At 73.8% G+C, this 57,671-nt stretch carries 17 protein-coding genes (2 of these 17 cut by a window edge); 3 read left to right on the top strand and 14 right to left on the bottom strand.

The genetic code is table 11. The features are described from left to right. The 7 genes from H5965_RS42545 to H5965_RS42515 form a co-directional block, all read right to left on the bottom strand. Positions 1 to 598, bottom strand: the 5' portion of a protein-coding gene (locus H5965_RS42545) for a hypothetical protein (protein ID WP_310976945.1). It extends 203 nt beyond the left edge of the window; only the first 598 of its 801 coding nucleotides appear in the window; its start codon is at positions 596 to 598; its stop codon lies beyond the left edge, outside the window. A gap of 83 nt (positions 599 to 681) precedes the next feature. Next, the gene (locus H5965_RS42540; protein ID WP_310976943.1) at positions 682 to 1,887 is read right to left on the bottom strand and encodes a cytochrome P450; all 1,206 of its coding nucleotides are present in this window, start codon (positions 1,885 to 1,887) and stop codon (positions 682 to 684) included. Then, positions 1,884 to 3,134, bottom strand: a complete 1,251-nt coding sequence (locus H5965_RS42535; protein ID WP_310976942.1) for an MFS transporter — start codon at positions 3,132 to 3,134, stop codon at positions 1,884 to 1,886. Before H5965_RS42535 ends, H5965_RS42540 begins: the two co-directional genes overlap by 4 nt. Beyond that, entirely contained in the window at positions 3,131 to 23,290 is a 20,160-nt protein-coding gene (locus H5965_RS42530) for a non-ribosomal peptide synthase/polyketide synthase (protein WP_310976941.1), read from the bottom strand. The genes H5965_RS42535 and H5965_RS42530 overlap by 4 nt, the downstream gene beginning before the upstream one ends. 145 nt (positions 23,291 to 23,435) lie before the next feature. After that, positions 23,436 to 24,776, bottom strand: a complete 1,341-nt coding sequence (locus tag H5965_RS42525; RefSeq protein ID WP_310976939.1) for a serine hydrolase domain-containing protein — start codon at positions 24,774 to 24,776, stop codon at positions 23,436 to 23,438. A 71-nt stretch (positions 24,777 to 24,847) separates the two neighbouring features. Then, positions 24,848 to 25,072 (bottom strand): MbtH family NRPS accessory protein, encoded by a 225-nt coding sequence (locus H5965_RS42520; protein ID WP_091309248.1) that lies wholly within the window; start codon positions 25,070 to 25,072, stop codon positions 24,848 to 24,850. 27 nt (positions 25,073 to 25,099) lie between these two features. Further along, the gene (locus tag H5965_RS42515) at positions 25,100 to 42,745 is read right to left on the bottom strand and encodes a non-ribosomal peptide synthase/polyketide synthase (RefSeq protein ID WP_310976935.1); all 17,646 of its coding nucleotides are present in this window, start codon (positions 42,743 to 42,745) and stop codon (positions 25,100 to 25,102) included. Between the two features lie 2,199 nt (positions 42,746 to 44,944). Between H5965_RS42515 and H5965_RS42510 the strand changes: the two genes are divergently transcribed. After that, positions 44,945 to 45,343 (top strand): Lsr2 family protein, encoded by a 399-nt coding sequence (locus H5965_RS42510; RefSeq protein ID WP_310976934.1) that lies wholly within the window; start codon positions 44,945 to 44,947, stop codon positions 45,341 to 45,343. Positions 45,344 to 45,498: 155 nt separating this feature from the next. Next, on the top strand, positions 45,499 to 46,896 hold the full coding sequence (locus tag H5965_RS42505; RefSeq protein WP_310976931.1) for an alpha/beta hydrolase: 1,398 nt from the start codon (positions 45,499 to 45,501) through the stop codon (positions 46,894 to 46,896). Positions 46,897 to 47,064: 168 nt separating this feature from the next. On the opposite strand, the gene H5965_RS42500 is transcribed toward H5965_RS42505, so the two are convergent. After that, positions 47,065 to 49,080: an AMP-binding protein gene (locus H5965_RS42500; RefSeq protein WP_310976930.1), complete on the bottom strand. Its 2,016-nt coding sequence runs from the start codon at positions 49,078 to 49,080 to the stop codon at positions 47,065 to 47,067. 217 nt (positions 49,081 to 49,297) lie between these two features. Continuing rightward, positions 49,298 to 50,179, bottom strand: coding sequence for a substrate-binding domain-containing protein (locus H5965_RS42495; RefSeq protein ID WP_310976928.1), 882 nt, complete (start codon positions 50,177 to 50,179; stop codon positions 49,298 to 49,300). 446 nt (positions 50,180 to 50,625) lie between these two features. Between H5965_RS42495 and bglX the strand changes: the two genes are divergently transcribed. Then, a complete protein-coding gene (gene bglX, locus H5965_RS42490) occupies positions 50,626 to 52,890 on the top strand; it encodes a beta-glucosidase BglX (protein ID WP_310976926.1) in 2,265 nt (754 codons plus the stop codon). A gap of 6 nt (positions 52,891 to 52,896) precedes the next feature. Here the strand turns inward: bglX and H5965_RS42485 are convergent, their stop codons facing one another. The 5 genes from H5965_RS42485 to H5965_RS42465 all read right to left on the bottom strand — a co-directional run. Next, positions 52,897 to 53,541 (bottom strand): hypothetical protein, encoded by a 645-nt coding sequence (locus tag H5965_RS42485; RefSeq protein WP_310976924.1) that lies wholly within the window; start codon positions 53,539 to 53,541, stop codon positions 52,897 to 52,899. Between the two features lie 32 nt (positions 53,542 to 53,573). Then, positions 53,574 to 54,854: an ABC transporter substrate-binding protein gene (locus H5965_RS42480; protein WP_310976922.1), complete on the bottom strand. Its 1,281-nt coding sequence runs from the start codon at positions 54,852 to 54,854 to the stop codon at positions 53,574 to 53,576. Between the two features lie 54 nt (positions 54,855 to 54,908). Then, positions 54,909 to 55,442 (bottom strand): sigma-70 family RNA polymerase sigma factor, encoded by a 534-nt coding sequence (locus H5965_RS42475; protein WP_310976920.1) that lies wholly within the window; start codon positions 55,440 to 55,442, stop codon positions 54,909 to 54,911. Positions 55,443 to 55,709: 267 nt separating this feature from the next. Beyond that, the gene (locus tag H5965_RS42470; RefSeq protein WP_310976918.1) at positions 55,710 to 57,074 is read right to left on the bottom strand and encodes a serine hydrolase domain-containing protein; all 1,365 of its coding nucleotides are present in this window, start codon (positions 57,072 to 57,074) and stop codon (positions 55,710 to 55,712) included. Positions 57,075 to 57,140: 66 nt separating this feature from the next. Next, positions 57,141 to 57,671, bottom strand: the 3' portion of a protein-coding gene (locus H5965_RS42465; RefSeq protein WP_310976916.1) for a LysE family translocator. 108 nt of this gene lie beyond the right edge of the window; only the last 531 of its 639 coding nucleotides appear in the window; the start codon falls outside the window, past its right edge; it ends in the stop codon at positions 57,141 to 57,143.

Genomic DNA, 57,671 nt, shown 5'->3' with positions numbered 1-57,671 from the left:
CCGCCGAAGGCTTGTCCGACGACTGCGTAGCCTTGTCCGCCGCCGACCCCTCCGAAGCGTTCTTCTCCGCCTCGGCCAGCGGGTTCGGCCGCCGGATCTGGACGACCGCCACGATCGCCGCCGCCACCGCCCCCAGCGCCACCAGCCACGGCCAGCGGGCTCGCTTCGAGCGCTCCCCTCGGGCCACGCTCTTGGCCTCCTGCAGCGCCACCGCCAAATCCCGCTTCGCCGTCGCCACCGCCTTGCGGCGCTTGCGACCGGACTCGCCCGCCGAACTCACCACCGTCGCCACCGCCTGGGCCGCCTTGCGGCCCGGGTCGCGCAGCTTGGCCGCGCGGGCCATCACCTCGTCGCGGGCCGCGCCGGAATTGGCCAGCACGTCGCGGCGGGACGACCGGGTGCTCTTGTCGAGGTCCTTGGTCGCCGCCCGGCCGACCTTCGCGAGCTCGTCCTTGCCTTCGGCCAGCTTCCGATCGGTGATTTCGACCGCCCGCGCGGCTGCTGCCGCCCCGACCCGCGCGGCCTCCGCGGCGAGGTCCCGTACGCCGGCCGCCGCCGTCTTCACCGATCGCCCGACCGGGGCGTCGCCCTGGCTCATGTGATCACCTCTCACTCGTCGCAGCAGGCATCACCTGCTCACCTCACACCCAGGGGCTACCCAGTGAGAGCGCATCCGGAACATCAGGCCCGTTCGACGTCCAGGGGCAGGTGCCGCACACTCACGATCACCGACGGGTTCTGGAACACCACCGGCGCGTCCGTGGCGACCGCCAGGTCCCGGTACCGCGAGAACAGCACCTCGAACGCGATCCGCCCCTCCAGCCGGGCCAGCGGCGCCCCGAAGCAGAAGTGGATGCCGTGGCCGAACGTCTGGTGCGGGTTGGGCGTCCGCCCCGGCTCGAACGCGTCCGGGCGGTCGAACACCGCCGGGTCGCGGTTGGCCGACGCCAGGTCCGCCATCACGATCGAGTTCTCCGGGATCCGGTGGCCGCCCAGCTCGACCTCGCGCGTCGTCCGGCGGCCGAGCTCCGGGAACGGCGGCAGCAGCCGGAGCACCTCCTCCAGCGCCGCCGGCACGCTCTCCGGCGCGGACCGCAGCGCCGCCGCGGCCGCGGGGTTCCGGTCGAACGTCACCACCGCGTTGCCCAGCAGCGCGGTCGTCGTGATGTGCCCGGCGATCAGCAGCAGCGCGACGAACCCGACGATCTCCTGGTCCTCGAGGCGCTCCCCGTCGAACTCCGCCTCCACCAGCCGGCTCGTCAGGCCCGGGCCGGGGTGGGCGCGGTGGTGGCGGATGTGGTCCAGGATGTAGGCGTTCATTTCGCGGATCGTCGGCGCGATCGCGTCCAGCGCGCGCTGGATGTCTTCCATGTCGGCCGACTCGCCCAGCTGGTCGCCGCTGAAGAGGACCTGGGCCCAGCGGGTGAACAGCGGGCGGTCCGCCACCGGCACCCCGAGCAGCTCCGCGATCACGATGATCGGCAGCGGGTACGCCAGCGCGTCGACCACGTCGAAGCGCGACTCCCCGGCGACCTCGTCGAGCAGCTCGCCGGCGATGGCCCGGATCCGCGGTTCGAGGCCGGCCACCACCCGCGGGGTGAACGCCTGGCTGACCAGGGTGCGCAGCTTGCGGTGGTCCGGCGGGTCCATCCCGACGAAGTTGCCCTTGCGGAACGTCTCGAAGTCCTCCTGGACCGGCGTGAGCCCGCTGAAGTCCGACGAGAACCCCGCCGGGTCGGACAGCACCCGCGAGACGCCCGCGTGGTCGAGCACCCGCCACAGCCCTCGCTCTTCGTCGTGGTGCACCGGGCCGCGTTCGCGCAGCTCGGCCGAGCGGGCCAGCAGCTCCTCGAAGGCGAACGAGACGCCGGATTCCTGGGTGGTCATGACGTTTTCTCCTCGGTCGTCGGCTGGGGTTCGGGGACGAGGGTGTCGGCGCGGGGGAACCGGCGCAGGGTGGGGCTGACCGTGACGACCAGGGTCACCAGGGCGATCCCGGCGGCGCACAGCAGCACGGCGTTCGTGCCGGGGAACGTCTGCACCACCAGGCCGCCGAACGCGGGCCCGGTCGCCGCGGACACCCCGCCGATCACGCCCATCACGCTGGTCAGGCGGCCGCGCAGCCGGTCGGGGGTGAGCAGCAGCTGGTAGGTCCCGATCGTCGTGTTGGCGGTCGGCGGGAGCAGGGCCATCGCGACGAACAGCGCGCCCAGCAGGTAGCCGCCGTGGATGACGGCCGCGAGCGGCGTCAGCAGCGTCAGGACCCAGAACACGCTCATGATCGACACGTAGGGGCTGAGCCGCCGCTGCAGGTAGGGCGCGATCAGCGACCCCACCACGCCGCCGACGCCCAGCATCGCGGCCATCACGCCGATCTCGCCCGACGTGACGCCGCGGTCCTTGGCCAGCACGATGATCACGATGTAGTAGGCGCTGAAGAAGAAGTTCAGGCTGACCGCGCACGCCACCGTGACGCGCACGTGCCGTTCGCTCCACACCCAGCGCAGCCCCTCGGCCATCTCCTTGCCGAGGTGCCCGCCCTCGACCGGCGCGGCCTCGCGGCGCGGCGCCCGGACGAAGGTCAGCGCGACCAGCGAAACCAGGTGGACGAGCACGTCGAAGGCGAACGGGACGGCCCGCCCGAGGCCGTAGAGGAACCCGCCGACCGCGGTGCCCGACAGCTGCCCGAGCGCGCCGCGCGCGGAGTTCATCGCCACCGCCGTCGGCAGCTGGACCGGGGGCACGACGCCGGCCAGCATCGCGCCTTCGGCCGGGCCGAACAGCGACCGGCAGCAGCCCATCACCGCCGCGACCGCGATGAGGTGGGGGACGCCCACGCTGTCCCAGAAGATCGCCGCGGCCAGGCTCCCCACCGCCAGCGCGTACACCGCCTCGCAGCCGAGCAGGATCTTCTTGCGGTCCCACCGGTCGGCCAGCGCGCCCGCGGGCAGCCCGGCGACCAGCTGGGCCATCGCGTCGACGCCGAGCACCAGCCCGGACAGCGCCGGCGAGCCGGTCACCGTCAGGACCAGCAGCGGCAACGCGATCATCGACGCGCTGAACCCGGCCTCCGACAGCGCCTGGCTGCCCCACAGCAGCTGGTAGTTGCGGTTGCGCGACAGCCGCGTGGTCACCGCCGCTCCTTCCGGCGGGCCGGGACCTGGCTGTCGGCGGCGATCTGCCGCAGCGCCGCCGCGAAGTCGCCGGCCAGCGCTTCGGCGGTCCGCCGGTCGTGGCGGGCGGGCTGGTAGATCAGCGAGAACACCAGCTCGCCGTCCTGCACCGCGCCGACCAGGTCGAGCAGGTGCGGGTGGTGCTCGTCCGGGTCGTGATCGCGGCCGAGCGAACCGCGGACGGCGGCGTAGAGGCTCTCGGACGTCGCCGGCCCGCCGGCCCCGTCCCATTGGCCGAGGTAGTTGAACGAGATCTGCGGGGTGCGGCCCGCCAGCCGCTCCCGGACGTCCGGTGCGCCGAGGTGGCGCAGGGCGCCGTAGCCGAACCCGTTGCCGGGCACGGCCCGCAGCTGCTTGCGGACGGACTTGACGAGCGTCCGCCAGTCCGCGCTTTCTGTGTCCTCCACGGACAGTGCGACCGGGAACAGGGTGGTGAACCAGCCGACGGTCCGGTTGAGGTCGACGCCGTCGAGGACGTCCTCCCGGCCGTGGCCTTCGAGGGCGATCGCCACGTCCGGGCGGCCGGTCCACCGGGCGAGTGCCCAGGCCAGGGCGGTGAGCAGGACGTCGTTGACGCGCGTGCGGTAGGCCGCGGGCGCCGAGCGCAGCAGGGCGTCGGTGTCATCGGCGTTCAGCACCACGGTGACCTCGGCGGTGCCGGTGCCGGTGGCGTCGTCGTCCACCGGCAGCGCGCCCGCGGCGGGCAGGCCGGCCCAGTACTCGAGTTCGTCGTCGAAGCCGCCGCCGCGGACGTGGTCGCGCAGGCGGTGCGCCCAGTCCCGGAACGACGTCGTCCGCGGCCCGAGGTCGATCGGGACGCCCCGGACGGCCTGGCGGTAGGCGGTGTCGAGGTCGTCGAGCAGGATGCGCCAGGAGACGGCGTCGACGACGACGTGGTGCGCGGCCAGGAACAACCGCGGCCGCCACCCGGGATCGGCCGTCACCAGGACGGCGGCCAGCAGCGGGCCGCGGGTGAGGTCGAACCCGGCGTGGACGGCGTCGGCAATTCGTTCCAGGGCGGCCGGGCGGTCGGCCTCGGTGGTGAGGTCGGCGCGGCGGAGTTCGGGCACCGGCTCGACGTCGGCGTTGTGCTGGTGCCAGCCGTCTTCGGTCTGGGTGAAGCGCATCCGCAGGGCGTCGTGGTGGGTCCAGACCGCGGCGAGGGCTTGTTGGAGGGCGGTGGCGTCGAAGCCGTCGGCGAGCTCGACGAGCATCGACTGGTTGAAGTGGTGCGGGTTGACGGTGTGGGTGGCGAAGAACCAGTCCTGGATCGGGGTCAGCGGCACCGGGCCGACGACCGGGCCCTCGGCTTCGGTCGGTTCGGCCACCGCGCCGGCTTCGGGCGCCAGGGCGGCGATGGTCTGGTGCAGGAAGATGTCCTTTGTGGATAGTCGCAGGCCGGCTTGGCGGGCGCGCGAGACGACCTGCATGCTGAGGATGGAGTCTCCGCCCAGCTCGAAGAAGTTGTCGGCGGTGCCGACCCGGTCCAGGCCGAGGACCTGGGCCCAGATCTCGCAGAGGGCCCGCTCGGCCGGGGTGACCGGCTCGACATGCCGGGCGGCAGGCTCGGCGGCGGTGGTGACCACGGGAAGAGCGCGGCGGTCGACCTTGCCGCTCGGGCTGAGCGGCAAGGCGGGGAGTTCGAGGAGCGCCGAGGGGACGAGGTGGCCGGGCAGCGACCGGGCGAGGAATTCGCGCAACTCGGCGGCACTGACCGGACCGGCCGCCGGCTCGGTGGGCGGCGCGGTCCGCCACCCGGCCTCCGGGTCGGTCTGCGGCGCGGGGTGCGGCTCGACCTCCGGCGCAGTCCCCCGCCCGGCCTCCCGCCCAGCTCCCGGCGCGATCGGCGGCGCCGCCGCCGAGTCGGCCTGCGGCGCGGCCGCCATCGCGACCCCCGAGCCGTTCTCCGGCGCGGAGTACGGCTCGACCTCCGGCGCAGTCCCCCGCTCGGCCCCCGGCACGATCGGCGGCGCGGCCTCCGAGTCGGCCTGCGGCGCGGCCGCCATCGCAACCCCCGATCCGTTCTCCGGCGCGATGTCCGCCCCGATCTCCGGCCCGGGCTCCGGCTCGGTTCCCGCCCCAGCCCCGCGCGCGGTCTCCGGCAGCGCCCCCGATCCGTTCTCCGGCGCCGGGTGCAGCTCGGCCCCCGGCACGATCGGCGGCGCGATCTCCGAGTCGGCCTGCGGCGCGGCCGCCATCGCGACCCCCGATCCGTTCTCCGGCGCGATGTCCGCCCCAGCCGCGCGCGCGGTCTCCGGCAACGCCTCAGGCACCGGCGCGGCGACGAAGCAGGCGACCAGTCGCTTGTGCCCCGACTCGTCCTGCTGGACCGCCGCCACCGCGGCCGCCACCCCTGGGTGGCGGGTCAGGGCCGCCTCGACCTCGCCGAGTTCGATGCGGAAGCCGCGGACCTTGACCTGGTCGTCCGCTCGGCCGGTGAACTCCAGGTGGCCGGCCGCGGTCCAGCGGACCACGTCGCCCGTTCGGTACATGCGCTCGCCCGGCGCGGCGAACGGGTTCGCCGTGAACCGGTCGGCCGTCAGGCCCGGCCGGTCGAGGTAGCCGCGGGCCAGGCTCGGCCCGGCGACGTACAGCTCGCCGGCCACTCCGATCGGTACCGGCTCGAGGGCGGCGTCGAGCACGTACACCCGGGTGTTCGGGATGGGCCGGCCGATCGGGGGTGGTGTGCCGGGGACCAGGGGCTCGCTCCAGGTCGCGACGATCGTCGACTCGGTGGGCCCGTACGCGTTGATCATCCGCCGCCCCGGGGACCACCGGTCGACGAGCTCGGCCGGGCAGGCGTCGCCGCCGACGACGAGCGTGCGCAGGTGCGGCAGGTCCGTTGCCGGGACCGTGTCCAGCGCGGCCGGCGGGATCAGCGTGTGGGTGATCCGGTGGGCCGCCAGGAACTCGGCGAGCGGCTCGCCGAGCAACGGCTCGGGCGGCACCACCACGAGCGCCGCACCGGACGGCAGGGCCAGGCAGAGTTCGAGGATCGAAGCGTCGAAACTCGGCGAGGAGTAGGCGAGGACGCGATCCCCCACCGCGACCCGCAGGTGCTCGGCCTCGGCGGCGGCGAACGACGCCAGCCCGGCGTGGGTGACGACCACGCCCTTGGGCCGCCCGGTGGACCCCGAGGTGTAGATGACGTACGCAGGGTGCTCCGGCCGCACCGGGACAGCCTCGGCGGGCTCGCCGGCGAACGCCGCCGGGTCGTCCAGCGAGAGCACCGGCACCCCGTCCGGGACCGGCGGTGCCAGACCGTCCAGCGTCAGGACCAGGGCCGGACGCGCGTCCGCGAGCATGAACGTGATGCGCTCGATCGGGTAAGTCGGGTCCACCGGGACGAACGCCCCGCCGGCCTTCCACACCGCCAGCTGCGCCACCACGATCTCCACCGACCGCGGCAGCGCCAGCGCCACGATCCGCTCCGGCCCGATCCCGTACCCGGCCAGCACCGACGCCAGCCGCGAAGCCCGCTCCTCCAGCTCGGCGTACGTCAGGGACTCGCCGCCGATCACCGCCGGCGCGTCCGGCGTCCGCCGGGCACCGGCCGAGATCAGCGCGGGCAACGCAACCGGCTCCACCGGGACAGCCGTGTCGTTCCACGCCTCCACGACCAGCTCGCGTTCGGCCGCGCCGATCAGCGGCAGCCGGGCCAGCGGCCGGTCCGGGTCGTCCGCCACCCCCGCCAGCAGGACGCCCAGGTGCGCCGCCAGGCGGTCGATCGTGGCCGCGTCGAACAGGTCCGTGTTGTACGTCAGCGCCGCCCGCAGCTCTCCCCCGTCCGGCTGGAACTCCAGGGTCAGGTCGAAGTTCGCCGCCGTCGCCGGTTGCGGGAGCTCCTCGGTCTCCAGGCCGGGCAGGTGCGCCGTCTCGCGGGGACTGTTCTGCAGCACCACCATCACCTGGAACAGCGGTGTCCGGCTCGGGTCGCGGCCCGGCTGGACCGCGTCGACGACCCGGTCGAACGGCAGGTCCTGGTGGTCGAACGCCGCCCGCACCCCGGCCGCGACGTCGTCGAGGAACGCCGTGAACGCCACCTCCGGACGGACTTGCGACCGCAGCACCAGCGTGTTGACGAAGAACCCGACCAGCCCTTCGAGTTCCGGCCGCTCCCGGCCGGACGTCACCGTGCCGACCGCCACGTCGTCCTGGCCGGCCCAGCGGCCGAGCAGCACCTGGCACGCCGCGACGAGCGTGGTGAACAGGGTCGTCTCCCGCTGCCGGCTCACCTGCTCGAGCCGGGCGGTCACCGCCGCCGGGACGACGATCTCGTGCGTCGCGCCGCGCGTGGTGCGCACCGGCGGGCGCGGCCGGTCGGTGGGCAGCTCCAGCGGTGTCAGGTCGCGCAGGCGCTCGGTCCAGTAGTCGGTCTGGCCGGCCAGGACCCGCTCGGCGAGGCGGCCGCGCTGCCAGGCCGCGAAGTCCGCGTACTGCACCGGCAACGGCGGCAGGTCCGCCGGTTCGCCGCGCAGCGCCGCCGCGTAGAACGCGCCGACCTCTTCGGCGATCAGGCCGTTCGACCAGCCGTCGGTGACGATGTGGTGCACCGCCACCGTGAGCACGTGCTCCCGCGGCGCGAGCCGGATCAGCTTCGCCCGCAGCAGCGGCCCTTCGCTCAGGTCGAAGGGCTGTCCGGCGTCGGCCCGCAGGATCTCCGCGAGGTCCTCCTCGCGGGCGTCGACGACCGGCAGCGGCACCGGCGACGGCGGGTGCACGATCTGGACGCCGTGGCCGTCGGCCGAGCCGAACGTCGTCCGCAGCGGCTCGTGCCGGGCGACCAGCGCGGTGAACGCCGCGGCGAGCGCGTCGACGGCCAGTTCGCCGCGCAGGCGCACGGCCGAACTCGTGACGTACTCGGTGCCGCCCGGCTCGAACTCGTCGAGGAACCACAGCCGCTGCTGGGCGAAGGACTGCGGCAGCTCCCCGTCACGGGGCACGGCCGGGATCGGGTCGGCCGCCGTCGCCCCGACCGTTTCGATCGCGGCGGCGAGCCGGGACACCGTCGGGTGGGCGAACACCGCCCGCGGCGACAGCGACACGCAGCATTCGGCCAGCAGCCGGGACACCAGCCGGATGCTGAGGATCGAATCGCCGCCGAGCTCGAAGAAGTTGTCCTGCGCCCCGACGCGCTCGACACCGAGCAGCCGCTGCCAGATCCCGGCGACGGCCCACTGGGTCGCGGTGGCCGGTTCGACGTACGGCCGCTGCGACGGGACCGGGCCGTCCGGCGCCGGCAACGCGCGGCGGTCGACCTTCCCGTTGCGGTTCAACGGAAGCGCGGCCAGCACCAGCACCACGGCGGGCACCATGTACTCGGGCAGTGTCGCGGCGGTGTGCGCGCGGAGTTCGTCCGGATCGGCGGCGCGTTCGAGGACGACGTGCGCGATCAGCCGCCGCGTACCGGCCGGGTCGGTGTGGATGCTCGCGACCGCCTGCGCGACGGCCGGATGGGCCGCCAGCACGGCCTCGACCTCGGCGAGCTCGATCCGGAACCCGCGCAGCTTGACCTGGTCGTCGGACCGGCCGAGGAACACGAGTTCGCCGTCGGCGCCGCGGCGGACGACGTCGCCGGTGCGGTACATCCGCTCCCCCGGCGCACCGAACGGGTCGGGCACGAACCGCTCGGCGGTCAGGCCGGGCCGGCCGAGGTAGCCGCGCGCCAGGCCCGCGCCGGCCAGGCACAGCTCGCCGGGGGCGCCGGCGGGCAGCGGGCGCAGCTCGGCGTCCAGCACGTACGCGCGCATGCCGTCGAGCGGACGGCCGATCGGCACCGGTTCGGGGACCGGCTCGCCGGCCATCCGGAAGGAGGTGGCGAAGGTGGTCGTTTCGGTGGGGCCGTAGCCGTCGACCACGACGAGGCCGGGGCACGCGGCCTGGACCGCGCGCACCACGGCGGGCGGGACGACGTCGCCGCCGGTCCACACCTCGCGCAGGCCGCGCAGGCCGTCGGGAGCGTCCTGGGCGAGCAGCCGGAAGAGCCCGGCGGTCAGCCACGCCGACGTCACGCCGTGGGCCGAGATCGCGTGCCGCAACGACTCCGGCGTCAGGTCCGGCCCGTCGGGCAGGACCGTCGCGCCGCCGCCCAGCAGCGGGACCCACAGTTCGTAGGTGGAGGCGTCGAAGGCCAGCGGCGAGTGCGAGAGGACCCGCGTGTGGGCACCGCCGGCGAATCGGCCGTCCTGGGCCAGCGCGGTGATGTCGCGGTGGCGCACGGCGACGCCCTTCGGCACCCCGGTGGAACCCGAGGTGTACATGACGTAGGCGAGGTTTTCGGGTCCCACGACAGCGTCGGGCGCCGCGGCGGACCGCTGCTCGCCGACGGTCAGCACCGGTCCACTGTGGACGGCTTCGGCGGCGGGCACCCAGGTGTCACCGGCCACCACGACCGACACCCCGGCCTCGGCGAGCACGGCCCGCAACCGCTCGTGCGGCGCCCGGGTGTCCAGGGGCACGTAGGCCGCCCCCGCCTTGAGCACGGCGAGTTCGGCGACGACGTGGTCCACCGACGGCTCGAGCAGCAGCCCGATCCGGTCCTCGACGGCGACGCCGAGTCCGGCCAGCCGCCCGGCCAGGTGGTTGGCCCGTTCGTCCAGCTCCCGGTACGTCAGGGTCCGCTCGCCGGCGAGCACGGCGGGGTCGCCGGGGTGGCGGGCGACCTCGTCGGCGAACAGCGCGGGCACCGTGGACGGCGTCCCGGCGGCGCCCGGGCCGTGGGCGTCGGCGAGCACCCTGGCGCGTTCCGCGACATCGACCCACGGCACGCGGGCCAGGGGCCGGTCCGGGTCCGCGGTGACGGCGTCGAGCAGCCACGCCAGCCGGTCCGTCATCGCCGTGACGGTGCCGGTGTCGAAGAGCGCCGGGTCGTAGGCGAGGTCGAGCGCGAGGCCTTCGTCGAGGGACGCGCGCAGGCACAGCGGGAAGTTCGTGGCGTCGGCCGAGGCCACCTCGACGACCCGGGGCGCGCCCGCGGTGGCGGGCTCGCTGATCGGGTAGTTCTCGAACACGACCATGCTGTCGAACAGGTTCTGCCCCGCCGGGACGTCGCTGAGCGGGCGCAGCCGGGCCAGCGACACGAAGTCGTGGTCGCGAGCCTCGCTCTGGGCCGTCTGCAGCTGCCCGAGCCACCGCGCGACCGGCTGGGCGCCGTCCACCCGGACGCGGGTGGGGATGGTGTTGATGAACAGCCCGATCATGGTCTCCACGCCGGCCAGGTCGGCCGGGCGGCCGGACACCGTGGTGCCGAAGACGACGTCGCGGTCGCCCGACAACATGGCCAGCAGCAGCGCCCAGCCGCCCTGCACGACGGTGTTGACGGTGAGGCCGTGGGTCCTGGCGAACTCCCGCAGCCGCAGGGTCGCGGCCGGCGGCAGCTCGATCCGGACCGAGTCGGTCGAGCGGGACTGGTGGGCTTCGGCGGGCGGGCGGTCGTAGGGCAACGCCGTCGGCGCGTCGAAGCCGGCCAGGGTGTCCGCCCAGAACGCGTCGGCGGCGGCCTGGTCGCGGCCGGCCAGCCAGCCGAGGTAGTCCCGGTACGGGCGCCGGGTGACCAGGGCGGGCCGGACACCGGCGGACGCGGCGGCGTACTCCTCGCAGGCTTCGGCGAAGACCTGCGCGGAGCTCCAGCCGTCGAACAGGACGTGGTGGGACGTCCAGATCAGGTCGACCTCGTCGCCGGGGAGGGCGGCGATCGTCAGCCGGGTCAGCGGGGCCCGGGTCAGGTCGAACGGGACGGCCCGGTCGGCCGCCAGCGCCTCCTCCCGGGCGGCTTTCCGCCCGGCCGGGCCGAGGTCGCGCCAGTCGTGGTGGGTGACCGGCAGGGTCGCCGCCCGGTCCACCACCTGCACGGGCTCTTCGACGCCGGTCCAGACGAGCCGCGTGCGCAGCACGGGTGTCCGGTCGACGACCCGCTGCCAGGCCGCGGCGAGCCCGGCCGGGTCGGCGACCCCCGCGAGCCGGATGCGGACCTGCTCGAAGTAGGCCGGGGACCCGTCGTCGACCAGGGTGTGGAACACCATCCCGGCCTGCAGCGGGGTGAGCGGGTAGACGTCCTCGACCGCCCGGCCGTCGCCGGCCACGGTGTCCAGTTCGGCCGCGCTCAGCCGAGCCAGGGGGAAGTCCGACGGCGTGCGGCCGCCGGCCCCCGGGGTGGCGCAGTGCGCGACGATCTCGCGCAACGCCGTCAGGACCTGCCCGGCGAGCCCGCGCACGGTGTCTTCGCGGTGGATGCCGGGGGCGTAGGTCCAGGCCAGTTCGAGGCGGCCGCCGTCGACGATGCCGACGACGTCCAGGAGGGCGGTGCGCGGCCGTGCGGGGTCGATGTCGTCGCCGAGGTCGCCGCCCCAGCCGCGGTACAGCCCCTCGGCGTCGCCACCGGCCGTCCACTGTCCGTGGTAGTTCAGGGAAATCTGCGGCACCGGGTCGCCGTGCCGCCGCAGCGAGCCGTAGCCGAGGCCCTTGCCGGGGACGGCTCGCAGCTGTTCCTTGACCGCCTTGAGCGTCGGTCCCCAGTCGTCGGCCGCCGGGAGGTTGAGCGCGACCGGGTATTCGGCGGTGAACCAGCCGACCGTGCGGGAGAGGTCGAGGTCGTCGAAGAGCTCTTCGCGGCCGTGGCCTTCCAGGGAAACCAGGACGCGGTCGCGGCCGGTCCAGCGGGCCAGCACCCGGCCGAGCGCGCTGAGCAGGACGTCGTTGATCTGCGTGCGGTAGACCTCCGGCACTCGGCGCAGCAGGGCGTCGGTGGTCCCGGCGTCCAGGCGGACGGTGATCGTGCGGGCGCTTCCGGCGGTGTTCTCCCCCGTCGCGTCCACCGGCAGGGCGGGGTCGACGCCGTCGAGCACGCCGGTCCAGTACGGCAGTTCGGCGTCGAAGCCGTGCCCGGCGAGGCGGTCCGCCCAGCGGAGGTAGCTCGCCGGGGCCGGGCCGAGGTCGACCGGCTGCCCGGCGGCCACCTGGCGGTAGGCGGTTTCGAGGTCTTCCAGCAGGATCCGCCAGGACACGCCGTCGATCACCAGGTGGTGGACGACCAGCAGCAGCCGCGGTGGCTGTCCGGGGGCCGTGATCAGCACGGGTGCGACCAGCGGGCCGTCCTCGACGCTGAGCGTGGCGCGGGCTTCGGCCGCGACCGCCCTGGTGTCCACATCGGACACGTGCCGCAGGGCCGGGAGTGCGGCGCCGGTCCGGAACTCCTGCCTTCCGTCGCCGGTGAACCGGGTGCGCAGGGCGTCGTGGCGGGCCAGCACCGCACCCAGGGCGGTTTCGAGGGCGGGCACCGAGACGTCCGGGTCGAGTTCGGCGAGCGTGGACATGGTGAAGTGGTCGTGGCGGCCGGTTTCGAAGAACCACCGCTGGATCGGTGTGAGGGGTGCCGCACCGGTGAATCCGGCCTCGGGTGCACCGGACCCGGTGCCGGCGACGAGCGCGAGCTCGGCGATGCTCTGGTGGCGGAAGACGTCCCGGGAGGTCAGCCGCAGGCCGTGCCGCCGGGCCCGGGCGACGACCTGGATGCTGAGGATCGAATCGCCGCCGAGGGCGAAGAAGTTGTCGTCCACTCCCGGCTCGCCGACGCCGAGGACGTCGGCCCAGATCTCCGCCAGCAGCCGCTCGGCGTCGGTGCGCGGGGCGGTCCGGCCCGCGGCCGGGGCCGGGTGGACGGCGGGCGCGGGCAGCGCGCGGCGGTCGACCTTGCCGCTGCTGGCCAGCGGCAGCCGTTCGAGGGGGACGAACACCGACGGCACCAGGTGCTCGGGCAGCGTTTCCTTCAGCGCCGTCCGCAGTCGCGCCGGATCCGCCGCGGAACCCGGGACGACGTAGGCGACCAGCCGGCCGTCCCGGGCGACGACCACCGTGTCGGCGACGCCGGGCAGGGCTCGCAGCGCCGCCTCGACCTCGCCGGGCTCGATCCGGAAGCCGCGGATCTTGACCTGGTCGTCGACGCGGCCGAGGTACTCGAGGTGACCGTCGGCGGTCCAGCGGGCACGGTCGCCGGTGGCGTACATCCGGCTGCCCGGCGGGCCGAAGGGGTCGGCGCGGAAGCGGTCCGCGGTCAGCCCGGGCCGGTTCAGGTAGCCGCGGGCCAGCTGGACGCCCGCCAGGTGCAGCTCGCCGGGCACGCCGATCGGGGCCGGACGCAGCCGGTCGTCGAGGACGTAGGCCCGCACGTTCCCGGTGGGACGGCCGATCACTTCGCGGTCGGTCTCGCCGATCCGGCAGAGGGTGGCGTCGACCGTGCACTCGGTCGGGCCGTAGAGGTTGAACGCGGTGACGCCGTCGAGGTCGCTCAGGTCGCGCCACAACGCCTCGCCGACGGCCTCCCCGCCGACCAGGAGCACGGGCGGGCAGTGACCCGCTTCCAGCAGGTGCCGGACGAACGACGGTGTCGAGTTGACCAGATCGATCTCGTGCTCGGCGACGTACCCGGCGAGCAGGACCGGGTCGAGCCGGGTGTCGCCGTCGATCACGTGCAGTTCGTGCCCGGCCGTGAGCATCAGCAGCACGGTTTCCCAGGACGCGTCGAAGGAGAACGCGGCGGTCAGCGCCACCCGCAGCCGGTCCTTCCCGGCCGCGGCGGTGAACCGATCCGCGTGGTCGACGGCGAAGTTGGCCAGGGCGCGGTGGGTGACGAGGACGCCCTTCGGCGTTCCGGTGGAGCCGGAGGTGTAGATCGCGTAGGCCGCGTGGTCCGGCGCGGGCCGGTCGGGGGGATTCGTGTCCGCTCCCTCGGCGGCAACGGGTTCGGTGAGCACGAGGGCCGGACGCGCGTCCGCCAGCAGCGCCTCCCGCCGCCGTTCGGGAAGCTCGGGGTCCAGGGGCAGGTGGACGGCACCGGCCTTGAGGACGGCGAGGATCGTGACCACGAGTTCGGCCGAGCGCGGCAGGGCGACCGCCACCAGCCGCTCGGGCGCGGCACCCCGGGCGACGAGGACCCGCGCGACCCGGTTGGCGCGCGCGTTCAGCTCCGCGAAGGTCAGCGTGGTGCCGCCGCTGACGAGCGCGGTCGCGTGCGGGGTCCGGGCGGCCTGCGCCTCGAACAGCCCGACGACGGTCGTCTCCGGTTCCGGCCGGCCGGTCGCGTTCCACGTCCCGACGACCAGTTCCTCTTCGGCCGCGGGCAGGGGAAGGGTGTCGACGGGCCGGTCGGGCTCGGCCGTGACCGCGGCGAGCAGGACCGTGAGCTGCTCGGCGAACCGGCGCACGGTCGCCGCGTCGAACAGGTCGGTGTTGTAGTTCAGCAGCCCGCGCAGCCCGTCCGGGCGCTCTTCGAACTCGACGCTCAGGTCGAACCCGGCCGTGGTCATCGGCAGCGTCAGCTCGCCGGCGGTGAGGCCGGCCAGAGCAGGCAGGCGGTTGCCGGCGTTCTGCAGCGTGACCAGCACCTCGAACAGCGGGGTGCGGCTGGGGTCGCGGTCGGGGCTCAGTTCGTCGACGATCCGCTCGAACGGCACCTCCTGGTGGGCGAAGGCGTCCAGCACGGTCCGGCGGACGGTGCCGAGCAGTTCGCCGAAGCCGCGGCGTCCGTCCACTGAGGACCGCAGCACGACGGTGTTGACGAAGAGCCCGACCAGGTCCTGGACCTCCGGGTGGTCGCGGCCCGAGGTGACCGTGCCGACGGCGACGTCGTCCTGGCCGGACCAGCGGCGCAGCACCAGCTGGCAGGCCGCGACCAGCGCCGTGAACAGCGTCGTGTCGCGGTCCCGGCCGAGCCGCCGCAACCCGGCGAGGGCCTCGGCGCCGAGGGTGAACTCGTGCTCGGCACCGTTCGACGTCCGGGTGGCCGGACGCGGGCGGTCGGTCGGCAGGTCGAGGGGGCGCAGGCCGTCGAGCTCCCGGCGCCAGAAGCCGAGCTGCTCGTCGAGGAAGTCGCCGGTGAGGCGCTCGCGCTGCCACGCGGCGAAGTCCGCGTACTGGATCGGCAACGCCGGGAGTTCGGCGCGCTCGTCGCCGTAGAGGGTGGCCAGCTCGCCGATCAGGACACCCATCGACCAGCCGTCGGTGATGATGTGGTGCAGGGACAGCACCAGGGCGTGGTCGTCCGGGGCCACGCGGACCAGCCGCGCCCGCAGCAGCGGGCCCCGGGCGAGGTCGAACGGCCGGGCGAGGTCCTCGGCCAGCAGCCGCCGCAGTTCCTCCGGGGCGGTGACGTCGGTGACCGGCAGCGCGAGCTGCCACGGCTCCCCCACGACCTGGCGGGGACGCCCGTCGACGGCCGGGAACGTGGTGCGCAGCGACTCGTGCCGGGCGATCAGCGTGGTGAGCGCCCGGGCGAGCGCGTCGGGCCGCAGATCGCCACGCAGCCGCACGCCGAAGACCGTGACGTGGTCGGTGCTGCCGGGCGCGAAGTCGTCGAGGAACCACAGGCGCTGCTGGGCGAAGGACAGCGGCAGCTCGCCGTCGCGGCCCACCGGCGTGATCGCCGCGGACAGCGGCGTGGCCGACGCGGTGGGCAGCGCGGCGGCCAGGCCCGCCACCGTCGGGTGGTCGAACACCGTCCGCGGGGACACGTCGACGCCGAAGGCCCCGCGCAGCGCGGAGGTGAACCGGATGCTGAGGATGGAATCCCCGCCGAGTTCGAAGAAGTTGCCGTCGGCGCCGACGCGCTCCAGGCCGAGCGTCGCGGCCAGGACCGCCGCCACCGTGCGTTCGGTTTCGGTGCGGGGTTCGGCGAACTCGGCGGGTTCCGCCGCGGCCGCGGCCGGGGCCGGCAGCGCTCGCTGGTCGAGCTTCCCGTTGCGGGTCAACGGGAGTTCGCCGAGCGTGACGAACGCCGAGGGCACCATGTAGTCCGGCAGCGACCGGCCCAGGTGCTCGCGCAGCCGCGCGGTGCTCGGCGGCGCGTCCGGTCTCGCCGGGACGACGTAGGCGACCAGCCGCTTGCGGCCGGGCTCGTCCTCGCGGGCCAGCACCGCCGCCGACCCGACGTCGGGCAAGGCCAGCAGGGTCGCTTCGATCTCGCCCGGTTCGATCCGGAAGCCGCGGATCTTGACCTGCTGGTCGGCGCGGCCGTGGTAGCGCAGGGCACCGTCGTGGGTGCGGGACACGCGGTCGCCGGACCGGTACATCCGGGACCCGGGTGCCCCGAAGGGGTCGGCCACGAACCGGGCCGCGGTCAGCCCGGGGCGGCCGAGGTAGCCGCGGGCCAGGCCGTCGCCGGCCACGTAGAGCTCGCCGGGCACCCCGGCCGGGACCGGGTTCAGGTCCGCGTCGAGGACGTACCCGCGCAGGTCGGGCAGGGCGGTACCGATGACACCCGGAGTGTCCACATCGGACCGAAGGTCGTGTTCGGTGACGTGCACGGTGGTTTCGGTGATGCCGTACATGTTCACCAGCCGCGGGGCGCGGTCGCCGTGGCGGGCGAACCAGCCGGCCAGCCGGCGCGTGTCGAGCGCCTCGCCGCCGAAGATCACGTACCGCAGCGCGAGCCGGGCGCCGGGGTCGTCTTCGTCGGCCCGGACGAGCTGGTAGAACGCCGACGGCGTCTGGTTGAGCACGGTGACCCGCTCGTCGGCCAGCAGCCGCAGGAATTCCCGCGGCGAGCGGGACACCGCGTGCGGCACGACGACGAGCCGGCCGCCGTGCAGCAGCGGGCCCCAGATCTCCCAGACGGAGAAGTCGAACGCGTAGGAGTGGAACAGCGTCCAGACGTCGTCGCGCCCGAAGCCGAAGCGAGCGGTCGCGGCGAACAGGCGGGTGACGTTGCGGTGCGGGATCACCACGCCCTTGGGCAGCCCGGTCGAGCCGGAGGTGTAGATGACGTAGGCGGGGTGGTCCGGCGTGCAGCGCGGCGGCGGATCGGTGTCCGGCCCCTCCGCCACGTCGACGTCGTCGGGGCCGAGGACGGCGACGGGAGCGGTGTCGGCGCACATCCGCTCGACGCGTTCGGCCGGGGTCGCCGGGTCGATCGGCAGGTACGCGGCCCCGGCCTTGAGCACGGCGAGGATCGCGACGACCTGTTCCGGCGAGCGCGGCAGGCGCAGCGCGACGAACCGTTCCGGCCCGGCGCCGAGCGCGATCAGCCGGTGCGCCAAGCGGTTGGCCCGCGCGTTCAGCTCGGCGTAGGTGCAGTGCGTGCCTTCGGCGGTGAGGGCGACCGCGTCCGGGTGGGCCGCGACCTGGGCGGCGAACAGCTCGGTGAGGGTCGGCGCGGGCAGCGACGGGAGCGGCTCGATGGTGAGCCGGGCGCGGTCGGCGGCCGACAGCCACGGCAGCCGGGCGATCGGGCGGTCCGGGTCCTCGGCGAGCCCGAGCAGCAGGGTCTCCAGCCGGGCGGCCAGCGCGGTGGCCGTCTCCTCGTCGAAGAGCGCCGGGTCGGTGGCCAGCTCGAAGCCGAGCTGCCGGTCGGCGTAGGCGCGCAGGGTGACCGGGAACGTCGTGGCGTCGAGCGCGGTCACCTCGCGCAGGGTGACGCCCGCCTGCGCGGCGGCGTTCTCGTCGAAGGGGTAGTTCTCGAACGCGACCATGCTGTCGAACAGGTTCTCCCCCGGCGGGACGTCGCTGAGGGCGCGCAGCTTGCCCAGCGCGAGGAAGTCGTAGCGGCGGGCCTGGTTCTGCTCGTCCTGCAGCCGGCGCAGCCAGGCCAGGACCGGCTCGCCACGGTCGATCCGCGTGCGGGTCGGGACGGTGTTGATGAACATCCCGATCATGTTCTCCACGCCCGGCAGGTCGTCGGGGCGGCCGGAGACGGTGGTGCCGAACACGACGTCGGACTCGCCGCCGGAGTGGGCCAGCAGCAGCGCCCAGGCGCCCTGCACGAGCGTGTTGACGGTGAGGCCGTGGCGCCGGGCCACGTCCCGCAGCCGAGTGGTGTCCTCTGGGGACAACGACGTCCGGATCGTGCGCGACGAACGGGTCCGGTGGGCCTGCGCCGGGGGCCGGTCCCACGGCAGCGGGGTCGGGGCGGCGAAGCCCGAAAGCACATCACGCCAGTGGTTTTCGGCCGCGGTGACGTCCTGGGCGGCGAGCCAGCCGAGGTAGTCGCGGAAGGGCCGGTGGGCCGGCACCCGCGGGACCCGGTGCTCGGTGATCGCGGCGTACTGCTCGCACACCTCGGTGAAGATCTGGGCGAGGCTCCAGCCGTCGAGCACGATGTGGTGGGAGGTCCACATCAGCAGCACGCGGTCGTGGGTGAGCGCGACGACGGCCAGCCGCATCAGCGGCGCGGTCGTGAGGTCCAGGCCGGTGGCGGCGTCTTCCGCCGAAAGCCGGTCCAGCTGTGCGGTCTGCTCGGCTTCGGAAAGGCCCCGCCAGTCGTGGCGGGTGATCGGGACGACCGCCCGGTGCCGCACGACCTGCAGGGGTTCCTCGAGGCCGTCCCAGACCAGCTCGGTGCGCAGGACCGGGGTGCGGTCGGCGACCTGCTGCCAGGCCTGCGCGAACGCGTCGGGGTCGCGGACGCCGTCCAGGAGCATCCTGGCCTGATCGACGTAGGCGTCGGCGGTGGGATCGAGCAGGCTGTGGAACAGCATCCCCGCCTGCAGCGGGGTCAGCGGGTAGATGTCGTCGACGTCGCGGCCGTCCCCGGCCAGGCGGTCCACTCCGGCTTGGTCGAGGCGGGCCAGGGGGAAGTCCGACGGCGTGCGGCCGCCGCTGCCGGGCTGCGCGCAGTGCGCGACGATCTCCCGCAGACCGGTCAGCATCGCCTCGGCCAGCTCGCGGACGGTGTGCTCGTCGTTGACCTGGTCGGAGTAGGACCACGTCAGCGACAGCGCGCCGGACTCCACCACCCCGGTGACGTCCAGCTGGTAGGTGCTCGCCTCTTCCGGGGCGATGTCCGCGCCCGGGCTGTCGTGCCGCCCGCGGAACAGCCCCCGGTCGCCGGCCTGGGCGTCCCAGCGGCCGTGGTAGTTGAAGCAGACCTGCGGCAGCGGGAACGCCTGCAGGGCATGGCCCGGCGCGTCCGGCTCGCCGAGGTACCGCAGCGCCTCGTAGCTCAGGCCGCGGCGCGGGACGGCCCGCAGCTGTTCCTTGACCGCCTTGAGCGTGGCACCCCACTCCCCCGACGGCGGCAGGTCGAGCGCCACCGGGAACTGCGTGGTGAACCAGCCGACCGTCCGGGAGAGGTCGACGCCGTCGAGGACGTCCTCGCGCCCGTGCCCCTCGAGGGCGATCAGGACTCCGTCTTCCCCGGTGCGGTCGGCGAGGGCCCGGCCGAGCGCGCTCAGCAGCACGTCGTTGACCTGGGTCCGGTAGGTCGCGGGGACGCGGTGCAGCAGCGCGTCGGTGTCTTCGGCGCCGAGGGTCACGGTCAGCGTGCGGGTGGAGCCGGTGGTGCCCGCGCCCGCGTGGTCGGCGGCCAGCTGCGCCGGGACCCGGCGGGCCACCCGCGTCCAGTGCTCGAGGTCGTCGTCGAACCCGCCGTCGCGGACGTGCTGTTCCAGCAGGTGCGCCCACTGGGTGAACGGCGTGGCGGTGGCCGCGAGCCGGATCGGGGCTCCGGCGACGACCTGGCCGTAGGCGGTTTCGAGGTCGCCGAGCAGCAGCCGCAGCGACACGCCGTCGGTCACGACGTGGTGCACGGCCAGGAACAGCAGCGGCGGCCGGGTGCCGCGCAGGAGCAGCGCCGCGCCGGCGAGGGTGCCGGTGGCGAGGTCGAGGCCGGCGCGCACCTGCGCGGCCGCGGCCTCGATACCGGCGCGCTGCCCGGCGTCGCCGAGGGAGGACAGGTCCCGGATCCGCAGGACGCCGGTCGGCGGCGTCGGCGTGACCTCCTGCCGCCAGTGGCCGTCGACGGTGAAGAACCGGGTGCGCAGGGCGTCGTGGTGGGCGACGACCGCGTCGAGGGCGGTCCGCAGCGCCTGCTGGTCGACGTCGGCGGGCAGTTCGAGCAGCTGCGACATGGTGAAGTGGGCCAGGGGCCCGTGGGTGGCGAAGAACCAGTGCTGGATCGGGGTGAGCGGGGCCGGGCCGGCGACCGGCCCCGCCGCCGGGGTGAGCACCGCGGCGGTCTGCACGGCGGTCGCGAGGCCGGCGATGGTCTGGTGCAGGAAGATGTCGCGCGAGGTGAGCCGCAGGCCGGCTTGGCGGGCCTGGGCGACGACCTGGATGCTGAGGATCGAGTCGCCGCCGAGGCCGAAGAAGTTGTCCTCGACGCCGATGCGGTCGTTGCCGAGCACCTCGGACCAGATCGCCACCAGCTGGTGTTCGACGGCGGTGCGCGCGGGCACGTAGGCCTGGCCGTCCGCCGGCGCGTCCGGGGCGGGCAGCGCCCGGCGGTCGACTTTGCCTTGCGGGGTCAGCGGGATCGCGTCGATCGGGACGAACGCCGAGGGCACCAGGTAGTCGGGCAGCGTGGCCCGCAGAGCAGCGCGCAGGCTGTCCGGGGTGACCTCGGCGGTGCCGACGACGTAGGCGACCAGCCGGGCGTGCCCGCCTTCGGGCCGGTTGGCGACGACGACGGCGGCGGAGACGCCGGGCAGGCGCACCAGCGCGGCCTCGACCTCGCCGGGCTCGACGCGGAAGCCGCGGATCTTCACCTGGTCGTCGAGGCGGCCCAGGTACTCCAGCTGCCCGTCGGCGGTCCAGCGCACGCGGTCGCCGGTGCGGTACATGCGCATCCCCGGCGCGCCGAAGGGGTTCGCGACGAAGCTGCCGGCGGTCCGGCCCGGCCGGCCGAGGTAGCCTCGCGCGAGCTGCGCCCCGGCGAGGCAAAGTTCGCCGGGCACGCCGGCGGGCACCGGCCGCAGGTCCTGGTCGACGACGTAGGCGCGGGTGTTGGCCAGCGGACGGCCCAGCACCGGGCGGGCGGTTTCGCCGACCCGGCACGACACGGCGTCCACGGTGTACTCGGTGGGGCCGTAGAAGTTTTGCGCCACGGTGACTTCGGCGCCGGAGAGGTCCCGCCAGAGCGTGTCGTCGAGGGCTTCGCCGCCGAGCATGAGGATCTTCGGGCGGTGGCGCGGGTCGGTCAGCAGCCCGGCGGGGATCAGCCGGCGCAGGTAGGTCGGGGTGAGGTCGAGGAAGTCGATCCGGCGCTCGGCGATGTAGTCGACGAGCGCGTCCGCGTCGAGCCGGGTGTCCTCGCCGATCAGGTGCAGCTCGTGGCCGTCGGCCATGAGCAGCGGGCCTTCGAGGGAGGTGTCGAAGGAGAGCGTCGCCGTGAGCGCGACCCGCAGCCGGCGTCCGGGTGCGGCGAAATCGGTGCGGTGGTTGAAGAGCAGGTTGGTGAGGTTGCGGTGCGGGACGGCCACCCCCTTCGGGCGGCCGGTCGACCCGGACGTGTAGATGACGTAGGCGGTGTTGTCCGGCCGCAGCGGCGCGATCCGGTCGGCGTCGGTGAGGTCGGTACCGGGGTGGTCCCGGTCCGCGATGTCCGCCGGCCCGAGGACCAGTTCGGCACCGGAGTCGCGCAGCAGCAGCTCTTTCCGGTCGGCGGGCAGGGCGGGGTCGATCGGCAGGTACACCGCACCGGCCTTGAGCACGGCGAGGAAGGCGACGATCGCGTCGGCGGTGCGCGGGAGGGCGAGGGCCACGACGCGCTCGGGGCCGGCGCCCAGCGTGACGAGGTGGCGGGCCAGGCGGTTGGCCATCGCGTTGAGCTCGGCGAAGCTCAGCGCGATGTCGCCGGCGACGAGCGCGGTCTCGTCCGGGCTGCGCTGGGCCTGGGACTCGAACAGCTCGGTGAGGGTGGCCGCGGGGACGTCCAGTTCGGTGGCGTTCCACTCGGTGAGCAGCCGGGATTCTTCAGCGGCGGTGAGCAGTGGCAGGTCGCCGACCGGGCGCCGGGCGTCGGCGGCGATCGCGGTCAGCAGCACGGTGAGGTGCTCGCCGATCGCGACGGCGGTCCGCGCGTCGAAGAGGTCGGTGTTGTACTCCAGGGAGCCTTCGAGGGCGCCGCCGGCCGGCTGGAATTCGACGGTGAGGTCGAAGTTGGCGGCCCGGCGGGCCACCTCGACCGGCTCGGCCGTCAGCCCGGCGAAGTCCACCGGGCCGCCCGCGCTGCCGTGCAGCAGGACCATCGCGTCGAACAGCGGGGTGCGGCTGGCGTCGCGGTCGAGGCGCAGTGCTTCGACGAGCTTTTCGAACGGGGCTTCGGCGTGCTCGAAGGACTCCAGCACGGTCGCGCGGACCGCGTCGAGGAACGTCCCGAACGGGGCGGTTCGGTCCACAGTGGACCGGATGACGACGGTGTCGACGAAGAAGCCGACGGTCCGCTGCAGTTCGGGCCGGTTCCGGCCGGACACCACGGTGCCGACGGCGATGTCGGTGCGGCCGGTGTAGCGGGCGAAGAGCACCTGGCAGGCCGCGACGAGGACGGTGTAGAGCGTGGTGTCGTGGGTCCGGGCCAGTTCGGCCAGCCCGGCGGCGGCACCGGCCGGGACGCGGAAGTGGTGCACGGCCCCGGCGGTGGTGCGCACGGCGGGCCGCGGCCGGTCGGCGGGCAGGTCGAGCGGTTCGACGCCGGCGAGCTGCGTCGTCCAGTAGGCGAGGTGCCGGTCGAGGGCGGGCCCGGCGAGGCGGTTGCGTTGCCACACGGCGAAATCCGCGTACTGGACGGCCGGCTCGGGCAGGTCCGCGGCCTCGCCCCGGACGGCGGCCGCGTAGAGCGTGCCGAGCTCACCGACGAGGATGCCCATCGATTCGCCGTCGGTGACGACGTGGTGGGCGGTGATCAGCAGGACGTGGTGCTCCGGCGCGGCCCGGACGAGCAGCAGCCGCACCAGCGGCCCGCGGCGCAGGTCGAACGACCGGCTGTACTCGGTGCCCAGCACCTCGTCGAGGTCGGCGGGCCGCAGCGCGGGGTCGCTGGTCAGGTCGACGGTCCGCAGCGGGACTTCCAGGGTGTCGTGGATGACCTGGACGGGGGTGCCGCCGGCGTCGTCGATGGTGGTGCGCAGGGCTTCGTGGCGAGCCACCAGCTGCTGCAACGCGCCGGCGAGAGCGCCGGTGTCGAGCGGCCCGGTGAGCCGCAGCGCGACGGCGCTGTTGTACTCGGCATCCCCGGGGCGGAACTCGTCGAGGAACCACAGCCGCTGCTGCGCGAACGACAACGGCAGGGCGTCCTCCCGCGGCGCCCGGCCGATGACATCGGTCCGCTCCGCCCGCCCGGCCAGCCGGCGCTTGAGCGTCTCCCGCAGCTCGGCGGGCAACGCATCGATGCGGCTCTTCCTCGAGGTGGTCATCGCTTTCGTTTCCTCACAACGCAGTTCGGGTGGTCCGGGTCTGGATGTCGCCCGGGGTTTCAATGCCGCGAATGACTCATTCGGGACGCCGGAGGTCCCCCATGACTCATTCGCGACACTCGCGCCTCCGGCCGGAGCGGGGAATTCAGGAGGCGCGGCGGCGCCGCCGGGCGACGCGGCCGCCGGCCTGCATGGCGCTGACCGTCCCGGTCGCCGGGTCGGTCAGGAACCGGCCGCCGATGATGCGGCGGCCGGTGGCCGGCTCGCGGACCGAGAACGACCCGTCGCGCAGCAGCGCCAGTTCCGGGTACACCTCGCCGTCGACCACCAGCACCGCGTCGCCGTCCGCGCGGACGTCCACCTGGTACTCCAGGTCGCCGTTGGTGTAGTGCCCCGTCAGGTCCGCCGCCGGGCGGGCGGCCCGGTCGAGGTCGCGGGGCAGTTCATAGTCGCCCACCGGCAGGCCCTCGGCGCGCAGCGCCGCGACCAGGTCCGTCCACAGGGCCGCACCCGTGTTCCCGTTGGTGGTCAACGCGACGATCCGGCCGTGTGCGGCGTCGATCCGCAGGTGGCACGAGGTGCCGTCGGCTGTGCCGTCGTGGCCGGTCCAATCCGCGTCCGCGCCGCGGTAGCCCGCCAGGCCGAGCCCCCAGGTGTCGGCCAGGCCGAACGGCTCCGCCCCCGGGACCGGCCGGCGCATGAGCTCGGCCAGGTCCGCCGGCAGCGGGCCGTCGCCGCCGCAGATCAGGCCGCCGAACGCCGCCAGGTCCGACGCGCTCAGCGCGAGCGCCCCGGCCGCGGCCTCCGCGGGCGTCAGGGTCTGCGCGACCGGCCGGGCCCGGCCGGTCGCCGCGTGGACGGCGTGCCCGCTGACGTGCGCGCCGGTCCGGCGGCGTGCGCCCGGCTCCACGACGAACGCGGCGTCGATGCCGAGCTCGTCGAGCAGCAGCGTCTCCACCGCCTCCCACCAGCTCATCCCGGTGATGGCCTCGATCACGTACCCGGTCAGCACGTACCCGACGTTGGAGTAGGAGAACCCCAGGCCGGGCGGCTGGACGAGCCCGGCCTCGCGGCAGGCGCGCAGGTAGCGGCGGGCCGAGCCGCCGTCGGCGGCGGCGCCGAGCGCGGCCGGCAGCCCGCCGGTGTGGCTGAGCACCTGCCCGACCGTCGGTCTGCCGACCTGCGGGCCGAGGCCGTCCAGGTGTTCGCCGAGCGGGTCGTCCGGGTCGAGGTCGCCGTCGGCGACGAGCAGCATCGCCACGGCCGCGGTGAACGCCTTGGTGATCGAGCCGGCCGGGACCTTCGCCTCGGCGGTGATCTCACCGGCCGTGACGGAGTCCGTCCGGCCGCCGTCGGTGACGACCAGCTGGGCGGCCGGCACGCCGTGCTTGTGGGCCAGCCCGGCGAGCAGCCGCTGCAGCCGGCCGTCGGCCGCGGGTACCGGCACCCGCAGGGTGGACTGGGTGAGTGTGGTGGGTGTGGGCATGGGGTGGGGACCTTCCGCGTCGGGTCGAAGGAGCCGGTCGTGAGGGGAAAGGCGGGTGCTAACCCGCTTTTTCACTCACGACGGGCCGCGGCAGGCTCGGCGTCGGCGGCCATCTGCCGCTGCAGGCTCAGGGGCCGCATGTCGGTCCACACCTCGTCGACGTGGTCCATGCACTCCTGGCGGCCGCCGCGGAAGCCGTCGGCGCGCCAGCCCGCGGGTACCTCGTTCGCGACCGGCCACAGCGAGTACTGGCCCTCGTCGTTCACGAGTACCTGGAATTCGGCGTCGTCCTGCATGGGATTTCCTTTCCTCCGAAGGGTGTTTCAGTGGTCTTGGCCGGCGGCGAGCCGTTCGAGGTCCTGCAGGACCCGTTCTTCGACGAGCTCCGCCAGCGCCAGCACGGTGCCCGCGGTGAGCACGTCCTTGGGCGTGATCTCGACGTCGAAGGCGGACTTCGTCATCGACGTGATCCGCAGGCTGCGCAGCGAATCCCCGCCGAGGGCGAAGAAGTTGTCCTCGACGCCGACCCGGTCGAGGTCCAGGGCCTCGGCCCAGATGGCCGCGAGGACCTCTTCGGTCTCGGTTTCCGGAGCCGCGTACTCGGCGGTCTCCGCCGGCGCGGCCGGCGCCGGCAACGCGCGCCGGTCCAGCTTTCCGTTGGCCGTCAAGGGAAGTGCGTCGAGCCGGACGAACGCGGCGGGCACGAAGTGGGCCGGCAGCGCGGCGGCGACGTGCTCCCGCAGCCCGGTCCCCGCCTCGCCCACCACGTAGGCGATCAGCCGCTGCCCGTCCGCGACGACGGCGGCGTCGCGCACCTGCGGGTGCTTGCGCAGCACCGCCACGATCTCGCCGGGCTCGATCCGGAAGCCGCGGATCTTGACCTGGTCGTCGGCGCGGCCGAGGAACTCGAGGGTGCCGTCGGCGCGCCACCGCACCAGGTCGCCGGTGCGGTACATCCGCTCCCCCGGCCCCCCGAAGGGGTCGGCGAGGAACCGCGAGGCGGTGAGCCCCGGCCGGTCGAGGTACCCGCGGGCGAGCCCGGCCCCGGCGACGTACAGCTCCCCCGCGGCCCCGATCGGCACCGGCCGGAGCGCGGTGTCGAGGACGCGGACGCGGGTGTTGCGGATCGGCCGGCCGATCGGCGGGGTGGCGCCGGGTTCGAGCGGGTCGCTCCAGGTCGCCACCACCGTGGTTTCGGTGGGGCCGTAGGCGTTGATCATCCGGCGGCCCGGCGCCCAGCGGGCCACCAGGTCGGCCGGGCACGCTTCGCCGCCGACCACCAGCGTCCGGAACGCCGGCAGCGCGACGTCCGGCACGCTCGCCATGGCCACCGGCGGGACCAGCGCGTGGGTGACGCCTTCCTCCCGCAGCACCGCGGCCAGGTGCTCGCCGAGCAGCGGCCCGGGCGGCGGTACGACCAGCGCGGCCCCCGCGGGCAGCGCCATGCACAGCTCCAGCACCGAAGCGTCGAAACTCGGCGAGGAGAACTGGAGCACGCGGTCGCCGGGCCGGACGTCGAAGTGGGCGATCTCGGCGCTCGCGAAGCTGGCCAGGCCGGCGTGGGTGACGACGACGCCCTTGGGCGTGCCGGTCGAGCCCGAGGTGTAGATGACGTACGCCGGTGCGGTCAGCGGCACGGACCGGCCCAGCGGGGTGGCCGGGCCGTGTGCCTCCGAGCCGTCGAGGACGAGCGCGTCGCCGACCGGCAGCGGTGTCCCCGGCTTGGTCACCACGACGACCGGCTTCGCGTCGGCGAGCATGAACGCGATGCGCTCGGCCGGGTAGTCCGGGTCGACCGGCAGGTAGGCGGCGCCGGTCTTCAGCACGGCCAGCTGGGCGACGACGATCTCCACCGAGCGCGGGAGGGCGAGCGCGACGATCCGTTCCGGACCGGCCCCGCGCGCGGCCAGCAGCCGGGCCAGCCGGTCGGCGCGCACGTCGAGTTCGGCGAAGGTGAGCCGCTCCTCGCGCGAGACCACCGCGACCGCGTCGGGCGTGCGCGCCGCCTGGGCCTCGATCAGTTCGGTCAGGGTGACCGCCGGGACCTCGTGGTGGGTGTCGTTGAACGCCACGAGGACCTGGTCGCGTTCGGCGACGTCGAAGTCCCGCAGCGGCCGCGCCGGGTCTTCGGCGATCGCGTCCAGGAGGTGTTCGAGCTGGCGGGCCAGCCGTTCGACCGTCGCCTCGTCGAACAGCGCTGTGTCGTAACCGAGGCCGAGCGACAGGCGCGGGCCTGGGGCGGCCACGACGGTGAGCGGGTAGTTGGTCGTCTCCATGGCCTGCAGCTCGCGCAGCCGCACGCCGTGCCCGGCGACGTCGTCCGCCGTGACGGGGTAGTTCTCGAACACGACCAGGCTGTCGAAGAGGTTCCGGCCGCCCTCGACACCGCTCCAGGCCTGCACCGCGGTCAGCGGGACGTGCTCGAACCGGCGTGACTCCGCCTGGGCGGTCTGCAGGCCGCGCAGCCAGCCGGCGACCGGGGCCGCCGGGTCGGCGGTGACCCGCACCGGCAGGGTGTTGATGAAGATGCCGGTGATGTCGTCGACTCCCGCGAGCCCGGCCGGGCGGCCGGACACGGTGGCGCCGAAGCAGACGTCGTCCTCGCCGCTGTGCCGGGCCAGCAGGAGCGCCCAGGCGCCCTGCACGACGGCGTTGACGGTGAGCCGCTCGCGCCGGGCGAACGCCGCCAGCCGGGCGGTCGCCGCCTCGCCGAGATCGCGGCTGACCCACGTCGACGAGCTCGATTCGTGGGTGGCCGCGGGAATCCGGTCGTAGGGCAGCGGGGTCGGCTCGGTGACGCCGGCGAGTTCGCGGCGCCAGTACTCCTCGGCACCGTCGGCGGTCTGGCCGCGCAACCAGGTGACGTAGTCGCCGAACGGACGGCGGTGCGGCAGAGCGGGCGCGGTGCCGTCGCGCAGGGCCGCATAGGCCGTGCAGACGTCGGAGAGCACCTGGAAGACGCTCCAGCCGTCGAGCAGGACGTGGTGGAAGGTCCAGACGAGCTGGACGGCGTCGTCCGGCAGCCGGGCCAGGGTGACCCGCAGCAGCGGCGCCGTCGCCAGGTCGAACGGCGTCTCACGGTCATCGGCGAGCAGCTCGCGCAGGGCTTCTTCGCGGTCGCGGTCCCGCCAGTCCAGCTCGGTGACCGGTACCCGCGCGTCGCGGTGGACGACCAGGAGCGGCTCGGGAACGTCCTCCCAGACGACGCTGCCGCGCAGCACCGGCGTCCGGTCGACCACGTGCTGCCAGGCTTCGGCCAGGAACCGCGGCTCGGCCACGCCGTCGAGGACGGCGGTCACCTGTTCGAAGTAGACGCCCTGGGCTTCCTGGGAAAGCCCGTGGAAGACCATGCCCGCCTGCATCGGCGTCAGCGGGTGGATGTCGGCCACGCCGCGGCCGTCGCCGGCGATCCGGTCCACCTGCCGCTGGTCCAGTGTGGACAGCGGGAAGTCGCTCGGCGTGCGGCCGCCGGCGCCGGGCTCGGCGCAGTGCGCGACGGCTTCGCCCAGCGCGGCCACCAGTTCGGCGGCCAGCCGCTCCACCGTGGCGGCGGTGTGCGTGTCGCGGTAGTAGGACCAGGTCAGTTCGAGGGTGTCCCGGTCCACCCGGCCGACGACGTCGAGCAGGTGCGCCCGGCCCGCGCCCTCGCCGACCGCCGAGTCGAGGCTGCCGGCCGCGCCGTCGAGCCGGCCGAGGTAGTTGAAGCTGATTTCGGGCTGCAGCGCGGGCGCGGTCCCGGTCAGGTACCGCAGGGCGCCGAAGCCGACGCCGCGGCGGGGCACGGCCCGCAACTGTTCCTTGACCGACTTGAGCAGGGTGCCCCAGTCGTCGTCGATCCGCAGCGCGACCGGGTACAGCGAGGTGAACCAGCCGACCGTGCGGGACAGGTCGACGTCGTCGAACAGGTCCTCGCGGCCGTGGCCCTCCAGGTCGATCAGCACGCCGTCGCGGCCGGTCCAGCGGGCCAGCACCCGGCCGAGCGCGGCCAGCAGCACGTCGTTGACCTGCGTCCGGTAGACGCCGGGGACGTCCTGCAGGAGCGCGCGGGTCAGCTCGGCGTCCAGGCGCGTGGTGACCGTGCCGGTGCCCGCCTCGGCGGCGTCGGTGTCGATCGGCAGCGACCCGTCGACGGCGAGCGCGGTGCGCCAGTAGGGCAGTTCGTCGTCGAAGCCACCGGCTTCGGCGTGGCCGGCGAGCCGGTTGGCCCAGTCGCGGAACGACGTCGTCTTCGGCGGCAGCGGGCCCCCGCGGTAGGCGGTGTCGAGGTCCTCCAGGAGAATCCGCCACGAGACGCCGTCGACGACCAGGTGGTTGACCGTCAGCAGCAGGACGGCCGGCTCCAGGAGTTCGGCGGTGAGCAGCGGCCCGCGGGTCACGTCGATCTCCGCGCCGAGGAGTTCGGCCGGTCCGGCCGGGGCGTTTTCCTGGCCGGCGACGGTGAACCGCATCCGCAGGGCGTCGTGGTGCCCGGTCAGCGTGGTCAGCGCCGCGCGCAGCGTCTCGACGTCGAACGGCTCGGGCCGCTCGATCCGCACCGACTGCGTGAACCCGTTCGGATCGCCGAAGTGACCGGCGAAGAACCAGAGCTGGATCGGGGTCAGCGCGGCGGCGCCGGTGACCGGCCCCTGCTCGGCCACGGTCACCGCGGCCGACCCCGCCGCCACGGCCAGCGCGGCGACGGTCTGGTGCGCGAACAGGTCCCGCGGCGTGAGCGCGAGGCCGTGGCGCCGGGCCCGCGAAACGACCTGGATGCTGAGGATCGAGTCGCCGCCGAGCTCGAAGAAGTTGTCCTCGACGCCGACACCGGGCGAACCGAGCACGTCGGCCCAGACTCCGGCGAGCACGCGCTCGGTCTCGGTGCGCGGCGGCACGTACCCGGCCACCGGTTGCGCCGCGGGCTCCGGGAGCGCCTGGCGATCGACCTTTCCGTTGGCACTCAGCGGAAGCGCATCGAGCGTCACGAAGGCCGACGGCACCATGTAGTCGGGCAGGTCCCGCTGCAGCCAGGCCCGCAGGTCCGGCTTCCCGGCGGTGACGACGTAGGCGACGAGCCGCCGGTCCCGCGCGACGACCACCGTCTCGGTGACGTCCGGGTGCGCGGCCAGGGCCGTCTCGATCTCGCCCAGCTCGATCCGGAAGCCACGGATCTTCACCTGGTCGTCGGCGCGGCCGACGAACTCCAGCACCCCGTGGCCGGTCCAGCGCACGACGTCCCCGGTGCGGTACATCCGCTCGCCGGGCGACCCGAACGGGTTGGCCACGAACCGGTCCGCGGTCAGGCCCGGCCGGCCGAGGTACCCGCGGGACACGCCGGCACCGGCGATGAACAGCTCGCCCGTCACGCCCGGCGGGACCGGCCGCAGTCCCTCGTCCAGGACGTAGGCGGCCATGTTGTCCAGCGGCCGCCCGATCGGCATCGCGTCCGGCACCGCGTCTTCGGGGGCCAGGAAGAACCGGCTGGCGAAGGTGGTGGTCTCGGTGGGGCCGTAGCCGTCGACGACGGTCAGCCCGGGGCAGGCGTCCCGCACCTGGCGGACCGCGGCGGCGGGCACGACGTCCCCGCCGGTCCACACCTCGCCGACCCCCCGCAGGCACCCGGGATCCTCCTGCGCCAGCAGGCGGAACAGCCCGGCGGTCAGCCACAGCGCGCGAACCCCGTGCCGCGTGACGACCGCACGCAGCACTTCGGCGTCGACGTCGCCGGGCGGGGCGACGACCACCCGGCCGCCGTTGAGCAGCGGCACCCACGCCTCGTACGTCGAGGCGTCGAACGCCTGCGGCGAGTGCAGCAGCACGGTCCGGTGCGCCTCGCCCGCGAACGAGCGGTCGGAGGCCAGGGCGACGATGTCGCGGTGGGTCACCGCCACGCCCTTCGGCTTGCCCGTCGACCCGGACGTGTACATCACGTACGCCAGGTTTCCCGGCCGCACCGGGACTTCCGGCGCACCTTCCGGGCCGGTCTCGTCCACCCGGACGGTGAGTCCATTGTGGACGTCCCGATAGGACTCCCCCGCGATGACGACGGAGACCCCGGCTTCCTCGAGGACCAGGCGCATCCGGCTCGCCGGGGCACGGAGGTCGACCGGGACGTAGGCGGCGCCGGCCTTGAGCACCGCGAGTTCGGCGACGACGAGGCCGGCCGACCGCTCCAGCAGCAGCCCGACCCGGTCCTCGGCCCGCACGCCGAGGGCGATCAGCCGGGCCGCGAGCCGGTCGGCGCGGGCGGCGAGCTCCGCGTAGGTGAGGTCGTCGACCGCCGGAGCGTCCGGGGTCCGGCGGACCTGGTCGGCGAACCGGCTCACGACGGTGGCCTCGGGCACCGGGTGTGCCGTGTCGTTGAACGTCCGCAGCACGCGCTCGCGGTCGTCGCCGGTGAGCAGGTCGAGTTCGCCGACCCGCGTTCCCGGGTTCGCGGCGATGCGGTCCAGGGCCAGCAGCAGCTGCCCGGCGAGCCGGTCGACGGTGGCCCGGTCGAACAGGTCCGGGTCGTGGTCGAACGACACGGCCAGGTGCTCCCCCGGCGTGACGACGACGCTGAGCGGGTAGTTGGTCGGCTGCAGTTCGCCGTCCTCGTGCAGGCCGATCCCGTGCGCGGCCACGGCTTCGGTGTCGAACGGGTAGTTCTCGAACACCAGGATGCTGTCGAACAGCGTGCTGCCGCCCGCCCAGGTCTGCAGCTGGGCCAGGGACACGAAGTCGAACCGGCGCGAACGGGCCTGGGCCGTCTGCAGGTCCCGCAGCCACTCGGCCACCGTAAGTCCGTCGTGGACGGTCACCGGCGCGGGCAGGGTGTTGATGAACAGCCCGGCCATCGCTTCGACGCCCGGCAGGTCGGCCGGCCGCCCCGACACCGTGGTGCCGAAGACGACGCCGGATTCCCCGCTGTAGCGGGAAAGCACGAGTCCCCACGCGCCCTGGACGATCGTGTTGAGCGTCAGGCCGGCGCGGCGCGCCAGCTCCCGCAGCCCGTCGGCGGGCGCCGACACCCGGACCGACGCCGCGGACCGCGCGCGGTGGGCTTCCACCGGACGGCGGTCGTAGGGCAACGGCGTCGGCGTCCGGAACCCCGCGAGCTGCTCGCGCCAGTGGATTTCGGCGGCCGTGGTGTCCTGGTCACCGAGCCAGCGCAGGTACTCGCGGAACGGCGGCCGGTGCCCCGGCACGGCGGCCCCCGCGTACCGGGCGCACACCTCGCCGAACACCTGCGCGGCGCTCCAGCCGTCCAGCAGCACGTGGTGGAACGTCCACACCAGCAGCAGGTCGCCGCCGGGCAGCCGCGCGAACGCCAGCCGCAGCAGCGGCGCGGCCGTCAGGTCGAAGCCCTCGGCCCGGTCCGCGTCGAGGAACCGGTCCTGCTCGCGGGCGCGCTCGTCGTCGTCCAGCGTCCTCCAGTCGAGGTGGACGACCGGGACGGTGACGTTCCGCTCGACGACCTGCACGGGTTCGTCGAGGCCCTCCCAGACGACGCGGGTGCGCAGCACCGGCGTGTCCGCGACCACCTGCTGCCACGCCCGGGCGAGGCGCTCGGGGTCGCCGATGCCGGTCAGCCGCAGGCGCACCTGGTTGAGGTAGGTCCCGGCCGCGCCGTCGACGAGGCTGTGGAAGACCATGCCCGACTGCATCGGGGTGAGCGGGTAGATGTCCTCGACCGTCCGGCCGGTGCCGGCGAGGCGGTCCACCGCGGCCTGGTCGAGGCGGGCGAGGGGGAAGTCCGACGGCGTGCGGCCGCCGGCGTCCGGCCGGGCGCAGTGCCCGACGATCCCGGTGAGCGCGGCGAGGAGGGCGTCGGCCAGCCGGCGCACGGTCGCCTCGGTGTGCACACCCGCGGAGTAGTGCCAGGTCAGTTCCAGCTCGTCGCCGACGACCGCGCCCACGACGTCGAGCTGGTGCGCCCGCGTCTGGTCGGGGTGCGCGGCGCCGCCCAGCCTTCCGCCGTGGTCGAAGCGGCCCAGGTAGTTGAAGCTGATCCGGGGTGCGAGGCGCGGGGCGGTGCCGGTGAGATAGCGCAGGGCGCCGTAGCCGAGGCCGCGGCGGGGAATTGCGCGCAGCTGTTCCTTAGTCGCCTTCAGGGCTTCGCCCCAGTCCTCGCCGGACGACGTCAGTTCGACCGGGAAGATCGAGGTGAACCAGCCGACGGTCCGCGAGAGGTCGACGCCGGGGAACAGGTCTTCCCGCCCGTGGCCTTCGAGGTCGACGAGCACGCGGTCGCGGCCGGTCCAGTCGCGCAGGACGCGGCCGAGCGCGGTCAGCAGGACGTCGTTGACCTGCGTCCGGTACGCCCCCGGCACGTCGTGCAGCACGGCCCGGGTCGGTTCGGCGGGCAGCCGCACGACCACCGAGCGGGCCGAGCCGTAGGTGTTGTCACCGGTCGCGTCGACCGGCAGGGCCGGGTCGGCGTCGATGGCCGCCCAGTGGTCGAGTTCGTCGTCGAAGAAGCCGTCGGCCGTGTGGCGGGCCAGGGTGCGGGCCCAGTCGCGGAACGACGTCGTCTTGGGCGGGAGCTCGCCGCCGGCCAGGAGGGTTTCCAGGTCTTCCAGGAGGATCCGCCACGACACGCCGTCGACGACCAGGTGGTGCGCGGCCAGCGTCAAGGTGGTGCCGGACAGCTCGGCGCGCAGCAGCGGCCCGTGCTCCAGGTCGATGGTGGCGTCGAGGACGTCCTGGGCGTCGGGCGCGTGACGCGGGCCCTCGGGGGTGAACCGCAGGCGCAAAACGTCGTGGTGCAGCTGGAGTTCGCGCAGCGCGCGCGGCAGCTCCGTGGCGTCGGGCACCTCCACCGAAACGGACTGGACGAACTGCTCGGGGTGCACCGGCCGCGGGTCGAGGTACCAGTGCTGCACCGGCGTCAGCGGCAGGTCGCCGGTCACCGGCCCGGCGTCGGCCGCGGCGGGCGCGGCCGGGGTGGCGGCGAGGGCGAGCGCGGCGACGGTCGGGTGGTCGAACACCTGGCCGGGCATCAGGTCGAGGCCGGCCCGGCGGGCCCGCGAGACCACGTGGATGCTGAGGATCGAGTCGCCGCCGAGCTCGAAGAAGTTGTCGTCGGCGCCGACGCGGCCGACCCGCAGGACCTCGGCCCAGATGCCGGCGAGCAGCCGCTCGGCGTCCGTCGCGGGCTCGCGGTACCCGAGCCCGGACACGAAGCCGGGTGCGGGCAGCGCCCGGCGGTCGACCTTCCCGTTGTCGTTGAGCGGCAGGGCTTCCAGGGGCACGAACACGGCCGGGACGAGGTAGTCCGGCAGCGTCCGCAGCAGGAACTCGCGCAGGTCCGGCGTCCCGGTCGCGACGACGTAGGCGACCAGCCGCTTGGCCCCGCCGTGCACGGCCGCGACGACGACGGCTTCGGTCACGTCCGGGTGCGCGGTCAGCGCCGTCTCGATCTCGCCGAGTTCGACGCGGAAGCCGCGGATCTTCACCTGGTCGTCGGCCCGGCCGGCGAACTCCAAGACGTCGCCGGGAGCCCAGCGGACGAGGTCGCCGGTGCGGTACATCCGCGCGCCCGGCGCGCCGAAGGGGTCGGCCAGGAACCGTTCGGCGGTCAGCGCGGGCTGCCCGAGGTAGCCGCGGGCGAGACCGGTGCCGGCCAGGTACAGCTCGCCGACGGCACCCGGCGGCACCGGCCGCAGCCCGTGGTCGAGGACGTAGGCGGCCATGCCGTCGAGGGGCCGTCCGATCGGCACCACGGCGGGCACCGGCGCGTCCGGCCCGAGCACGAACCGGGTGGCGAACGTCGTGGTCTCGGTGGGGCCGTAGCCGTCGACGACGGTCAGGCCCGGGCAGGCGGCCCGCACCTGGCGGATCGCCTCGGCGGGCACGACGTCCCCGCCGGTCCACACCTCGCCCGCCCCGGCCAGGCAGGCCGGGTCTTCCTGGGCGAGCAGGCGGAACAGCCCGGCGGTCAGCCACACCGCGGTCACGCCGTGCCCGCCGATCTGCCGGCGCAGGACGTCGGCGTCGAGGTCGCCCGGCGGCGCGACGACCACGCGGCCGCCGTTCAACAGCGGCACCCACACCTCGTACGTCGAGGCGTCGAAGGCCAGCGGCGAGTGCATGAGCACGGTCCGGTGCGCCGGGCCGGCGAACGACCGGTCCCGGGCCAGGCCGACGATGTCCCGGTGGCTGACGGCCACGCCCTTCGGCGTCCCCGTCGAGCCCGACGTGTACATGACGTAGGCCAGGTTCGCCGGCCGGATCGGGAGGTCCGGCGCCTCGGCCGGTTCGTCGCCGAGCTCGCCGACCGACAGGATCGGTCCACTGTGGATCTCGGTGGCGAGCGCCCGGCCGGAGTCGTCGGTCACCAGGACACCGGCGCCGTCGAGCAGCGCGGTCAGCCGGCTGCGGGGCGCTCGGGCGTCCAGCGGCAGGTAGGCGCCGCCGGCCTTGAGCACCGCCAGTTCGGCGACGACCACGTCGGCCGAGCGGCCGAGCAGCAGCCCGACCAGGCCGTCCCGCTGCGCGCCCAGGTCGAGCAGGCGGCGGGCCAGCCGGTTCGCCCGCGTGTCGAGCTCCGCGTAGGTCAGGGTTTCTTCGCCGGTGACGGCGATCGCGTCCGGCGTGCGGCGGACCTGCTCGGCGAACAACGCGGGCACGGTCGTGTCCGGGCCGTCCTGCGTGGCGCCGGTCCCCCGGGCCAGGACGGCGCGCTGTTCGGCGTCGGTGAGCATGCGCAGCCGGGAAAGAGGCTCGTGCGGCCGGGTCGCGAGCTCGGACAGCACCGTCCGCAGGTGCCCGGCGAACCCGGCGATCGTGTCGGCGTCGAACAGCTCGGGGTCGTAGCCGAAGACGAACTCCAGGCGCTCCTCGCCGGGGTAGGCGACGACGCTGAGCGGGTAGTTGGTCGTCTCGACGCCGTGCAGATCCCGCAGCCCGAGTTCCGCGGTGACCGGGTAGTTCTCGAACACGAGCAGGCTGTCGAACTCCCCGCCCCAGTTCTGCAGGCGCGCCAGGGACAGGTGGTCGAACCGCCGCGCCCCGGCCTCGGTGTCCTGGAGGCCGCGCAGCCAGTCCACCGCCGTGGCCCGCTCGTCGACGTCGGCGACCACCGGCAGCGTGGTGATGAACATGCCGGTGATTTCGCCGGCCCCGGGCAGTTCCGCGGGCCGCCCGGCGACCGTGGTGCCGAAGCAGACCTCCGGCCGGCCGGTGTGCCGGGCGAGCAGCACCGCCCAGGCGCCCTGGACGAGCGTGTTGAGGGTGAGGCCGTGGCGCTGCGCGGCGGTGCGCAGCGGCCCGGCGGGCAGCTCGATCCTCAGCGAAGCCGTCGATTCGACCGGGTGACCGGCCGGAGCGCGGTCGGTGCGCAGCCGGGCCGGCTCGGGCCGGCCGGAAAGCCGTTCCCGCCAATAGGCTTCCGCGGCCGGGGTGTCCTGTTCGGACAGCCACCGGACGTGGTCGCGGAACGGGCGGCGGGTCGGCAGCGGGCGCCCGGCGTGCGCCGCCGCGACGTCGGAGAGCACCTGGAAGAGGCTCCAGCCGTCGAGCAGCAGGTGGTGGAACGTCCAGACCACGCGGACCTCGGTCGCTGAGACCCGCGCGAGCAGCAGCCGCATCAGCGGGAGCTCGCCCAGGTCGAGGCCGGTGTCCCGGTCGGCCGCCAGCACGGCGTCGAGGTCGGCCGGCTCGGTCGTCCAGTCGCGGTACTCGATCGGCAGGGTGACCTGCCGGTGGACCACCTGCACGGGCTCGTCGAGGCCGTCCCAGACCACCCGGCTGCGCAGCACCGGGGTCCGGTCCACCACCCGCTGCCAGGCGCGGCCCAGCGCGGCGGGATCGGGGACGTCGCTCTGCACGAACGTCACCTGCTGGAGGTAGGCGTGGCGGCCGCCGCCGGTGAGCCGGTGGAAGAGCATGCCGGCCTGGGCCGGGGTGAGCTGGTAGAGGTCCTCGACGTCGCGGCCGTCGCCGGCCAGCCGGTCCACCGCGGCCTGATCGAGGGCGGCGAGGGGAAAGTCCGACGGCGTGCGGCCGCCGGCGTCCGGCCCGGTGCAGTGCGCGACGATCCCGGCGAGGCCGTGCACGAGGTCGTCGGCGACGGTCCGGATCGTGGCCTCGGCGTGGAGCTGGTCCGAGTAGAACCAGGTGATCTCCAGGCGGCCGTCGGTGACCCGGGCGACGACGTCGACGGCGTGCGCGCGGACGTCATCCGGGTGCTGCTCGAGTTCCAGCTCCCGCTCGAGGCCCCGGTACAGCTCGCCCTCGGCCTCGAAGCGGCCGAGGTAGTTGAAGCTGAGCCGGGGCCTCACCGCGGGAGCGGTCCCGGCGAAGTGGCGCAGGACGCCGTAGGACAGGCCGCGGGCCGGGATCGCGCGCAGCTGCTCCTTGACGGACTTGAGCACGTCCCCGGCGCCGGTGTCGGGGACGTCGAGCGCGACCGGGAACATCGACGTGAACCAGCCGACCGTGCGAGACAGGTCGACGTCGTCGAACAGGTCTTCGCGGCCATGGCCTTCGAGGTCGACGAGCACGCGGCCGGTGCCGGTCCAGCGGCGCAGGGCGCCGCCGAGGGCGGCCAGCAGCACGTCGTTGACCTGCGTCCGGTAGACACCCGGGACGTCCTGCAGCAGGGCCCGGGTCAGCTCGGCGTCGAGCCGGGTGGTGACCGTGCGGGTGCTCGCCACGGTGCCGGCGCCGTCGGTGTCCACGGGGATCTGGGCGCCCTCGACCGCCTGCCAGTACGGGAGGTCGGCGGCGAAGTCGTGCTCGGCGAGCCGGTTCGCCCACTCCTGGAAGGACGTCGTGCGGGCGCTCAGGGCGCGTCCGTGGTAGGCGTGGTCGAGGTCCTCGAGGAGGATCCGCCACGAGACACCGTCCACCACCAGGTGGTGCACGGCCAGGCGCAGGATCGTGCCGTCCAGTTCCGCGCGCACTAGCGGGCCGCGTTCGACGTCGATTTCCGCGCCGAAGACGTCGGCCTCGCCGGGCTCGGCGTGGGCCTGCGTCCAGCCTCCGGCGGTCTTGCGGAAGCGCAGCCGCAGGACGTCGTGGTGGGCGACGACCGCGTTCACCGCCGCGCGCAGGCGGTCCTCGTCGACGTCGTCGGCGAGGCGGACGCTCAGCTGCTGGACGAAGTGGTCCGGGTCGGCCGGGTCGGTGTCGAGGAACCAGTGCTGGATCGGGGTGACGGGCACCTCGCCGGTCGCCGCGGGCCGCTCGGCCGCGGGCTCGGCCACCCCGGCGGCCGCGGCGAGGGCGGCGATCGTCTGGTGCCGGAAGACGTCCTTGGTGGTGATCCGCAGGCCGGCCTTGGCCGCCTCGGACACGAGCCGGATGCTGAGGATCGAGTCGCCACCGAGCTCGAAGAAGTTGTCCTCGACGCCGACCTCGGGCAGGCCGAGGGCGTCGGCCCAGATGGTCGCGAGGAGCCGTTCGGTGCCGGTGCGCGGCGCGACGCGGGTGGTGCCGCCGGTCCAGTCCGGGGCGGGCAGGGCACGCCGGTCGAGCTTGCCGCTCGGGTTGAGCGGCAGCCGATCGAGGGGCACGAACGCCGAGGGCACCAGGTGGGCGGGCAGCGAGGCGCCGAGGAAGTCCCGCAGGTCGGCGGGCGCCTCGGGCACGACGTAGGCGACCAGCCGCTGGTGCCCGCCGTCGGTGCGCGCGACGACGACCGCCTCGGTGACGTCCGGGTGCTTCCGCAGCGCGGCCTCGACTTCGCCGGGCTCGATCCGGAAGCCGCGGATCTTGACCTGGTCGTCGGCGCGGCCGAGGTACTCCAGTTCGCCGCGGGCCGTCCAGCGCACGACGTCGCCGGTCCGGTACATCCGGGCGCCGGGCGCGCCCGCGGGGTCGGCCACGAACCGGCTCGCCGTCAGCCCGGGCCGGCCGAGGTAGCCGCGGGCCACCCCGGCCCCGCCGAGGTGCAGCTCACCGGCGACGCCGACGGGCACCGGCCGCATCCCGCGGTCCAGGACGTACGCGCGGATGCCGGCGATCGGGCGGCCGATCGGCGGCGTGCGGTCGGTGTCGTGGTACCAGGCGGTGGCGTACACAGTGGACTCGGTGGGCCCGTAGATGTTCGCGATCCGGCTGTCCGGCAACGCTTTCCGGATGTCGAGCAGCGCGTGCCGGGTCAACGCCTCGCCGGCCAGGACCACGGTGGACGGCCGCACCGTCACCGCGCCCTGGGCCAGCAGCTGCGCGAACGCCGAGGGCACGCCGCTGACCAGGCCGACCGGCCGGCCGGTGTGCTCGCCTTCGCCGAGGGCCAGCACGTCCCGGACGATCTCGACGGTGGCACCGGTCATCAGCGGCGCGAAGATCTCGAACACCGAGACGTCGAAGTTCAGCGACGTCGAAGCGACCACTGTGGACCCCGGCCGGAAGACGTCCGCGAAGTCCGTGCGCGCCCAGGCCATCAGGTTCGCGGCGCTGCGGTGGGCGACCACGACCCCCTTGGGGCGGCCGGTCGAGCCGGACGTGTGGATCACGTAGGCGGGGTGGTCGGGGTTCGTGGCGCGGTCTCGCTGTGCGGGGGCGCCCTCGAACAGGGCGGGATCGTCGAACGCGAGCGCGGGGACGGACCCGGGGCCGCGGCCGTCCGGGGTGAGCAGCAGGGCCGGGCCGGCGTCGTCGAGGATCAGTTCCTGGCGGTCGGCCGGGTAGGCGGGATCGACCGGGAGGTAGGCGGCGCCGGACTTGAGCACCCCGAGCAGCGCCACCAGGATCCGTTCCGTGCGCGGCAGGGAAACGGCGACGAACCGTTCGGGCCCGGCTCCGCGTTCGGCCAGGACCCGGGCCAGCCGGTCGGCTTGCTCGTCGAGCTCGGCGTAGGTGAGCGAGCGGCCGTCGCAGACGACCGCGACCGCGTCCGGCGTGCGGGCCACCTGGGCCTCGAACAGTTGGGGCAGCGTGACTTCCGGCTCTTCCAGGACCGGCCCGCACGAGAGACCGGCCAGGTGCGCCAGCTCGGCGTCGTCGAGGATCGGCAGCTCGGCCACCGGCCGGTGCGGTTCGGCGACCACCGCTTCGGCCAGCACCCGCAGGTGCCCGGCGAAGCGGTCGATCGTGGCGGCGTCGAAGAGCGCGGTGTCGTACTCGATCGCGACACTGCGGCCCTGCTGCTGGAACTCCAGCACGAGGTCGAACCGGGCCCGGGGGCGGGGCAGATCGTGCTCGCCCAGGCGGAGGGCGCCCGCCTCCCGGGGCCGGACGAGGTCCTGCTGCAACACCAGCAGGACCTGCACCAGCGGGGTCCGGCTCGGGTCACGGGCCGGCCGCAGGTCGTCGACGACCTGGTCGAAGGGCACTTCCGCGGCGGCGAAGGCCGCCAGCGTCGTTTCCTTGACCCGGCCGAGAAAGCGGTCGAACGGTTCCGCGGCGTCGACCGCGGACCGCAGGACGAGGGTGTTGACGAAGAACCCGGCGAGCCGTTCGAGCTGGTCGTGGTCGCGGCCGGAGACCGCGGTGCCGACGGCGACGTCGTCCTGCCCGGTGTAGCGGGCCAGCAGCACCTGGACGAGCGCGGTCAGCGTGGTGAACAGCGTCGCGCCGGTGTCGTGGCCCAGTGCGGCGAGGTTGTCGGCGAGCTCCGCCGGCAGCTCGTACCGGCGGATCGCGCCCTCGGTGGCCCGGACGGGCGGGCGCGGCCGGTCGGTGGGCAGGTCGAGGGGTTCGAGGCCGGCGAGCTGCGTGCGCCAGTACGCGAGCTGCCGGTCGCGGAGGCCGGCCAGCCGGTCGTGGTGCCAGCGGGCGTAGTCGCGGTAGCCGATGTCGAGCGGGGCGGGCTTCTCCCCCGCGTAGAGCGCGGCGAGCTCGTCCACGAGCAGGCCGACCGACCAGCCGTCGGTGATGATGTGGTGCTGGCACAGCAGGAGCAGGTGGTCGTCCGGGCCGCGGCGGATCAGCGTGGCCCGGGTGAGCGGCCCGGTCGTCAGGTCGAAGGGGCGGTCCAGTTCGGCCGCGAGCTGCGCGTCGAGGTCCGCTTCGGCAGCGGTCTCCCGCAGCGGGATGGTGCCCTCGTCGGCGACGATTTGGACACCCTCGCCGTCGACGGTCCGGAACGTCGTCCGCAGCGACTCGTGCCGCGCGGCCAGCCCGCCGAGGGCGGCGCGCAGGGCGTCGCGGTCCAGCGGGCCGGTGAGGGTGAGGCCGACGCCGGCGTTGTATTCGGTGCTGCCGGGGTTCTGCTGGTCGAGCACCCACAGGCGGCGCTGGACGGGCGAGAGCGGGACCACGGCCTCGTGCGGCACGGGCTCGATCCGGCCGGCCGGGGCGCCGTCGTCGGGCAGCAGCTCGGCGAGCTTCGCGATGGTGCGGGCGTCGAACACCACGCGTGGGGACAGGTCGGCGCCGAAGCGGGCGCGGATCCGGGCGAGCGCGCGGGCGCCAAGGATGGAGTCGCCGCCGAGTTCGAAGAAGTCCGCGTCGACGCCGATGTCCGGGACACCCAGGACGTCGGCCCAGATTGCGGCGAGCGCGTGCTCGGCCGGGGTCCGGGGCGCGGTGTGCGTGGCGCGGACCTGGGCGGACCAGTCGGGTTCGGGCAGCGCGTCGCGGTCGAGCTTGCCGTGGTGGGTCAGCGGCATCGCGTCCAGGGGGACGAAGGCGGCCGGGACCATGTACGGCGGCAGCCGGTCGGCCGCGGCGGCCCGCAGGTCGGCGGGATCGGCGGCCCCGGCGACGTAGGCGACCAGGCGTTTGACGCCGGGCTGGTCCTCGCGGGCGACGACAACCGCCTCGCGGACGTTCTCCTGCCCGAGCAGCAGTGCTTCGATTTCGCCCGGTTCGATCCGGAAGCCGCGGATCTTGACCTGGTGGTCGGCCCGCCCGACGAACTCCAGCTCACCGGTTTCCGTGCGGCGGACGACGTCACCGGTCCGGTACATCCGCGCGCCCGGTGCACCGAAGGGGTCGGCGACGAACCGGCTCGCGGTCAGGCCCGGCCGGTCGAGGTAACCGCGGGCCAAGCCGGGGCCGGTGACGTAGAGCTCGCCGGTCTCGGCGGGGCGCAGCGCGTCGTCGAGGACGTACGCGGTGGCGTCCGGCAGCGGGTGGCCGATCGGGGGCGTGCCGCCGGGGACCAGCGGGTCGCTCCAGGTGGCGACGACGGTGAATTCGGTGGGACCGTAGGAGTTGATCATCCGGCGCCCGGGCGCCCAGGTCCGGACCAGTTCGGGCGGGCAGGCGTCGCCGCCGACGATCACCGTGCGGAAGTCCGGCAGCGCGTGGCCGGCCGGCAGCGTGGCCAGCGCGACCGGCGGGATGAGCGCGTGGGTGACCCGGTGCTCGGCCAGGACGTCCGCGAGCCGCTCGCCCAGCAGCGGGCCGGGCGGCGGCACGACGAGCGCGGCCCCGTGCGGCAGCGCCATGCCGAGTTCGAGGACGGAGGCGTCGAAGCTCGGCGAAGAGAACTCGAGCACCCGGTCGCCGGGGCGCACGTCGTATTGCTCCCGCATGGCGGCGAAGAAGCCGGCCAGGCCGCGGTGGGTGACGAGGACGCCCTTGGGCACGCCGGTCGAGCCGGACGTGTAGATGAGGTAGGCCGGGTGGTCGAGGTGCAGCGGGGGCGTGGGGTCGGCGGCTGTTTCGTCGTCGGTTTCGCTGTCGGTCTCGCTGTCGGTCTCGCTGTCGGTTTCGTCGAGGTCGAGGGTGGCTGCCGCGTGCCCGCGGCCCACGACGAGCACCGGCTGCGCGTCGGAGAGCACGAAGGCGATGCGCTCGGCGGGTTGGTCGGGGTCGACGGGCAGGAAGGCGGCCCCTGCCTTGGCGACCGCAAGCTCGGCGACGACCAGGTCGGCCGACCGGGGCAGCAGCAGCGCGACGACCTTTTCGGGGCCGGCGCCGCGTCGCACCAGCACGCGCGCCAGCCGGTTCGCCCGCGCGTTGACGGTCGCGTAGGTCAGGGTGCCGTCGGCGCCGGTCAGGGCCGGTGCATCGGGGGTGCGGGCGGCTTGCGCCTGGAACAGCCCGGCGAGGGTACGCGCGGGCACCGATCTGTCGTCGTCGGCAGCAGGAACCGAGACGTCGTATCGCGGCATTGCGGAAACCTTTCGAGCACGGATGAGGTCAGCGCGGGGCCGTCCAGGCGCTGGCAGAAGACAGGCAGAAGGGGCCCGCGACCAGGGAAATCGGCAAAAGACTTCCGTCCGGGCAACCGGGTATTTGCCACTCGTTCAACAAATCGGCCCGGCGTGCCACACACCGGGCGAACCCGCAGGAACGAGCGCGAGACACATTGATCCTTTCCAGCGTGACAGCCGCGCGGCAACCCCCGGAAACAGTTCCGATTTCGACGGCACCCCCGCCGTGCCGATTAGGCACCGGCGACCGCCGAACGCGCGCGACAACCAGCGTTCTTCGTGCAGCAGGTCGGTCACCCGGCAGTCGAGTACCCCCAAGACCAGCCGGATTGGCATCACGCTACCCAGTGAACGCGTTGCTCGTACCGCCGAACGGAGCATTGGCGAAAATGTCCAAAAATCGCGGAGGCTTTGCCCGGACAGCGAGTAGTACAGCGACAGTTTTTGTTCACTCTTCTGCCGGAAAATGTTACCTCGATTGGGAGGTTTGACTTTACAGCAGAGCGCTCACCAGCGAAGACACCGCGTCACTCGGGTGACGAAGCCGGGTGACGCCGGGAGTATGCCGGTTTCGGGAGTTGTGGTTCAGCTTACGACACGTCACCCGATTGGCGGGTAACACGGAAGGGAGAGGTGCACCGGTGAAATGATCGATCGAAGAAGCGGTCCCGGGGCGCGGGATGCAGATCCTTGACGGGTCCCGCCCAGTGGGCCGAGTTGACGCGGGAATGCCGGAGGCCGCCGATTGAGCAAGAGGTGAACGGCGTTCACCAGGCCGGGGAAGCGGCGGGGGTTGGCCGGCGCGCTACCCGTGGTGATGGCGGAGGGTGGCACCGCGGGCTCGCGTTGCGGAGCGAGGTTTCCCCCAAGCCCGGCGGCGCGGGCACCCCACTGCGACCGGGCCACCCAACGGGCCCGGGCCCCCACTACGACCGGGGCACCCAACGGGCGTGGACTGCCCGCCGCGCGCGCCGACCCGCACCCGCCGGCCGGGCCACAGCCGCCCTGCACCGGCGCCGGCACAGCCGGCGCCCCACGCCCGCCGCAGTCAGGGCCCGCGCCTCGCCCCGCCTCGGCCCGTACTCGCCGACCCCGCCACGGCCGGCGCCATGCACCCCACTCCAATAGCCAGCACCTTGCGCCGGCCGACCCCGCCATGGCCGGCACCCCGCACCCACTGGCGCCCGACCTCGTTCCCGGCCAGCCCCGCCCGCCCAGCACCGAACCGCTGCGCCGCAGCCCAGGCGCCCCGCATCCAGCCATGACTCCCCCGCACCCAACGCCCGCCGATCCCGCCGCAGCCAGCGCCCAACGCCCGCGCCCGTCCCCGATCCGCATTCCCGCCCGCGCTCATCCACCCCAGAGCCGCATTCCCGGCCGATCCCCCCCTCACCCCGCCGATCCCGCCACAGCCGACAGCCAACGCCCGCCGCCCCAGCCCCGGCGGGCGCCCCACCCCTCACCGACCCGCATTCCCACCCACGCCGAGCCACTCCCCGCTCGCCCCGCCGATCCCGCCACAGCCCGACACCCAACGCCCGCCGCCCAGCCCCGGCGGGCGCCCCACCTGCCCCCGACCCGCATTCCCACCCACGCCCACCCACCCCCAGAGCCGCATTCCCGGCCGATCCCCGCCCACCCGCCCCGGGTCGCCGACACCCGCCCGCCTGCCCCTTTGATCCACAACCACCGGAATTGCGGCCGACGCGATCACGCCATCCCCCCACCGGAGCCCCACCCGACCCACACCACCGACCAGCATTCCCGGAACAACATCACCCAACCCGGAATCCGCCGGACGACCCCACCCTCAGCCGTCCGGAAAGGACGTCCACAATAGACCCGTCCCGGCCCATATCCGACGACCTCAGCCTCTTCGCCCGCCGAGACCCCCGACGCACCCGCCGAGCCCCGGCCCACCCCCACCCCGCCGAAGTCGTTCTTCACCCATTGAGGCGACACCCACCCCATTTCCCACCCCCGTCGACCCCGCCTCCTTGCCGCTTCGATGCGGGCAATTACGCCGAACGGACCCGCCCCTGTTTTACCCGCGAGTTGAATTCCCTTTCGCGCCGGTTGTGGATACACTTCCCCGGGAACGCGGGCGCATTGTGCTGTTCGCGTTCTCGAGCGCACATCCACCGGAGGAGCACCCACGTGGCCCAGAAAGTCTCCGTCGAGATCCTCGACGACATCGACGGCAGCGCCGCCGCCCAGACCGTCCAGTTCAGCCTTGATGGCGTCACCTTCGAAATCGACCTTTCCGACCGGAACGCGGCCGCCTTGCGTGACGAACTGGCCCGCTACATCGGCGCCGGCCGGCGGGTCGGCGGGCGCAAGGTGCGCGTCGCCACCGGGCAGTCGACCACCGCCGCCGATCGTGAGCGCAACCAGCGGATCCGGGCCTGGGCGAACGCGAACGGCTTCGACGTCTCCGAGCGCGGGCGGCTCTCCTCCGAAGTCGTCGCCGCCTTCGAACGGGTGCACGGGGAAGACGCGGAATCGCCCGTTCCGTCGCCGCGCAAGCGCGCTCCGCGCAGGAAAGCCGCCGCCTGACTCCCGAAAACGGCAGGAAACATTTTCCCGGCCCTTCGCCGGCGCGCCGGAATAACCGGCCGCGCCCGCGGTAATGCCTGATCGGCCCTTGTGGTCCAGACCCGCCCGCCCTACGGTCGGCGAGGTCCGGGCCGCCACGGGGAGGAGCCGAAAAGGTGCTGGGAACCGTTCTGGCGAGCGCACTTCTGCTGACCGGCGCCGCTCCGGCCGTCGCCGACGCCGGCTGGACACCGGCGCCGATCGTCTGGTCGGCGTGCCCCGTCGACCCGGACAGCCCCACGCCGCCGGACGGCGAGTGCGGCACGGTCCGGGTGCCGCTGGACTGGAACTCGCCGCACGGACCGTCGATCGCCCTCGCCGTGGCCCGGCACCGGGCCACGGATTCCGCACACCGCCTCGGCGTGCTGATGGCGGATTTCGGCGGCCCTGGCTCGTCGAATGCGGAACTCGCCGTGACGCCGACCGTGTTCAGCCCGGAGATCCGGGCCCGGTTCGACGTCGTGGGCTTCGACGTGCGCGGCACCGGCCGCAGCCACTTCATCGAATGCGAGAACACGGGCGCGCCGCCGAGCGACGAGCCGACCGGGCCGGCCGAGTTCGCCGCGCTGCGGACCTACAGCGAGAAACGAGTCTCCGCCTGCCGCGCCCGCAACCTCCCCGTCTTCGACCACGCCGACACCGGCGTCAACGCCCAGGACATGGACGCGGTCCGCCGCGCGCTGGGCGAAGCGCGGCTCAGCTTCTTCGGCATCTCCTACGGCACGCTGCTCGGCCAGCAGTACGCCGAAAAGCACGGGGACCGGGTGCGGGCGCTGGTGCTCGACAGCTCCATCGACCACAGCGCCGGCCTCACGCGGTTCCTCGGCGACCGGGCCGCCGCCGCGGACGACGCGTTCCGCCAGTTCGCCGCGTGGTGCGACCGGACGACGACCTGCGCGCTGCACGGCCAGGACGTCTTCGCCGTCTGGGAGAAAGCCCTCGCGATGACCGCCGGGGAGCCGCTGGCGCAGAACGAGCTGCGCGACCGGGTGCTGAAAGACATGTACCGCCCGGACTACACCGACTTGGGCGAGACGATCGCCGAAGCCGCGGCCGGCAATCCGCCGATGACCGCCCAGTTCTCCTACAACTACGACTCCATCCGCCTCGCCGTCGTCTGCCAGGACTTCGACCTCCGGATCCGGAGTTTCGCGCAGTACTCGGTGCTGCACGCCGAGGAGCTGCGCCGCGGGCCGCTCATGCGCGGCAGCACGTTGAGCCACAGCGAAGCGATGGCGTGCCTGGGCGTCCAGGGCCCGCCGTCGAACCCGCCGCACCGGCTGAGCATCCCGCGCGCGCCGCAAGTCCTCCTGCTGAACTCCCTCCACGACCCGGCGACGCCGTACGCCTGGGCCCTCGCCATCCACCGCCAAGCCCCGGCGAACACCACGTTGGTGACGTACGAGGGCGCGGCCCACGGAGTCTTCGAAAAGAACACCTGCACCCGGTCGGCCGTGGCCAGCTACCTGCTGGCGCTCGAAGTGCCGGACCGCGACATCAGCTGCCCGGCCTGACCCCTACCGGCGCCACGCCGTCCGCGACGGCCTGCACGGCGACGGCGGGAGGGCTCGCAGGTAGATGTGCTCGTCCAGGTCGTCCCGGCTTCGGGAGAACTCCTCCGCCGGGCCGGGTGCCTTCGTCCACTCCCGACACTCCACAAGAGACGCCGGCGGGCAGGCCGGTCACCAGCGGTAGTTGCGGCGCAGAGCCCGCTTCACGACCTTCCCGGTCGCATTGCGCGGCAGCTCCTCCACGAACACGACGTCTCGCGGCACCGCGAACCGCGCCAGGCGCTCCCGTACGTGCGACCGCACCGTGTCCGCGTCCAGGTGGGCGCCCGGGGCCAGCACGAGGTAAGCCGCCAGGCGCTGGCCGTACTTGGCGTCGCGGACTCCGACCACCGCCGCCTCGCGGACCTCCGGGAGGCTCAACAACACTTCCTCCACCGGGGCCGGGGCCACGTTCTCGCCGCCCGACACGATCATCTCGTCTTCGCGGCCCTGCACGAACAGCAGGCCGTTCGCGTCGACGTACCCGCGGTCGCCCGTGTCCATCAGGCCGTCGCGGACGTCCAGCTGCTCTCCGTCGGTGTACCCGTCGAACAGCAGGCGGTTGCCCACGTACAGCCGGCCCGTCGCGCCCGGCGGGACCGGGTTGCCCGCCCGGTCCAGGACGCGGATCGCCGTGCCGATCGGCGGGCGGCCCGCCGTTCCGCGGGCCGCGCGAAGATCTCCTGGGCCGGCGATCGCCGCCCACGACACCTCCGTCGAGCCGTACAGGTTGTAGAGGATGTCGCCGAACGCGTCCATGAACTCCTCGCCCAGCCGGCCCGGCAGGCCCGCGCCGGAGCTGGCGACCACGCGCAGCGACGACAGGTCGTAGCGGGCCCGGGTCTTCTCCGGCAGGTCCAGCAGCCGCCGCAGCATCGTCGGCACCGCGAACAACGCCGTGCAGCGCTGCTTTTCGATCATCGACAGCGTCGCCTCGGGGTCGAACCGCCGGGGCAGCACCAGGCCCGCCCGCAGCGCCATGGCGAGCTGGAGCGCGGCCAGGCCCCACGTGTGGAACAGCGGCGCGGCGACCAGGATCGGTTCCCCGGCCCGCAGCGGGATCTCCGAGAGCACCGCGGCGGCGTCCGCGACGTTGTTCGGCGTCGGGCGGCGGGCGCCCTTCGGCGGGCCGGACGTGCCCGAGGTGAGCACGACGAGCCGGCCGGGCTTGGCCGGCGGGGCGAGCCGGGTGGGCTCCTGCGCTTCGATCAGCCCTTCGATCGTCGGGCCGTGCCACCCGTTGCCGGGCGGCCAGGTCCACAGCTGCGGGATGTCGGACGGCAGCTGCCCGCGCAGGGCGGCGAACTCGGCGTCGGCGAGCACGAGCTGGGAGCCGTGCCGCAGAGCGAACTCCGCCGCCTGGCCCAGGGCCAGCCCGGTGTTCATCAGGGCCACGTCCGCGCCGAGCTTGCTGCAGGCGATCATCGCCTCGACCATCGCGTTGTGGTTGCGGCACATCAGGAGGACCCGCGACCCCTCGGTGATGTCGTAGCGCTTCAGCACTGCCGCCAGCCGCGTGGTGCGGTCGTCGAGCTCGCCGAAGGTCCGCTCGGAACGCTCGTCGCACAGCGCGAGGGACTCCGGCGCGCGACGGGCGACCGCCTCGTAGCCGCCGGCCAGGGTCGAGCCCCAGCGGCCCACCGCCCGCAGCTGCCGCAGCGTCCCGGCGGGCTGGGCCGGGGTGAGCACGCCGGCCTTGACGAGGATCCGGGCGAACTCGCGCTTCGACGGGCGCGGCGGCAGCGGATCGGCCGCGGGGACGCCGCCGAGGTGGTCGCTGATCGCCGCGACCGCGTCCAGGATCCGCTGCCGGATCCGCGGGACCGCCGGCGACCGGCCGTCGAGCAGCGTGAGCAGGAGGGTGATCGCGCAGCCTTCGGGCACCGGGCGCAGCACGACGGACATCCGGTGCCGCCGGCCGGACCAGGCCAGGTGCTCGTCCCGGCGGCGGACGAAGATCTCGGCCTCGCCCTCGCCACCGGCGCGGTACCGGTAGCGGGCGCCCCGGCCGGTCGCCTCGGAAACCGGCTCGCACGCGGTGATCCCCCGGACGAACCGCGGGTACAGCTGCGGGCTGCCCACGATCGTCCACACCGCCGCGGGCGGGTGCGGCAGGGTGACGGTGATCTCGAGGAGTTCGGGCTCCATCAGGACACGGCGGGAGGCGCCGGCACGGCGGTCATGACTCGGCTTTCTCCCTTGTGTCGATCCGGGGGTTCGGCCTTTCGGCCGCTCTGCCGAGCATCCGTTTGCGCCGGCCGTCGTGTCAACACGCGGTCGCACGATTCGATGTATTCAATCGTGTGGAGCGCGCAAAAACCAGCGAACCGCCGAGTGCTTCACAGCTTTCTCACGCCGCGGCGGATCACCACGGCGGCGGGCCGGTGCTGCCCCGGACCACCAGTGACACCGGAATCCGTTCGAGCGTCGCCGTCCGCGTGCCCGACCCGACCTCGCCGAGCAACGTCCGCACCACCCGGTCGCCGAGTTCGGCGAACGACTGCCGGACCGTGGTCAGCGGCGGCCAGAAACTCGCCGCCTCGGCCATGTCGTCGAACCCGACGACACTGACCTCGCCCGGCACGGAACGGCCGGATTCGTGCAGCGCCCGCAGCAGTCCCAGCGCCATCTGGTCGTTGGCCGCGAAGACCGCGGTGACCGCCGGGTCGTGGGCCAGCACCCGGCCGAGCGTGTAGCCGGATCCGGCCGTCCAGTCCCCGACCACCGGCACCGGCACCGTGCGGTCGAACCGCGTCAGCGTCCGCCGCCACGCCCGTTCCCGGTGTTCGGCCGCGAACGAATCCGTCGGGCCCGCGATGTGCCACACGGTTTCGTGGCCGAGGGCGAGCAGGTGCTCGGTCGCCAGCACCGCGCCCTGTGCCTGATCGGTGTCCACGGTCGGATATCCGGCGCGCACGTTGGAATCGACGACCACCACCGGGATGCTGTCCGGGAAAACGATTCCCGGCCAATCCAGGTCGTATTCCTCGACCAGCACGACCAGCCCGTCGACGACGTGGTTCCGCAGTTCGCGGAAGGCATCGGTGACCGCGTCGCGGGTCGGTTTGCCCAGGGGCATCAGCTTGATCGCGAACCCCTCGGCCGCGGCCGCCCGCGCGACGGCGTCGAGCGTGCGGCTGTTGCCGAGCGTGGCCAGCGTCGAGGTGAGCACGCCGATCGAGCGCGCCGGGTCCGGCAGCACGACGGCCGCGCCGCCGCAGAGGTCCCCGCTGGTCCGTTCCCGCACGCCGCCCACCCCTCATCGGTCGCCCACACGACGACTCCGTCGCTTCGAGGTCACCACAGCGACGGGCGATGTTCACCTTGACGTGGGCAACACCGCTGTTCGCGACGCTCGTCAGCCACTCGCCATCCGCCGTGAGAAGCGGTTCCGACCTGGGCACCTGTGCCACCGGAGGCCCTGCATGGCCGACAGCCGTTCCGGGCGGCTCGTGAAGAAGATCACTAAGCGACCGCTCAGTAACAGGCTAGCGCCGGGGCGAGGTCCGGCCGCCAGTGGTGGTGCGGCGGGGTGACGAATCGGCGCGTTCGACGGATTCGACGGCGAGCGCACCACCGAGTTCTGCCTGCTGTACCGGGGCTTCCCGTTCACGCGGCCGTGCTGGCCGGCCGTGGCTAGGCTGGGCGAGCCTGACCGAACGAAGGAGTTCCGCCTCGCGAAAGGTCCCCGCCATGTCGCAGCAGGTGCAGCACGACACTTCGGCCGACGGTGGGGTGAACCGGCGCCGGGTGCTCGCCGGCCTCGCCGGTTCCGTCGCCTCCGCCTCCGTCGCCTCCGCCGGGCTGCTCGCCCCCGCCGCCGAAGGGCAGACCGCGCGCCCCGAACGGAATCCGCGGGTCGAAGCGCTGCTCGAGCAGATGACCCTCGCCGAGAAGATCGGCCAGCTCCAGCTCGTCGGCGACGAAACCACCGCCCGCGCCGCCCTCGCCGGTGGCCGGCTCGGCGGGGTCTTCTCCGTCGTCGGGGCCGCGAAACTCAATGCCCTGCAACGCATCGCCGTCGAGCAGACGCGCCTGAAGATCCCGCTCGTCTTCGGCCTCGACGTCATCCACGGGTACACCACCAACTTCCCGATCCCGCTCGCCCAGGGCGCGAGCTTCGACCCCGCCGTCGCCGGGACCGACGCCGCCGTCTCGGCCAAGGAAGCGCGCAGCAGCGGCATCCACTGGACCTACGCGCCGATGATGGACGTCACCCACGAGCCGCGGTGGGGGCGGATCGCCGAAGGGTACGGCGAAGATCCTTACCTGGCGACGCAGTTCGCCGTCGCCAAGGTCCGCGGCTACCAAGGGAACGACTACTCCGCCCCGGACCGGCTGGCCGCCTGCGCCAAGCACTTCGTCGCGTACGGCGGCGCCGAAGGCGGCCGGGACTACAACACCGTCGACGTCTCGCTGCAGCGGCTGCACAACCTCTACCTGCCGCCGTTCAAGGCCAGCGTCGAAGCGGGCGTCGCCACCGTCATGGCCAGCTTCAACACCATCAGCGGCGTCCCCGCGCACGGCAACGGTTACGTCCTGCACGACGTCCTCAAGGGCGCCTACGGCTTCCGCGGCTTCGTCGTCAGCGACTACACCGGCATCGAGGAACTCATCCTGCACGGCCTGGCCGGCGACGGCGCGGACGCCGCGGCGGCCGCCCTGCCCGCCGGTGTCGACATGGAGATGGTCAGCACCAACTACGCCCGCTTCGCCGAACGGCTGCTCGCCGAGCGCCGGATCACCCGCGACCAGCTCGACGACGCCGTCCGCCGGATCCTGCTCGTCAAGGTCCGGCTCGGCCTGTTCGAACGCCCGTACGTCGACGAAGCCACCGAGGTGAAAGCGCCTTCTCCGGCCGCGCTGGCCGCGTCGCGGCAGGCCGCCGGGCGGTGCATGGTGCTGCTCAAGAACGACGGACCGGTGCTGCCGCTGGCGAAGTCCGTCGGCTCGGTCGCGGTCGTCGGGCCGCTCGGTGCGGCGACCTACGACCTCAACGGCACCTGGGCCGGCCTCGGCACCGGCGCCTCGACGACGCCGCCGGTGACCGTCGTCGACGGGATCAAGGCCGCGGCGCCCGGCGCCACCGTGACCTACACCCCCGGCTGCCCGGTCGACGGAACCGACACCGGCGGATTCGCCGCCGCGCAGCAGGCGGCGCGCGCCGCCGACGTGACGGTCGTGGTGGTCGGCGAAACCGCCGCGATGAGCGGCGAAGCGGCGGCCCGCAGCAGCATCGACCTCCCCGGCGTGCAGCAGCAGCTGGTGGCCGCGATCAAGGAGACCGGGAAGCCGTTCGTGGTCGTGCTCGTCAACGGCCGCCCGCTGACGATCCCGTACCTGCACGACAACGCCCCCGCCATCCTCGAGGCGTGGGCCCCCGGTGTGCAGGGCGGCCACGCGATCGCGGACGTCCTCTTCGGCGTGGTGAACCCGGGCGGCAAGCTGCCGGTGAGCTTCCCGCGCGCGGTGGGCCAGATCCCGATCTACTACAACCACGAGAACACCGGGCGCCCCGCCGACCCGGCCAACAAGTACACGTCGAAGTACCTCGACCTGGCGAGCGGACCGCTCTACGAGTTCGGCCACGGCCTGTCCTACACGACGTTCCGCGTCGACACCCTGCGGCTTTCGGGCACCCGCCTGCCGGCCCGCGGCGGCCGGATCGAGGTGAGCGCCACCGTCACCAACACCGGCGGCCGCGCCGGCGACGAGGTCGTCCAGCTCTACCTGCGCGACCCGGTCGCGAGCATCGTCCAGCCGGTCCGGCGGCTGCGCGGCTTCCGCCGGGTGACCCTGGCCGCGGGCGCGTCGACGACGGTGTCGTTCACCCTCACCCCGGACGACGTCGGGTTCTACGACAACACCGCCCGGTTCCACGTCGAGCCGGGGAAGATCGAGGTCTACGTCGGCACCAGCTCGGCGGCCACGCTGTCGGCGAGCTTCACCGTGGTCTGACCCCGCTCAGCCGGCCGGTGCGTGGACGGCCGGGAGGTGCAGCCAAGCGCGCGTCGTGGTTTCCTTCACGGCGGCGAACACCGAGGTATAGCTCCCGGGATCGCCGAGCTGGAGGTGGCGGATGACCTCTTCGTAGAACCAGTTCGACGTGATGACCGCGATGTCTCCGTCCGAGGCCGACAGGGCGTCCTTGACCGCGCGGGAATCGAGGAGCCGGAACGCGTGGATGATCGCCGAGCCGGTGAAACCGTAAGCGTCGCGGGTGATTTCGCCCGCGTGCAGCGCCATCCGCAGCCGGATCCGCTCCTCGGCCGCGTGGGCGTCGTTGTGCGCGAGCAGGTTCTTCGCGAGTTCCTGCGGCACCCGTTCCCCGAAGACGGCCTTCGGATACGCTCCCGGAGCCAGCAGGAGCACGCCGTCGCCGAGGTCGCTCCGGTGGCAGCCCTGCCACCGGACGCCCGAGGCGGCCAGGGCCTCCTCGACCGCTCGGTACAGCCCGGACCGGACGACGACCCGGTGGAGATTGGTCCGTTCCGGAGCGTTGAAGCGTTCCACGTCCACGGCGAGGATCGTGTAGTGCATGGCGTCCGCGATGGGCTTGATCCTTCGCTCGGTGGTCGGCTGAGGGGCCGTGGTCTTCCGGTAGGGCATCTGTTCTCCAGGTGGGGCGTGGGTGGGGCCGATCAAGATCCGGGTAGCCCGGCCATGAGCACGGTCGTGACGTTGAACGGCGTGGACAGCATCTTCTGGCTCAGCATCAGATCGGCGACGCGCTGGAGCTCGCCGAGGTCCACGTAGGCGGGGTAGCTGCCGACGCGGACCTCACGGGCGGTGCCGGTGTCGATGCCCAGGTACTGCTGGAACACTTGCTCGCGGACATCGCGGTTCTGCACGTCGCCGACGCCACGGGCGAGCGCCCGCTGAAAGGCGCCGACCACCTCCGGCCGGCTCGCGGCGAAACTCGCCGGAGCGACCCAGCCGGACATGGGGATCTCGAAGTTCAGGTCGAGTCCGAGATCGAGCAACTGGACCGCGCCGGCTTCGGCGGCCCTCGTCACGAACGGTTCGGCGACGACGGCGCCGTCGAGCTCGCCGCGCTGCATCGCCGGCACCATCGCCCGCATGTCCATGGTCTTCCAGTCGATGTCGGCCGGATCCCCGCCGGCCTGCCGGATCTCCGAGATCGCGAGCAGGTCCGAGATCGATCCCCGGCTCGTGACCCCGATCCTCTTGTGCGCGGCCTGGTCGGGCCGGGTGAAGGACCGGTTCGGTGCGCCGACGAGCATCAGGTGGCCGGGCTTGGCGACGTAGGCCGGGGCGATGACCTTCAGGTCCGCCGCGTGGGTGGCCTGGGCCATGAACATCCCCGGGTAGCTGCTGAAAGCGATGTCGAGCCGGCCCGTCCGGAGCCCGCGCACCGCCTCGGGACCGCTGGCCACGGTGGTGACCTGGACGTCCAGGCCGGCCGACCGGAAATACCCCTGGTCGACGGATCGGTAGAAGGCGGCGACGTCGACGAGGGGCAGGACGCCCACGCGGACCGTGATCGGTGGCGGCGCCGCCGGTTGCCCGGACCCGCGGCTCCAAGAGAAGCCGCCGACGACGGCCGACACGACCAGCACCACCGTCAAGACGACCGCGGCCGCCTGCCGGCGCTTGCCGGAGACCCGTCCGCGGCCCGCGGCGAGGTCGGGTCCGGCCGGGCCACGGCGTCCGGCTTTCCGTCGCGACCCCACCAGCCGCAGCGGCACCGCGGCGGCGCCCGGGTGCGCGTCCGGGCCGGTGCCGCTGATGGCGAGCAGCTCGCGGCCGCCGGGCCTGCGGCGACGCGCCGGGTGGTCGGACCCGGTACCACCCCGGTGCGCCGGCGCGGAGCCCAGCGCCCGGCGAAGATCCGCCAGGCGCCGGTCGAGCTCGACGTCGTCGATCTCGCCGGCCGTTCGGCCGAACCATCCGAGAACCATGCTCCCCGCTCCTTCGCTCGTTCTGTCCATTGCGCTCAGTCGGCTCACGTGCTCTCAGCGGTGGGGCGTGCCGAGAGCCCGCCGGAGCCTTTCCCGGCCTTTCTTGTAGCGGCGCTGGGCCATCCGCAGGCTGATTCCCAGGATCTGCGCCGTTTCCGGGAGGGAGAGTTCGTCCAGGCAGACCAGCGTCACGACTTCTTGCAGGTCGCCGGGCAGCGCGCGGAGTGCGTCAAGGGCGTCGATGATCTCGGCACGCCGGTCCGCGAAATCCTCCTGGCGCAGGGATTGAACGGCGATCAGGGTCTCCGACGGCAGCAAGACCTCCCGGCCGTCCGTCCGCGACTGGTCGATCGCGAGGTTGCGGGCGATCGTCAGCGCCAGCGGAACCAGGCTCGCCGCCTCGGCACCGGGATTGCGGTCCAGGTGCTGCTGAAGCCGCAGGATGGTCTCGGCGACGACGTCGTCCGGGTCCGCCCGACGGGCGTGCGCGCACGCGTATCTCCTGATTTGTGGACCGACGAGCTCGAAAAGTTCGGTGAGGTACGGTCTCCCTTGATCGGCGGGCCGGGTTTCCCGATCACTGGTCACCCTCACTCGCTTTCGGCGAGCCGGCGACCAGCGGCCCGGAATCTCCCCGGACCGCAAGTACGCCCCCGGACCATGCGCTCCACGGGTGATTCCTGATCAATGGCGTCGACGCTCATGCTCAGGAAGACGAATCGATCACGCCACCGCGACAGATATCACCCGATCGGGCGATATCGATTGAGTGATGGAAAAGCAATGCATTGACGCAACGTGGTCCTTCGAACTCCGCAGGAATGAGCGGATCCGGCCGCGGAATCGCGCGCGAGGTCAGCCGCCGACGCCGACCACCCGGGTTTGCAAGCGTTTCCGCCATTCCCGCCGCACGTACGGGAGGCCGTTGAGGTGCACCACCGGCACGGACCCGTCGCGCCACGCGGTAGCGCCGAGCACGATCCGGTCGGTGCCGGCGTGCGGGCCCCACGGCGGCGCGCCCGGGCCGTGGCGATCGGCGCTGCGCCAGACCGCGCGCTGGTGCGGCACCAGCACGGTGCGATCGCGGTCGGCCGTCAGCTCCAGTTCGGCGCCGCCGGTCACCGTCAGCGTCGGCGCGCCCGTCCGGACGTACTCGCCGTGCACCGCTTCGGTCTCGACGGGGAGCCCGAAGGCGCCGCCGGCCGCGTCGATGCGGCCGAGCCCGTCGAAGAGCTCGCGCAGCAGCCGGTAACGCTCTTCGCGCAGCTCTTCGCCGCGGTTGTCCAGCCACACCACCCCGCGGCCGGCGGCGGGGTCGATGACGAGCTTCGCCCACATCCCGCCGAAGAACCCTTCGTGGCCGATCTGGCGGATGCCCTGCACGGCAGGCGAAAGGGAGCAGCCGAGCCCGTAGCGCAAGTCGACGTCCAGCCGCGGGTCCGCGTGCGGCAGGTGCATCTGGGCGAGCTCGGCCCGGGCGCGCAGGTGGTGCGCCCCGAGCCGGGCGAGGTCGAGCGCGGTCGAATAGCACAGCGACGACGGCTCGTGCTTGGCCCCGGCCTTGGCGCCGTGGTCGACGCGCAGCCCGTCGCCGCCCGGAAGGTGGTGCTGGGCCAGCGGGTAGGTCATCGCCACGGCCGGGTCGTGAGTGCTGCGCGCCATGCCGAGCGGCTCGAACACGTGCTGCCGGACGACTTCGGCGAAGGGCAGGCCGGTCACCTCCTGCGCGACCAGGCCGGCCAGGCTGACCCCCAGGTTGCTGAACCCGTAGAACTCCCCCGCCCGCGCCAGCACCGGCGTCCGCGCGAAGTCGTGGCGCACCGCGGCCGCCAGCCCGCCGGGGTCCCGGCTCAGCCCGTCGTGCAGCACGGCGTCCGGGAGCAGCCCGGACCGGTGGCTCAGCAGGTGGCGCAGCGTGGTGCCGTCGCTGCCGGTCCCGGTGCGGCGGCGCAGGCCGCCCAGGTAGCCGTCGACCGGCGCGTCGAGGTCGAGGACGCCGTCGGCGGCCAGGGACACGATCATCGTGGCGGTCACGAACTTCGCGACCGAATAGATCCGGAACACCGTGTCCGGGGTCATCGCGTGCTGCGTCTCGGCGCTGGTCACGCCGTCGGCGACGGCGAGGTCCGGCCCAGCGGCGGTGAAGGTGCACACGACGACCCCGGGAACGTCGTGCTTGCGGCGGAAACGCCGCAGTGCGCGGCGGACGACTTCGGTCACGGAACTACCCCTCAGTGCACGGCGAACAGGGAACCGCGCCCGCTTTTTGAGCGCCGAGAGCGAAAGTCAGCTGGTGGCGACCAGCGTGACCCCGAGGCCGACCAGCGCGGTGCCGGTCACCCGGTCGAGGGCCTTGCGCGGGCCACTGCGGCGCATCAGGCCGGACAACCGGGCGGTGAGCAGCACGAACAGCGCCCACCACAGGACGCCCAGCGCGATGTCGAGGGTGCCCAGCACGAGCACCTGCGCGGCGGCCGGGCCCGTCGGGTCGAGGAACTGCGGCAGGACGCTGACGAAGAACAGCGCCGCCTTCGGGTTGAGGACGTTGGACAGGAAGGCCTGCCGGAACACCCGCGCCGGGCGGAGCTCGGTGTCCGGCTCTTCGGGCGGCGGTTCGGCTTCCTCGGTGCCGCGGCGCCGCCGCCACGACTGCCACAGCGCCTGGGCCCCGAGGAACACCAGGTAGGCGGCGCCGACGAGCTTCAGGACGGTGAACAAGACCGGGCTGTGCAGCAGCGCGGTGGACACCCCCAGCGCGGCGGCGGCCATGTGCACGCACAGGCCGCACTGCACCCCGGCCGCAGCGAGGAACCCGAA

It is taken from the genome of Amycolatopsis sp. 505, assembly GCF_031625235.1.
In the GTDB taxonomy this organism is placed as follows: Bacteria; Actinomycetota; Actinomycetes; order Mycobacteriales; family Pseudonocardiaceae; genus Amycolatopsis.
Note: the sequence above shows the minus strand (reverse complement) of the source record. Positions and strands in the feature narration are given on the sequence as shown.

Bases quoted from the DNA above. Each gene is read 5' to 3' on its own strand.
- H5965_RS42540 (WP_310976943.1), bottom strand. From the start codon at position 1,887: ATGACCACCCAGGAATCCGGCGTCTCGTTCGCCTTCGAGGAGCTGCTG.
- H5965_RS42530 (WP_310976941.1), bottom strand. From the start codon at position 23,290: ATGACCACCTCGAGGAAGAGCCGCATCGATGCGTTGCCCGCCGAGCTG.
- H5965_RS42525 (WP_310976939.1), bottom strand. From the start codon at position 24,776: ATGCCCACACCCACCACACTCACCCAGTCCACCCTGCGGGTGCCGGTA.
- H5965_RS42520 (WP_091309248.1), bottom strand. From the start codon at position 25,072: ATGCAGGACGACGCCGAATTCCAGGTACTCGTGAACGACGAGGGCCAG.
- H5965_RS42515 (WP_310976935.1), bottom strand. From the start codon at position 42,745: ATGCCGCGATACGACGTCTCGGTTCCTGCTGCCGACGACGACAGATCG.
- H5965_RS42500 (WP_310976930.1), bottom strand. From the start codon at position 49,080: ATGGAGCCCGAACTCCTCGAGATCACCGTCACCCTGCCGCACCCGCCC.
- bglX (WP_310976926.1), top strand. From the start codon at position 50,626: ATGTCGCAGCAGGTGCAGCACGACACTTCGGCCGACGGTGGGGTGAAC.
- H5965_RS42485 (WP_310976924.1), bottom strand. From the start codon at position 53,541: ATGCCCTACCGGAAGACCACGGCCCCTCAGCCGACCACCGAGCGAAGG.
- H5965_RS42480 (WP_310976922.1), bottom strand. From the start codon at position 54,854: ATGGTTCTCGGATGGTTCGGCCGAACGGCCGGCGAGATCGACGACGTC.